Raw genomic sequence first — 57,671 nt, forward strand, 5'->3', positions numbered from 1 at the left:
CGTTTTTCTGATATTTCTGTTTATAATCAATGTACAAACTATTTTTACTGGTAACTTCTGGAGGAAGATTATCTTTCAATGAGGCATATTTTAAGAAATTATTAAGCCGTGTATCTACCATTTGCTTAACGGTATTATTGATAGCTTTATTTTTAAAGCCCTTAGGGTAATAAATTTCCACTTCATAATTTTTGGTTTCTTTTTTTATGTTAACTTTTTCAACACTCGCAGAAGCGGTTAGTGCAAAACAAAAACAACACACCCACAACAAAAAACGTTTCATTATAAATAGTCCAAAAAATTAATCCTCTTCCCATCGACCACTCATCATTACTTCATGAGGCAAAGGGTAACCAAAATGATAACAAAGCTGGCACGCATCTTTTACCTGCCAACGTATTAAATTCGCTTTTCTACCCGGCTCCAATACCCCTTCTTCTTTTTCTATCCCTAATGCCCGGGCAGCTTGGTAAGTCACAGCACTTAAAACTTCATTAACATTTAATGAAAAAAATTGACAGGCCATATTCATCATTAATAATAATGAAGAACTGGGAGACGAGCCCGGATTGCAATCAGTAGCAATAGCAATACCCACTCCTGCATCCCTTAATAAATTAACAGGCGGTTTTCTCATTTCTTGTAAAAAATAAAAAGCGCCTGGTAAAAGCACGGCCACCGTATTTGCTTGGGCCATAGCCGCAACGCCACTCGCATCCAAATGTTCTAAATGCTCACAAGACAAAGCCCCGCACTTAGCCGCCATCGCGCTTGCGCCTGTATTTGACAATTGTTCCGCATGGCATTTTATGGGCAGGCCCAATTCTTTGGCTTTGTTAAAAATTTGCTCTGATTGCGCCACAGAAAAACCAATAGAATCACAAAAAGCATCCACAAAATTTGCTAACTTCTCTTTTGTAATAATAGGCAGCACTTCAGTACATAAATAATCAACATATCCCTGGCTATTTCCTTTATATTCGGGTGGGATCGCATGCGCACCTAAAAAGGTAGTAATAATACGCGTATTTGTATCTTTTCCAAGTTTTTTAGCAACGCGCAAAATCTTTAGCTCATTTTCCAGGTCCAAGCCATAGCCCGATTTAATCTCTACCGTCCTAACCCCTTCATTTCTCAAGGCTTGCAATCGTGGCAGTGACTCTTCATAAAGTTGCTCTTCAGATGCTTCCCTGGTTTTTTTTACCGTAGAAATAATACCACCGCCCTTACGGGAAATTTCCTCATAAGTGAAACCCCGTAAACGTTGTTCGAATTCATTGGCTCTATCCCCTGCATAAACAAGATGGGTATGGCAATCAATAAACGTCGGGGTTATGAGGCTTCCCTGGCAATCTTCCATAGAAGCTTTTTTATACTCTTCCGGTAATTTATCGCTGGGGCCTATCCACTGAATCCTATCTTCATGGATAGCAAGGGCATGATTTTCACATTGATTCCCATTCTTATCAATTATTGTCGCATTGATCAAAACTTTATCGCTTCCAGCCATTCTCTTACTCCAATGAAAACTAATATCCCAGACACTCAAAATCTAGCATTTTAACGTATCTCGGGTATAGTATGTGGGGACTTAAGCCAAAAGGGATGATGCTCTTTTTCATATATATCCCATTCTTTCGCACTATATTGCTTTTTATCTACTCTCAATAATAACCAGCATAAGAATTCGGCAACTTGATCGGCAGAGAGTAATTTATTTTCTTTCTTTAAGCTCTGAAAAAATTCTTGTTCCTTCCGTTCCATATGGCCTGTTTTACGAATCAAACTCTGCATCTCTGTATCTACAATACCCGGCATGACACTTGCGAACGCATAGTCAGGAAATTCAAGCTGCCAGCAGCGGGTTAACATAGACAATGCCGCTTTTGAAACACAGTAAGCCGCCCATCCCGACATCGGGTGATAAGCAGCGCCTGATCCAACATGGAGAACCCTGGCTTTTTTTAATTTCTCAAAAAGTAATTGGGTTAAAAATAAAGGGGCATCCAAGTTGGTAGCAAGCGCTCTTTGCCAATCCTCAACTGTAATTTTTTCAATAGACTGAATAGGCTCAATGGTTCCGGCATTATGAATAAGTCCATCAATTTCATTCACTTGGCTTAATCTTTCTTTGATTAAATCGCGATCGCACATCAATGAAATATCTGCGACTAAAAAGCTAATACGATCCGAAAAAGCGGCGGTATTTTCCAAAGGTTCAAGCCTGCGCCCTACAATTAACACATCTTGCCCCTGCCGCGCTAATTCCTTAGCAAGAGCACTCCCTATACCACTCCCACCTCCGGTAACGACAAACACAATTTTCCTTAGCTATAAAAAATAGAATAATACCAGACCTCAGACAGGGAAAGAACCGTCTCCTTAATAGTACCCACCCAACCCCAAAATTTCCGCTCCCTCAGGTCGCTCGGTTGATTTATCTCGGATCCCAACCATAACCGTGAGGGTGTAGAAATCTTGTTATAGCAGAATAATTTTTACGAACCCCCACTAGCACAAGGACTCTCCAAACCTTTGCATTTATTCTTATATTTTAGGTACTATTACCTAAAAAAAAGTAGCAATCACTATGGACTTTACTTATTACTCCCCTCCTAACCCTACCCTCTGGCAAGGAAGAGCAGATAGTCTTCCTGATGAACGTTTTTTCCAAAAAGTACAATGCCTAGACTTACGAAACAATAAACTCGAAGCCAGTGAAGAAAAAAAAACAATCATCATAGGTTTTGCAAGCGACGTGGGTATCAAACGCAACCTGGGTAGAGTAGGCGCGGAACAAGGCCCTAACTCCATAAAAGAAAACCTGGCAAAATTAGCTGCACATACACAAACTAATTTTATTGACCTTGGCAATATCCTTTGTCCTAATGACGATCTTGAAGAAGCTCAAGTTCAACTGGCTGAAATAATTAATCATTGCCATCAATTAGGACATAAAACCATCGCGTTAGGAGGAGGTCATGAGATTGCTTACGGGCATTTTCTTGGACTTATCAAAAAATACCCTCAATTGGGAATTATTAACATTGACGCTCATTTTGACTTAAGACCAGTCAAAAAAAACAGTACTTCTGGCACTCCATTTTGGCAAATGCAGCAGTATTGTAGCGAAAATAATCTTTCTTTTGATTACTGCTGTTTGGGTATTCAACCGGCAGCTAATACTAAAAGCCTGTTTACAACTGCAGATAAATATAATGTTCGCTATCTCACAGCTGAGCAAATGCAAAAAGATACTTTAACCAGCCAATTGGAATTTCTAACAGATTTTATGAGGACAAAAGACGCAATTTATCTTACTATTTGTCTCGACGCTTTTTCGGAATGCTTTGCACCAGGAGTTAGTGCACCCCAAGCTCTAGGTTTAGATCCGTGGCAAGTGTATAACCTGTTGAAATACATTCAACAAACTGGCAAAGTTGTTAGTCTGGATATTGCAGAACTTTCCCCGCCCTTAGATGAGCATGGGAAAACTGCTAGATTAGCAGCAGTTATGCTGAGTAATCTTTTAAATTTAGTATAGGGAAAAATAATGAAAAAGACTTTAATCGCTAGCGCCTTATTGACTATTATATCTGTAGGGTATGCAGACCCCGACACCAATGCTCAATCACTACCTTCCCCTGCTGCAACTACTACATCTACAACAACGACTAGTACTACTACGGTTCCTGCTACCACAGCCACTACTACTGCCGTAGTGATTGATTGTCAATACCATATCCCGGCAACCACCACCAATATTGAACAATCAGTAGTAACGCATTGGGCTCAGAATGCAACCGTTCAAGCTTTCGAGTTTGATCCTGTGCAATTTGATAGCCAACTCGACAAATTAAAGCTCTGTTTTACGGACCAAGGTTGGCAAGGCTTTAATGACGCATTACAAAAATCAGGAAACATTAATGCGATTAAATCACAAAAATTGACAGTTAGCAGCCAGGTGGATGGGGATGTTAAAATTATCCCTATTAAAGATAATCAGTGGAAATTAACTGTTCCTATGCAGGTGGTTTATCAAAATGACAAAGAAAAATTAACGCAGCTACTTTCAGTTGATTTACTGGTAGGTAGAAAAGTCTCTGGTGATCTGGGAATTATGCAAATTATTGCTACCCCAAGAACCCCAACTACAGCAGCTTTAGGAGCCCCTGCTCCAGCACAATCGGTACCGACCCCCGTGGTTACAACTCCAGCTGCTACAACAACGACTACCACAACCCAAACCACTGAACAGTAAAATAGTAATTTTAACTCCCCGCCTGGCGGGGATTTTAAAAAAATCAGGAAGAGTATGTCATATTACTATCGAACAGCGATTCTATTATCTTTGGTGAGTATTCAAAGTCATGCAAATGTCGTTCAATATTTTACGGGTATAAATTATAGTAACCCCACTGAAATTTTCACCACGAAAAAAAATCAGATGCAACTTGGCGCCACGGGGTTTCGAACGATTGGACGTTTTCAGGGAAGTGTTTTTAATTTTAATCCCGGAGACTATGGGGCCGGTGTTTCTCGTACAAGTACAACAAGTTTATTACCCTATGGCCGTATTGCTACGGGCATTAATGAAAAAGAGATTGAAGGCGTTGACATTACGGAACCTTTTCATTCCAATTGGAACTGGGGAAATAATTCGTTCACCCGCTATACCGCAACGCAGACTTATCTTACGGATATTGATATAAGTCCTCGCCTATCCTATAGCTTTAGCAAACAGTGGCAAGTAGGGGGTGGACTTAATTTTAACTTTTTAAATAATAATGAAAGCAATTGGGCAGTTCCTACAAGCTCTACAACCTATGCCAGTTTAGTAAATCGCACTTCAAGCTTTGGTCTAGGCTTTAATGTTGGGGCATACTATCTTATTAATCAAACCAACTTCTTAGGTGCCGCCTACTATTCTAAAATCAGACAACAAGGCCGAGGATACAGCAACTTAGAAACCCCTAATAACTCCTTTACATTTGATTTCAATATGCCTGCTACTACCGTTTTAAGTTATGTGCACATTTTTAATCCCCAATGGCTTGCGAATTTAAAGCTATTTTATTCCGAATGGTCTGCTAATCAATTTCTCATGTTTAAAAACACAGCAGTCTCTAATCCGCAAGATTTCACAGTTCCGACGCAATATAGAAACTCAACAGCGATAGCGGGTGCGTTGCGTAGACAAATGAATGATAAATTAGGACTCACCGCAATTGGCGTCGTTGATGATGGTCCAGAACGTGATCAATACCGCGTCCTTAACTTCCCTGCAGATAGACAGTATTTTCTTGCCCTCGCTGCAGACTATCATTTTACCAGAAACACCAGCGTAGAATTACTCTATGGTTATGGCTGGGAAACTGCACGAATGAACAACTCCCCGCCCTTGGGACCTACTACTACCCCCTTTCCCATGGGAGATACCAAGTTAAGTGCCAACGTGGTTGATTTCAAATTAAAAGTGGAAGCAGATTAATAGAGCTATGGTACGGAAAGCTCACAACATGATAACGGGCTCGCTCGTTCTACATGTTTCATACTGGAATGGTCATTAAGCAAATAGCCTTTATCAAATCCATTTAACGAGTCTAGCCTAGATTGCATCTACTTTTGCACAAAATGGAATGTGTATCACTTCAGGAAGGAACCTGGTTGACAGGCAACCAGGTTATTTTATTTATCCAGCCTCATATACGGGGGGCAAATCAGCTTCTGCTCGTTTTATCACCTCTTCCGGACTCTCTTGTGCTTGAGCTATAGGCTGCTGTGCTTCCGACTTTGATTGCGCTAGTTCTTCATTATTATCGGTATTACCGGTGTCCAGGTTAGGCACAACCGGTTGAATTACTGAAGTAGTTGCAAATGGGCCTAAAGGTTTACTTACGTCATCGCGATCACCATTTTCATCTGGATAAGACAGAACTGTGACTTGAGAACCTAAAGTTAAAAAGTCTTCATTTAACCATTTTGCAGCACTAGGGAGTACGCGTATGCACCCATGGCTCGAATTATAAGGAGGTACTTCATACCCGGCGTGAATGGTAAATCCTCTATAAAAGTACATACAATAGGGCATTTTTGCTCCACCAGTTGTCTCTACTGGATACTCACCCGATTTACAGTCAAGGCCGCGTTTATTGTAAACACGGAATGAACCCGTCACAGTACGGCAAGGTTTACCCACGTCTTCGCAATATTCTTTACCACCCGAGCCGCTACCTGTCATCACGCGATTGCCAGCTTCATCATAAGCAGCCCATGCGGCCACTTTGGGATCAAAAATAAATTGTTTTCTACCAATCCCTTTTATTTTCTCGGGAAAATAATTTTTACCGCGCGTATCTTTTAAATAATGTTTGGTATGATGTCTCACACCCATGTCGTCAGTGATATAGGTAGACTCATCATAGTCAATACAACCAGCAATAAATACAGTTAATAAAGCAGATAATAAAACGCGTTTCATGAAACATAATCCTCAATTATTAATCTTTTAACCTACGATATTTAATACGGGAAGGCCGATTAGCTTCGTCACCTAAACGCCGTTTCCTCTCTTCTTCATAATCAGAATAATTTCCTTCTATGAACGTAACTTGAGAATCCCCTTCAAAAGCCATTAGGTGAGTACAAATACGATCCAGGAACCAACGGTCATGCGAAATAACAATGGCACAGCCAGGAAAATTTAAAATAGCATCTTCTAAAGCTCTTAGAGTCTCAACATCTAAATCATTACTCGGTTCATCAAGGAGAATAACATTACCGCCGCTTTTCAAAAGCTTTGCAAGGTGAACACGATTACGCTCCCCACCCGATAATTGCGACATTTTTTTCTGTTGATCTGAACCTTTGAAATTAAACCGGCCGACATATGCACGCGAAGGCATTTGGAATGAACCCACTTGCATAATATCTTGACCATCAGTAATTTCTTCCCAAACGGTTTTATTGGCATCGAGGTGATCCCGCATTTGATCCACGTAAGCGAGTTTTACCGTTTCCCCCACGCGTATTTCACCCTGATCGGCAGTTTCTTTCCCAGTAATTAATTTTAAGAAAGTAGATTTACCGGCACCATTAGGACCAATGATTCCCAGGACGCCTCCCTTGGGTAGATGGAAATTTAAATTCTCAAACAAAATTCTATCGCCATAAGCTTTTCGTAACTCCTTCCCTTCTAAAACCAAGTCGCCCAAACGCTCACCTGGGGGAATATATAATTCATTGGTTTCATTACGTTTTTGGAACTCTTTTGAATTCATTTCTTCAAAACGCGCTAACCTTGCTTTATTTTTTGCGTGTCGTCCTTTTGGAGAGGTCCTTACCCATTCAAGCTCTGATTTAAGCGTTCGTAGATGCGCAGCCTCTTGTTTCTGCTCGCGTTCTAACCGTTCATTTTTTTGCTCCAACCAAGCCGTGTAATTTCCTTTATAAGGAATTCCTTCGCCGCGATCGAGTTCAAGAATCCACTCAGCAGCATTGTCCAGGAAATATCTATCGTGCGTTACAGCAACCACTGTACCGGGGAACTCTTCTAAATAACGCTCTAACCAAGCCACACTTTCCGCATCCAAATGGTTAGTAGGTTCATCAAGTAACAGCATATCAGGACTGGATAATAACAAACGGCATAAAGCAACCCGACGTCTTTCGCCCCCAGAAAGCACTTCTATTTTAGTATCCCAATCAGGAAGACGTAATGCATCTGCTGCTATATCAAGGCGGCGATCAAGATCCCACCCACCGCTGTTTTCGATTTCATGTTGTAGCTCGCCTTGTTTTTCCAAGAGCTTATTCATTTCCTCATCACTCATTGGCTCAGCAAAGCGCATACTAATTTCATCAAAATCAGTTAATAATTTTTTAATATCATGAACGGCTTCCTCAACCACCTCACGCACCGTTTTGTGCATATCAACTTGCGGTTCTTGCTCAAGATATCCAATTTTAATTCCTGGTTGTGGACGGGCTTCACCTTCAAACTGGGTATCAACACCTGCCATAATTCGTAATAAGGTAGATTTTCCGGATCCATTTAATCCTAAAACACCAATTTTAGCCCCAGGGTAAAAGCTTAGAGAAATATCTTTTAAAATGAACCGCTGGTTTTCAACTATTTTGCTCACGCGATTCATAGTAAAAATATACTGCGACATAACAACTCCTGATCCTGATTATTCAGGATGACTAAACATTAATTTAACTATTCTAGGACCAATCAAGGATTACCTTACCAGACTGCCCGGAGGCCATAATTTGAAATGCATGTTGGTATTCTTCAACTGGAAAATGATGCGTAATAACCGGGGAAATATCTAACCCGCTTTGTAGCATGGCAATCATCTTATACCATGTTTCAAACATTTCACGGCCATAGATACCTTTAACGACTAAACCTTTAAAAATAACCTGGTTCCAATCAATTGGGGTTTCTTGAGGCGGAATCCCTAACATGGCGATTTGTCCTCCATGGTTCATTGCTTTAACCATGTCATTTAAAGCCATCGGATTACCTGACATTTCTAAGCCCACGTCAAACCCTTCCGTCATGTTTAACTCTTCCATGACTTCCCGAATAGGCGTGTACTTCACATTAATCGCCCGCGTGGCACCCATTTTTCTTGCAAGTTCCAAACGGTGATCATTTACATCAGTAATTACTATGTTACGCGCTCCTACATGACGCAAAATAGCAGTTGCCATTATCCCGATAGGACCTGCACCGGTAATTAAAACGTCTTCACCCACTACATTAAAGGCCAGGGCACAGTGGGTAGCATTACCTAAAGGGTCTAAAATAGCTGCTTGATCAGCAGAAATATTATCAGGTAATGCCAGGACATTACTGGCAGGTAGAGCTAAATATTCACCAAAACACCCGGGTCTATTCACCCCCACGCCTTGCGTGTTTCTACATAAATGCCTTTTCCCTGCACGGCAATTTCTGCACATTCCACAAGTAATATGCCCTTCTCCTGAAACCCGCTGGCCGGGTTGAAATCCGCGTACTTCTCGACCCACTTCCACGATTTCGCCAAAAAACTCATGGCCTACGGTCATGGGGACAGGAATGGTTGCCTGTGCCCAATCATCCCAAGAGTAAATATGAATATCTGTGCCACAAATCGCTGTTTTTTTAATTTTAATCAGTACATCATTTACGCCAAATTCAGGAACAGCTACATCCTGCATCCAAATTCCAGGTTCGCGTTTTGCCTTAACTAAGGATTTCATACATTTCCTCTGTTTATTACTGAATAACGTTCAATTTTTTACCCACTTTTTCAAAAGCAGCTATCGCTTTGTCCAAGTGGTGAAGTTCAAGCCCGGCAGACATTTGCGTACGAATACGTGCCATACCTTTAGGAACTACGGGAAAGGAAAAACCAATCACATATACGCCTTCCACTAATAGTTCCTGCGCCATCTTACCAGCTAGAACTGCATCGCCTAACATGACCGGTATAATGGGGTGCTCACCGGGTATTAAATTAAAACCGAGTTGACTCAAACCTTCGCGGAAATAAATGCTATTGCGTTTTAGTTTTTGTAATAGCTCAGGATTTTGTTGGATTAAATCCAGGACCGCAATCGATGTCTGCGCGATAACAGGTGCTAAAGTGTTGGAAAAAAGATAGGGCCGGGAACGTTGTCGCAACCATTCAACAATCGTGGCGTTTGCAGAGGTATACCCTCCGGAAGCCCCCCCCAATGCTTTGCCTAGTGTTCCGGTAATAATATCTATTTGTGAAGAAACCCCAAAATGTTCGGGTGTACCGCGGCCCGTTGTACCAATAAAACCAACGGCATGGGAGTCGTCAACCATAACTAATGCCTTGTGTTTTTCAGCTAATTCGCAAATAGCAGGCAAATTGGCAAGAATACCATCCATTGAAAACACACCGTCTGTGGCAATTAAACGGAAACGGGCATTTTTTGCTTCAATCAACTTGGCTTCCAAATCCTTCATATCGTTATTGGCATAGCGATAGCGTGCAGCTTTGCATAAACGAATGCCGTCAATAATACTGGCATGATTAAGTGCATCACTAATTATAGCATCTTCAGGGCCTAGCAAGGTTTCAAATAAACCCGTATTAGCATCAAAGCAGGAGGAATAGAGAATAGTGTCTTCTTTACCTAAGAAATTGCTTAATTTTTTTTCTAATTTTTTATGAGGGGTTTGCGTACCACAAATAAATCGAACGGAAGCCATTCCATAACCATACTCTTCCAAAGCCTTTTGGCCTTCTTTAATAAGCAAAGGGTTGTTTGCCAAGCCTAAATAATTATTGGCACATAAATTAATAACGTGTTCTTCATTTACTTCAACTTCAGCTTGTTGTTGACTACTAATTATACGCTCAGGTTTAAATAAACCCTCTTTTTTGATTAACTCAATCTCTCCCTGAATAAATTCACTAAAACGGCTATCCAAAACTCTCTCCTTTGCCCCATTCAAATGCGCGATAATAACAAATTTTACACAAATTCACTATGAAAACTTAAAAGAATTCAGCTTCCTCTTTTTTCATTTCTTGCTAAAATCTCATCAACGCTTTAACCTAGAGATCGCGTCTGAGATAACTTCCCGGTTAGTAGTTTTGCTATTCAGGTTGGATTATCAATCTGCGTTATTTTCAGACGCGATCTACATTTTAGTATCACAGTGAGTTCCTAATGAGCAGTCAAATTGCACGTATTAATATGGTCAAGCAACAATTACGTACAGGGGATGTTTTAAACGAATCCATTCTTGAGCTTTATCATTTAATTCCAAGAGAAAATTTTGTTCCCGTAGAATATAAGCATTTTGCATACTCTGACATGCAAATTACGCTTCCCCATCAACAGCGCATGTTTACGCCGCTCGAGGAAGGAAAGCTATTGCAAGCTTTAGAGCTAAAGGGAACCGAAATAATATTGGAGGTAGGTACGGGAACTGGTTTTCTCACAGCTTTGTTAAGTAAACTGTGTCAAAAAGTCATCAGCATAGATTATTTTCCCGATTTCACTACGCAAGCTCGCAAAAAATTAGCAGAACACCATTGTAATAATGTTGAGCTACATACCGGAGACGGCTCTCGCGGTTGGATTGATCAAGCCCCGTATGATGTTATGGTCTTCACTGGCTCCCTCCCCTATCTAACAGAAAATCACCGTTTACAGTTATTACCTGGTGGAAAAATATTCGCTATAGTGGGCAAAGAGCCAGTGATGCAAGCACAATTGCTGGTATTGGATAAATCCGGAAATTGGCAAGAGCAAGTCTTATTTGAGACTAGCATTCCTCCACTAATTGATAAACTAAGACCAAAAGAATTTGTTTTCTAGGAATACTTGATGAGAAAAAAGCTTTTATGCTGGATGCTTACTGCAAGCTTTTATGCCACTTTGCATGCTGCGGATTTGATGGATGTCTATCACCAAGCTTTAGAAAATGATCCCACCTTTAAAGCAGCATATAGCACTTTTATGTCGAATGCCGAAGCAATTCCGCAAGCGGTTTCTCAATTATTACCGCAAGTAAACGCTACAAGTAATGTTTCAAGAAATCGGCAACGTGTAGAAACCAATCTACAAACCATTGCTCAGATATACAATAGTAACACTTGGGGTCTTACATTATCACAAGCGGTTTTTAATTATCAAAGCTGGGCCCAAGTTCAACAAGCAAAGGCTTCTGTTAAAGCAGCCCATGCAACTTATAATGATGCTTCTCAGGATCTAATGCTTCGCGCATCAAAAGCTTATTTTGATGTTCTGTTTGCGCGTGACACTTTAAATTTTGCCGAAGCTAAATTACGCGCCAATAAAAGACAACTCGAACAAGCACAGCAACGATTTGATGTGGGAGTTGATACCATAACCTCCGTGTACGAAGCGAAGGCGGCTTACGATCAATCCGTCGCAGAAGTCATTTCAGCAAAGAATAACCAGGTTAATCAAAATGAAAACTTGCGAAAACTAACTAATCACGTGTATGAGCAGCTAGCTCCTTTGCGTGACAATCGTATTCCTTTAATTAAACCTGAACCCAATGATGCTGATGAATGGATCTCTGCCTCAATAAAACAAAACTATAAACTGTATGCTGCAAAATATTCCCTGCAGGCAGCACGTGAAAATATAAAAGTACAATCCGCCAGTGGTTGGCCGACTTTAGCTATTCAGGGCACTTCGCAACAAACCCATAATTCAGGTCCCCTAAGCAACTTTTTTGCCCCTGGCATGCAAGAAAGTGACAGCATCGGTTTAAACCTTAATTTCCCTGTATATACTGGCGGTTTAGTTGAATCTAAAACAAGGCAAGCACAATACGATTTTCAAACATCCAGCGAACAATTAGAACAAACTTATCGTGATATAGTGGTTAATGGTCGTATTGCTTTTAACACCATAATTGATGGTATCAGTAAAGTTAATGCCGATAGGCAAACCGTTATTTCTCAACAAAATTCATTGGAATCCACCGAAGCCCAATTCGAGGTGGGTACGCGCACCATGGTGGATGTGGTTACTGCACAACAAAGACTTTTTGAAGCACAAGAGCAACTGGCACGTGATCAGTACAATTTAATTGCTGCCATATTAAATTTAAAATACCTTGCAGGCACACTCAATACCACCGATCTAGAAGAAGTAAACTCCTGGTTAGCAACGACACGAATAAACAGCTTCCCACCGCAAGATAAAAAAACATGCGGCAGAATAGTTTGTTAAATTCCGCTTACTTATGTGCGCGGCTCGGTCATCCTATCTCAATCCGACCGCGACCGTGAGGGAGCGGAAGTTTGTTTGGGTGCGCAATTATGAACTGGGCGCCTCAATCGGTGGAATCCCACTCGAACTACATTGGCAATTATTGGTAGCCTGCGGGGGCATAGGTACTTCTGCAAAATCCCCTGGGAAACATAAAGATATATTCCATGCAGTTTCCCCTGTTTGTGGTTGGGCAGGTAACGTCCAAAAATGGTTACCATACCAGGTTTTCCCTTCGTCATTTTGCCAGAATACGGGGGTAAATTGGGCTTGAAAGCGCAAAGTTTGTCCGGGTTGACATGTGAATTGTTGCCGTGTCCATAAACTGCCAGTGGGAACAATCGCAGAAACCAACTTTTTATTGGTGGTACTGTCATATACATCCACAGTGACATTATACGTTTTCCAACAATCATCTTTCATTTGGGTAAGAAAGCAAGTAAAAGCATGGCTTTGCATAGCAAAACCAGTAGTAAATACCCCTAATAATACTTTCCTGATATTGAACCCCACAATTCACTCCTGTTAACTATAATCTGTATAAGTATACAAGAGAATTTAAAATGGTATATTTTGCAGTGTTTTCCCATAAACTTGATTACCATCCTTTTTGTTTATCAATAGGTTGCTTTTTAGTATTCTCGAGTATATTCTTGGCGCACCGGAGAGATGGCCGAGCGGTCGAAGGCGCACGCCTGGAAAGTGTGTATACGGAAACGTATCGAGGGTTCGAATCCCTCTCTCTCCGCCAACTGTAAAAGAATTAAAAAATCACTTTTTTACCTTAAAAAAATATAGACAAAAGATAGCATTATTATACAATTCGCGCCTGCGATTATTTTTAAGGAAATAAACAGTTAGTGACCACGTCAAATGAGATTAACTCCCCACCTGCTAATGAAGGAGAATTCCGTCGAGCGCTCAAGACACGGCATGTGCAATTAATTGCACTCGGTGGCATTATTGGGTCCGGTTATTTTTTAGGTACAGGGGAAGTCATTAACCAGGTAGGCCCTTCCGTTTTCCTCGCCTATATTCTTGGTGGCCTAATTATTTATTTAACCATGCTTTGCATGGGTGAGCTAGCTGTTGCAATACCTATTTCAGGTTCTTTTATTAATTACACCGCAGATTTCATTTCTCCGACCCTTGCCTGTGGAGTGGGATGGTCTTATTGGATTAGCTGGGTAGCATATATCCCCGCTGAATGTGTTGCTGGTGGAATTATCATGCAGCACTTTACAGGAATAAATGGGTATATTTGGGCGGTAGGTTTTGGAGTATTAATTACCTATATTAATATTTCGAAAGTAGGAACATTTGGCGAAATCGAGTTTTGGCTGGCTTTAATAAAAATTCTTGCTCTCTTTGCTTTTGTCGGTTTAGCCATGCTGATATTTTTTGGTTTAATCCATGGCCCGCAACCCCCTGGGGTTATTGGTGGAAAATTTATTTTCGATCAAGGTGGTCTCTTTCCGAATGGACCCATGGCTCTTCTCACTGCAATGGTCCTATTGCTAGTTAATTACCAAGGTTCGGAAATCATCGGTCTTGCGGCTGGAGAATCCATTGATCCTGCGCGCATGATCCCCAGTGCAATTCGTAATGTTACTTTTCGTATTTTATTCATTTATATTATTCCTGTTTTTTGTTTGGTTTTAATTTTCCCATGGCAAAAGGCGGGGTTAGATAATTCCGTCTTTGCAGATGCTCTTAATTTTTATGGCTTAAAATGGGCCGGAGCTGCCACCAGTTTTGTAACCCTCACGGCTACCCTCTCTTGCTCTAACTCAGGGGTATATGGGATTGTACGCTCTTTGCATGCACTCGCTCGTAATGGTATGGCCCCCAGAAAATTAGCAAAACTTAACCGTAATGCTGTACCCCAGAATGCTGGTATCGCTACCTTGGTTTCTATTTGGATACTTCTGCTAGCAGGTTATTTCTTTGGGCAATCAATGCTTTATATCGCTCTACTTTTAGTATCTGGATTTACCGGAGCAATTGCCTGGATTTCTCTGTGTTGGGCGCAAATAAACTTTAGAAAGAAATTATATCAAGCTGGCTATACCACCGCTGATCTTAAGTATAAAACCCCAGGTTCTCCCTATACAGGAATTATCGCTATAGTTCTCATGGTAGCATGCTTGGTTTTTTTATTTATGAGCCCTGATCCCACTTATAAGCTAGCTTTTACCATCGGTTTCATCAGCCTTAGCCTCCCGATGATTATTTATAAAGTGTTCGGTTTTGATAAAAATCGGCAAGAAAACTTAGTAAACAATAAGCATGTCATGTTTAATGAAGTATTTCCTAAGAAAGATGCTTAAGTTCTTGTATTAAGCTTAAATACCCAGGATACTCAAAATACTATCTATCGCTTTTTGCGCCTCGAAACTAAACCTGCATAGGCTGGCTATACCGGTCTTTTTTAGTTTCCCAGCACAAACACCGCATCGCTCAAAACCTAGCATTTTGAAGTATCTTGGGTATAATCTTTTTTTTAAAAATTCTGGAGTTTTCATGCGTGCATCCCAATGGTTTTCAGCCACTATTAAAGAAACACCCAGTGATGCCGAGGTTGTCTCTCATCAACTGATGCTAAGAGCAGGGATGATTCGTAAACTGGGAGCTGGCCTTTATACTTGGTTACCTATGGGTTTAAAAGTTTTACGTAAAATAGAGCAAGTCGTACGTGAAGAAATGAACCGTACGGGCGCTATGGAAATTTTAATGCCCGCCGTACAGCCTCGGGAGTTGTGGGAAGAAACAGGGCGCTGGGAAACCTTCGGCGGACAATTGTTAACTATGCAAGATAGCAATGAAAGAGAGTATTGCTTTGGACCTACCCATGAAGAAGTGATTACGGATTTAATGCGTAATGAGCTACAGTCCTACAAACAATTACCTATCAATTTATATCAAATCCAAACTAAATTTCGCGATGAAATTCGCCCCCGCTTCGGAGTAATGCGGGCACGCGAGTTCCTCATGAAAGATGCTTATTCTTTCCATCTAACGCAAGAGTCATTACAAAAGACGTATGATGAAATGTACCAGGCATATTGCCGTATATTCGATCGACTCGGGCTTAAATACCGTGCAGTTGAAGCAGATACCGGCGCAATTGGGGGGTCTGCCTCCCATGAATTCCAAGTCTTGGCAGACTCCGGCGAAGATATTATCTTTTATAGTGATAGTAGTAACTATGCTGCTAATGTAGAACAAGCCATATGTTTAAAGCCTGAACGTACTAAAAGCGACATTTCTGCTTCCATGCAAGAAGTAAGTACACCTGGGGTTAAAACAATCTCTGAGGTAGCACAGTTTTTAAATGTGGAGCCCGCGGAAACAATTAAAACCCTAATAGTAGAAGGAAAAGAGCATCCCTTAGTAGCACTTATCTTAAAAGGCGATGATGAATTAAATGAAGTTAAGGCTTCCAAGCATCCGCTCTTGAGAACCCCTTTAAAATTTGCTGATGAAGACACCATTGTTAGAACATTAGGTGCCCCCGTTGGCTCTCTGGGCCCAGTGAATCTAAATATTCCTATGATAATTGATTTTCATGCTTTAGCTTTAGCTGAATTTGTATGCGGAGCAAATCAGAAAGACAAACATTTTCAACACGTAGTATGGGACAGAGATGTAAAAAGTAGCGAAGGATTTGACCTGCGTAATGTTAAAGAAGGTGATGCGAGCCCTGATGGGCAAGGGACCTTACATGCTTGTCGTGGTATTGAAGTTGGCCATGTTTTTCAGCTCGGTGGTAAATATGCAGAAGCCATGAACGCCCACGTTATTAATGAAGAGGGTAATTTACAAACCATGACTATGGGTTGTTATGGTTTAGGTATAAGCAGAGTGGTAGCTGCAGCTATTGAACAACACCATGATGAAAAAGGAATTCTATGGCCGCAAGCGATTGCCCCCTTTCAAGTAGTAATTATTCCAATCAATGGTCACCGTAGCCCTGTCGTCATGGAAACTGCAGAAAAACTCTACCAACAGTTTTCACATGCGGGCTTAGATGTTTTATTAGATGATAGACAGGAAAGACCCGGCGTATTATTTGCCGACAACGATCTCATTGGGATCCCTCACAGGATAGTGGTAGGCGAACGCAATCTTGCTCAACAAATGGTTGAATATAAAGCCCGTTCACAAAACGAGCCTAGTTTAATGCATTTAGATGAGGTAAGTAGCTTTATTACAGACCTTTTTAACAATTAGTAGTGTAGTCTGAATTAAACCGTAGCCTGGGTTGCTACGGTTATGCTACAACTAGAGAGATTGGTTAATCACACCTTCAGGACTCCGCTCAAAAGCTGCTTTGTATATTCATGCGTAGGCTTTTTAAAAAGCTGTTCAGTCTCTCCTCTCTCTACTGCTTTTCCTTGTGCCATTACCAGCACTTCATCTGCAATATAAGACACCACGCCCATATTATGTGTAATAAATAAATAAGTAAGCCCATATTCCGCTTGCAAATTTTTGAGCAAATTTAAAATTTGCGCTTGCACGGAAATATCCAACGCGCTGGTTGGTTCGTCACAGATTAAAAGCTCTGGTTCCGTTGCTAAAGCACGAGCAATACAAATACGTTGTCTTTGACCACCTGAGAATTGATGAGGATATCGATGGAGACTATTCGCGGGCAGATTTACTTGTTCTAATAATACTCCCTGTTTTTTTGCAATACTTTTTTTATCAAGATGCTGTGCTTTCATGCCTTCCGCAAGAATTTCACCTATTGTCATGCGCGGGTTCATAGAAGAAAACGGATCCTGAAAAATGATTTGCACTTTTTTGCGAAATTCCTGTAACTCCTGGCCACGGAGTTGAGCAATGTCTCTTTCTTTAAAAAGAATTTTTCCACCACTAGTAGTTTGTAAACGAATAATTGCTCGCGCTGTAGTTGTTTTCCCGCAGCCCGATTCACCAACTAGTGCTAAAGTTTTACCCTTCTGTAAATCAAAAGATAACCCATTGACGGCTTTAAATATGCTCTTTTTCAATCCCGAGCGCTGGGTAAAAAATACCTGTAAATCACGCACTGATAATAAGACCTCTTGCTGATCTTTGGTTTTGCTCCACGGTAGATTTTCAATGAGCAAGGGAGGAGGGAAGTCATGTTCAGGATAAAGATGGCATCTTACTAACCGATTTTCTTCTTTTGTTTGTAATACAGGCTCTATGGTTGGGCAAGGCGTAAAACAATGCGCACATCGGGGGTGGAAACGGCATCCGGAAGGAGTACTTTCCAAGGTGGGCACGCTTCCTTTTATTGCCGGTAATTCCTGGCCTCTTTTTTCTAAAGTGGGTAAAGAAATTAATAACTGTTGAGCATAAGGATGCAAGGGTTTAGTAAAAAATTCTCCTACTGGTGCCGATTCAACAATTTGTCCTGCATACATCACACAAACTCTATCAGCCATGGCTTTAATCACACCTAAATCGTGTGTAATTAAGAGTAAACTCATTTGATGTTGTTGTTGTAATTTTTTTAGTAAGGATAAAATTTGTGCTTGAACAGTAACATCAAGCGCTGTAGTAGGCTCGTCTGCAATTAATATTTCAGGGTTACAAGCCAAAGCAATAGCAATCAGTACCCGCTGTTTTTGACCACCCGACAGTTGATGAGGGTAATGGTGGATACGAATTTCCGGATCTGGGATTTCTACTTCTTGTAATAACTCTATTACGCGCGTTTTAATTGCTTTTTTGGATAAATTTTGATGCAGCTTTAAAGTTTCACCTAACTGCTGCCCAATATTTAAAACAGGATTCAGTGCAGTCATCGGCTCTTGGAAAATCATGGACATACGCTTTCCACGGATGCTACGCATAAGCACTTCAGGAACTTCTAATAGGTCTTGGCCAAAAAGATCAATACTACTTTGCATACCATACACACTATTAGGCGGTAATAACCGCATAATAGCCAAAGAAGTAATTGACTTCCCACATCCTGATTCACCCATTAATCCCAGTGTTTCACCTGGTCTAATTTCAAAGTTGACATCGTCAACTGCCGTGACAATGCGCTCGGGTATTTTAAAGGAGACAGTTAATTGATTGATTTCAAGTAAATTATCCATAATCCATTAAAATCCTTAGTATAATTTAGATGGTTACCAGTGGCCTACCCTATCTTCCATGATTTGTTAGGCCACCTTTGGCCTGAGGGATGCAATTATTCTAATTGGAAACAAGCCATCAAGTGACTAATCTTCTCTAAATGCAGGTTGGCGCCGACAGGCTCAACATTTATTAGCGAGATTGTTTGTTGGGCCTATCGGCGCCAACCTATATTTAATTTTTTAAACATTAAAACGAAAATGCATCACATCGCCGTCTTTAACCACATACTCCTTCCCTTCTAATCGCAGTTTCCCAGCTTCTTTGGCTCCTTGCTCTCCCTTAAAAGCAATGAAATCATCAAAAGCAGTCACTTCGGCACGGATAAAGCCTTTTTCAAAATCAGTATGGATCACTCCTGCAGCTTGGGGTGCAGTAGCCCCCTTTTTTACAGTCCATGCACGAACTTCTTTAACACCTGCTGTAAAATAAGTTTGTAACCCTAACAAATCATAGCCTGCTCTGATAACCCGATTAAGACCTGGTTCCTTCATCCCCATATCTTTCATTAATTCTTCTCTATCTGCTTCATCCAGCTCCACTAGTTCTGCCTCTGTAGCAGCACTAATCGCAACCACTTGTGCATTTTCATTTTTAGCCAGATTTTTCACTTTTTCCAATAAAGGATTATTTTCAAATCCATCATCATCGACATTTGCGATATAAAGAACGGGTTTGGCAGTTAATAAAAATATACGTTTTATTATTAATAATTCCTCATCATTTAATGTCAATGTTCGTACTGGAAATCCGGCATCCAGGTGTGCTTTTACTTTTTCCAGGGTTTCTTTTTCTAAAATAGCTTCTTTATTACCACTTTTGCTATTCTTTCCTGCCTTCATTAATGCTTTTTCAACACTGTCCATATCCGCTAAAGCAAGTTCCGTATTTATCACTTCAATATCACTAACAGGATCAACTTTACCTTCAACGTGAATAACATCTGAATTTTCAAAACAACGAACCACATGGGCAATAGCATCTGTCTCTCGAATATTTGCTAAAAATTGATTGCCTAGTCCTTCACCACTTGAAGCACCTTTTACTAACCCGGCAATGTCGACAAATTGCATAACCGCTGGAACCACCTGCTGCGGTTTAATAATGTCGCTTAAAGCTTGTAATCTGGTATCTGGAACAGTGACCACCCCAATATTAGGTTCGATTGTACAAAATGGATAATTCGCGGCTTCGATACCTGCTTTGGTTAAAGCATTAAATAACGTGGATTTTCCAACATTTGGTAATCCCACAATTCCGCATTTAAATCCCATAATTATTCCTCATCACAAACCTGACATTAAGTATTCAATCTATTCATCGCTACACTCATACCTTTTGAAAAAAGTGTAGGAATTTCTTTAACCGCTCTATCAATAGCATCCATAATTAGTTTTTTATCTTCAACAGAAGGTTTACCCAGTACATAATTTAACACTAAATCTTTATGACCCGGGTGCCCTATTCCAATCCGCAATCTATTAAAATGAGCACTGCCTAAATGAGCTATGGTATTACGCAAACCATTATGACCACCGTGTCCCCCTCCACTTTTTAACTTAATTTTTCCCGCAGGCAAATCAAGGTCATCATGAACAACTAATACTTCATCTGCTTCAATACTATAAAACTGGCAAACTGCGCGAATGGGTAATCCACTATGATTCATAAAGGTAAGCGGCAGTATAATACGGCAAAGATGATGCTCTATTTGAATCGAAGTTAATTCTGCGTTTAATTTTTTGTCTGTTTTAAAAGAGGCATTATGCTGACTTGCAAGTAATTCTGCAAACCATCCACCCACGTTGTGGCGTGTATGTTCATATGCGGAACCAGGGTTGCGTAAACCAACAATCAATTTAATGGACATGGGCAATCAATTCGTTAAACCCAAAGGCAAAACCTTCTCCAATGGAGAAGGTTTTAAGGATTATTCTTCGGTTGGATTTTCGGATTTTTCTACAGTTTCAGCGGCAGGAGCTGGTGCTGGTGCTGCTTCTTCCTCTTCATCCGCACTACTACCTTTTGGTAAGTGAATACTCACAACCGGATGATCGTGGCCACCTACGTTAGGGTCAGTAGCTAACTGTACATTTTTAGGCAACTTTAAATCAGATAAGTGGATCACTTCATCCACATTAAGATCAGCAACATCCACCTCTATAAACTCAGGAAGATTTTTTGCCTGGCAACGAATTTCAACTTGCATCATAGCATGATTAATCATGCCACCTGCTTTTACTCCTTTTGCAGTTTGCTCGTTAATGAAATGCAAAGGAACAAGCTTTACTAAAACGTCTTTAGCAGAAACTCTTTGTAAGTCCATATGAAGAATAATGGGCTTATAAGGATGACGTTGTAAATCTTTTAAAATAACGTGTTCAGTTTTCCCATTAATCTTTAAATCAAAAATACTTGAATAAATGCTTTCCGATTCAAGAGCTTTTACTACTTTATTGTGTAATAAGTGCAAAGATTGGGGTTCTTTTTCACCACCGTATAAAACAGCGGGGATTTTATTTTCAAGACGACGGAGGCGGCGGCTCGCACCTTTCCCAATATCCGTTCTTGGTTCTGCTTCTAAAACAATCGACATGGTTGTCTCCAAATAATCAATACGCCCTACCGTATGCTATACTTCCTTAACCTTGCGACCAGGTTAAACGGGCAAGGTGGCGGAGTATACACTATTTTAGAAGAATGAAAAAGATCGGGAATTATTAAAAAATGTAGGTTGGCGCCGGCAGGCCCAACACTCATTAGCAAGATCCTTTGTTGGGCCTATCGGCGCCAACCTACGTTGCTTCAATATTTAACTCCGGCATATAGACTTTATTCTTAACTTCTTATAGAATATCGCACTTTATTAAATAGTATGACAAGCCGGTCAGGCGGAGTTTGGAGAAAAGTCATGTATGCGGTAATTAAGACAGGTGGTAAACAATACCGAGTCCAAGAAGGTGATATCCTTAAAATTGAAGAACTGACCGCCGAAGTTGGCAGTAAAGTAGATTTTTCTGAAGTTTTAATGTTGGCTGATGGCGATAAAGTTACTTGTGGCAGCCCATTTCTGGCGAAAACTTCTGTACAAGCAGAAGTAGTTGCTCATGGTCGCCATAAAAAAATAAAAATTATTAAATTTAGACGTCGCAAGCACCACATGAAACAAATGGGACACCGTCAAAATTTTACTCAAATTAAAATCACGGCAATTAATAAATAGTTTTAGAGGATATTGCAATGGCACATAAGAAAGCAGGCGGAAGTACACGTAACGGCCGCGATTCGAATCCTAAGTTTCTTGGAGTGAAACGTTACGGTGGCCAATTAGTAAATGCAGGCGAAATTATTGTTCGTCAACGCGGAACTCGCTTTCACCCAGGTGAAGGTGTGGGATTAGGTCGTGACCATACATTGTTTGCCTTGATTCCTGGTTTGGTACAATTTAAAACGAAAGGGGCTAATCAGCGTCAATACGTATTTATTGAGCCTGTTGAAGATCAAAAGCATTAATATATAAGTATGTAAAGAGCCCCTAATGGGGCTTTTTTTTTGTATAATGTAGCTTGTGAGCCTGTCATTCCCGAGGCGGAAGCATCTAGTCGTAGCCTGGTTGCTGCAACTAGACTACGACTGAATGCAGGTTGGGCCAATGGGCCCAACCATATTAAATTTACCTCGTTTGTTGGGCCTATTGGCCCACTCTACTTTTAGCAGTGAGCAAACACCATGCGATTTGTCGATGAAGCAATAATCAAAGTTGAAGCAGGTAAAGGCGGTAATGGCTGCCTTAGCTTTCGCCGTGAAAAATTCATCCCTTTTGGCGGCCCTGATGGGGGTGATGGAGGCGATGGAGGTAGTGTCTTTCTCCAAGCAAATCCTGATTTAAATACTTTGGTAGACTTTCGTTACCAGCGTAATTATAAAGCGGAAAATGGCCAAGGAGGTATGGGTAGTAACTGTACCGGTAAAAAAGGCAACGATCTAATTATTCAAGTACCGGTAGGAACCCTTGTCTATGATTTAGAAACCCATGAACTTATTGGCGACATCCGTAATTCCGGGGAAACCCTTCTAGTCGCCCAGGGTGGTTTTCATGGATTAGGTAACACGCGTTATAAAAGTAGTGTAAACCGTGCACCTAGACAAACAACACCCGGTTCTCTTGGAGAAGTACGACAATTGCGTTTGGAGCTTCGAGTGCTCGCGGATGTGGGTTTATTGGGCTTACCTAATGCAGGTAAGTCAACATTAATTCGTGCAGTTTCAAGCGCTAAACCAAAAGTTGCTGACTATCCCTTTACTACATTACATCCTAATCTCGGTGTAATTCGTGTCTCTAATCATAAGAGTTTTGTCATGGCTGACATACCAGGGCTGATAGAAGGAGCCGCTGAAGGAGCGGGTTTAGGGCATCAATTTTTAAAGCATTTATCCCGTACAGGGATTTTACTGCACCTCATTGATATTGCCCCGATTGATGGCAGCGATCCTGTGCATGATGCGAAAATGATTATTAAAGAATTGGAAATGTACGATCCCAGCCTAACCAAAAAACCACGTTGGTTAGTCTTAAATAAAATTGATACCATCCCAGATGAAGGCGAAAGAAAGAAAGCTATTGAAAAGATTGTCAAAGGTTTAAAATGGAAAGACAAGGTCTTTCCAATTTCAGCTATTTCCGGTGTTGGCACCAAAGAGCTCTGTTATTCAATTATGGAGTTGTTGGATGAGATGAAACAAACGGAAGCTTAAAAGCTCCGCCGCGGATTGCAGTACTAAAGAACTGTAATATAACAATTCGTGCGTTTCTTTGCCTTCCCCACTATCATTCTTATATTTAATAATAATATTCGCCTTATTAGTTTGTTCATTGTGCCAATACTCCTGAAGTCCCGTAATGTGAAAACGCAAACGAGCATCTGCTAAATCATGAAAAAAAAGTTTTTCATGATTTTCAGGTTTTTGAATAGCCAATTGAAATGCCCCACCGGTAGCATTATCAATAATCACTAACGGCTCATCTAATTCATTAATAAGACTACGGAGCTGCTCAGAGGCCCTGGTTTCAGGAGTGGCAATAATGTATGGTTGAATTAGCGGCTCTATAATATTTTTTATTGTTTCAATTTGTTCATCAAAACAGCGCACCTTAAATTCCAAATAAGGAATATCAATTCGATAGCCTGTCTCACAATCTAAATGAGCCAAAGATGCATCTAATTTTTGTGCAATAAGCCCTTCGGAAACCCCAAAAAGGCGCCATTTTAGGAGTTTTTTTGCATCCGGGAGCTGTTTCCTGATTTTTGGGAAAACAAACTTTTCAAACATAGGTAAACATTCACGCGGGGGACCAGGTAAAAGAAAAAAGGATTTACCTGCTTGCGGACACCAACATCCTACAGCGCTGCCATAAGGGTTAGGCAAAATTGTTGCATTTTCAGGGAAAAGGGATTGCTGATAATTCCCTTCATCAATAGTGTTATTGAATTTTAAACATTCCTTAATATGCTTTACCGCTTGCGCATGCTCTACCAAAGGCTGTTTTAAAAAACTGCCTAAGGCAAAACGTGTCCTATCGTCTGAAGTGGGGCCAAGCCCTCCGATTACAATAACGATATCATGGGTATGTGCCAGAAAAGACAAACAATTTACTATAGCTTCTTCTTCATCTCCACAAGTGAGATGATGACTAACAGTAAATCCTTCCGAGCTTAATAGATGTGCTATTTGATGACTATTGGTGTTTAGCGTGTCACCTTGAATAATTTCATTTCCTGTTGCCAAAATTGCAATACGCATTCTTGTCATCCAAATTGATTGACCGTAAAAGTACTCCATGCTCCCGATTGGGAATAAAAACAAATCCCCATAAAGCATTGTTACCGAAAATAAAACGCGCATCCACTACACTTAATGGATTTTTACAAAGCGCGATTAAATAATTATCTGTAAACCAATTAAATACACGAAAATCCTGCATTAGACTTGATGAACTCTGCACATATTCAGGTATTTCTTCTTTTAGTAAAATAGGAAATGATTGCAGAGGGTGGACTACAACCGGAGAAAACAAAGCAGCATGTACGTCAGCCATAAATATTTCTTTTTGGCTGGTTACAGCTAGAACTCGCCAGTAAATAGAGCTGGCAAAATGGGGCATGGCCCGTTGTCTGGTAATTTTCCATGCATGTTTAACTGCATATTTATGCATCGCTACAATAACTCGATGGTGCTGAATGGTATTAAATACAAGCACCATCCCCGCTAGCAGCAAACCTGCTAACACTCCCCTACGCGAATCGAATACCAATGTCCATACTAATCCTAATATTAAAGGGAAGGTAAAAAATGGATCAATAATTGAAATAATATCCCAAGAAACTCTTTTGTCATTAAAAGGCCAATACAAAATCGTCCCGTAACTTGTAAACGCATCTAAAAGCCCATGCGTTGCGTAACCTATCAAGGCTGCAATTAAAGTAAGCCGCCAATGTCTTCTAAAGCGTTGGAAAAGACATAAAAAAAGAGTAACCAATATCCCGCCAAAGGGGATAAAAAATAATGAATGGGTAAAATGACGGTGATAAATGAAAAAAAGAAGAGGATCTTGACTTGAGCGGATAAAAATATCTAAATCTGCAGCCATACCTGCTAGCGCACCAACAATCCATGCATTATGTTTGTCTTTTTTGTGTAAAACTGCTTGTGCACAAGCGGCACCTAAAGCACCTTGCGTAACCGGATCCATTGTTAGCCTGCCAATTTGATTTCTTCTTTTTCCAAGCGCTCTTTTAACACTTCAAATAACTGATTTTTTACTACAGGCACGTCCGTACTTTTAGTCCATACAATAAATTTAATTTGCAACCCCCCTTCCGAAAGATTATCAATTTCAATCGTAGGCCTCGGCTGCTTCAAAATTAGCTCATTTTTCTCTGCAAGCTGGGTTAAGATTTCCCGAATCCGAGGAATTTGATTTTGATAAGCGATAGGGAAAGATAATTTTAACCGCCGTATTTTAAAATAATTATAGTTAATGATTTCAGATTTCATAATACTTTCATTGGGAATACGAATAAGCGTATTATCTTTCGTCTTAATCTTTGTCGATAGCCAATCTATAGATTCCACAGTCCCTTGAAAGGTTTTTACTTCAATAACATCTCCTATACGAAAAGGTCGTTCAAATAAAAGAAATATGCCACTTACAAGATTAGAAGCCGCAGTTTGAGAAGCAAAGCCTACAGCAACGGTAAGAATTCCAGCAGCTCCTAGCAATGCCGTCATTCTAAACCCTAATTCTTGTAAGGCTGAGACAATAAAAATAGCCAGTAAGACATAGAAAATAATTTTTTGCACTAGCATAGCTTGGTGACGTGTATATTTTTTTATAACTGCTTTCTCTATGAGCAAACTTGTCTTTTTTGCTACCAGTAATCCAAATAAAACGAGTCCTAAGGCATACAGAATGTGTAGAAAACCTATTTTCTCAATAATATCCACGCTCCCTACTCCTTTGTGAGTTCATTTATAGTTGGTATTCGTTTATTTAACCAGTCTATTAATAATTGCCGTTTTTCATCACTTGCCATGTCCATACTCTGAATACAAGCAAATACTATACCTTTCTTCTTATCCGCCCTATTCATACGCTTCATCACTTTATTTTGCGAATGCGTTTCAGCATTAATCATTATCGATTGTCTTTGTGAATCAATAATGGCCCTTTTGGATTTTATGGCCAAATGATGCATAAATGAAATAGGATGAAACTGCTCTTTATCACGAAAAGGAAATTGTAAATTTTTTTGCAATAGATGCTGCTCCTGAAAGATCAAGTCAAAATCCTCTCTTTGTAGAGCAAATGGGATATGTGGGAGATGGAAGAAATACTTTGAATAGCCTGCTAACTGCGCGCTTCTTTCTTGGAAATGACGATGATCATCAATCGTTTTGTTTTTATTAAACCATTTTTTGTGGTGCTGTTTTTTCCACTCACCCCGGATAACCAGGCTATGATCCTGAAAAAAATCTTCATATTTCACCGGTCTAATAAGAAAGCAATCGTCATTAAAATAAATAAATTGATTAGATAACCGGGGGATTCTCCATAAGACTGATTCAAGACTTAAACTATTAAAAGTTGGCAAATATGCTTCAAAGTCTCTAAAAATAGTTCGATGATCAATTAAAATAATTTTGTCCTTAAGCGGACTTTTTAATGTTTCAAGAAATGAAGGAGTTTGGTTATCAGTTACTATAAAAACTCTGTTTATCCAAGGGGCATATGCCCATATACTGCGTATACAATACTCAATTTCGCCACACTGATTATAACGTGTAGGATGGGCGGAATAAGGCCTTTCTATCCCTTTATTTTCCAGATAGGTTGCAAGTTTCTTCTGATGAGCAGGATCATTACCATCTACCCATGTTATGACTGCATCCACTAATTCTTGCATACGAGAACCTTATCCAGATCTGTATCCCACATTACAAATGTCAGGTTTTGGGGTCATTTGAAATAAAAAACCCCGCGAGGCGGGGTTTAAGCACTCAATCAATTTATTATTGATTTTGAGTAGTAGAAGTAGTGGTAGTTTCACTCGTTTTGTTAGCATCTGCATTGTGTTCAGCTGGAGCACTAGTGGTAGTAGTGGTGCTGTTTACTTCTGGTTGTTTTGGTTTGTCTTCACAGCCTGCAACCATTAATGCCATTGCAGCAACGGCAGCTAATATAACCTGTTTCATACTCATCTCCCTTTGTTATTTTTATTAAAAAATACCTTCATAAGTCTAGCAAAAATATAAATATTGTGAAGAAGTTACAACTTATAATTTTCGCTAAGCTTACATTAAAGCAGAGTACTTGTCATTAGATTCCAAGTCCTTTCGCTGTAATGATTTGTCACTCATACGAAAACGCCAACCCATTTATAATTGACTTAATAACGCATCAACTAAGAGCCTGCCCTGATCAATGACAGCTTTCTTAAGCATTGAAACAATGCCATCACAGCTACCATTTTACTGACTTGCAATAGTACCTTTGCTAAAATCAGCCCACAATTAACCATCTCTGCAAAAACATGTCAACTGCCCATACTCCTATGATGCAACAATATCTACGCATAAAAGGTGAATATCCTGATATGTTGGTCTTTTATCGTATGGGCGATTTTTATGAATTATTTTTTGAAGATGCCAAACGAGCTGCCAAGTTACTCGATTTAACACTTACCCATAGAGGCCAATCAGCAGGGAAACCCATACCTATGGCCGGGGTCCCTTATCATGCAGTAGAGAATTACCTGGCAAGGCTTATTAAAAAAGGTGAATCCATTGCTATTTGTGAACAGATAAGTGACCCTCAACTGAGTAAAGGCCTCGTATCGCGCGAAGTAACCCGTATTATTACCCCAGGCACCGTAACCGATGAGGCTTTATTAGAGGCCAAAAGCGACAATTTATTGCTTGCTATTTATCAACAACAAAAACAATACGGTTTAGCATGGGTGAATTTAAGCGGTGGGCAATTCCACTTACTGATTGCTGAAAATGAACCCCAACTTTTAGCAGAAATAACCCGCTTGTCACCCGCCGAAATTTTATTAAACGAGAATACCTTCATACCTTCTTTACCGCCTTCAATTAGTTTGAAAATTCGCTCGCATTGGGAATTTTCTTTGGAAGAGGCAAAAGTATTATTAGAGAAACAATTTCCACAAAATTCTTTACATGCAATAGACAAAAATACCTATAACTTGGCATACCATGCAGCGGGCTGCTTACTACGCTATTTACAAAATACTCAAAAACAATCAATTCCCCATTTACATAACATCACTCTGGAAAACAAAAACGATTTTTTGCAACTTGACGCGCAAACACAAAAACATTTAGAAATTTTTGAAAATGTTTTTGGAAAAACAGAAAATACTCTTTTTTCTATTCTCGATAAAACAGCTTCCGCCATGGGAGGCCGTATGTTAAAACGCTGGCTTGGTAAACCTCTTTTTCAATGCCAAACGCTTACAGATCGACAAGAAGCTATTGCTATTCTAATAAGTGAAAAAAAAGAAATTCAGATTCACGAAATATTAAAAAAGATATGTGATGTAGAACGTATTTTATCAAGAATAGCGCTTAAGTCAGCGCGACCACGTGATTTAGTTTCTCTGCGTCAAACTTTGGATTTATTAGACGATATTGCCAAGAGTATTCCCGCACAAGGGAAACTTTTACCCGCTTTAAAAAGCCTTATTAAACCTTTTCCTGATCTGCAACACTGTCTCACCCATGCCCTGGTTGAAAATCCCCCTCAGTTAATTCGCGATGGCGGAGTAATAGCAGAAGGTTTTGATCAAGAGCTTGATGAGCTACGTGCTTTAAGTTTTAACGCTTCCGAACAATTATTAGCTCTAGAAGAACAAGAGAAAAAACGATCGGGTTTATCCACATTAAAATTTGGGTATAACCGTGTACATGGCTATTATATTGAATTATCGCGTATCCAGGCCGATAAAGTTCCACCATACTTTCAACGAAAACAAACCTTAAAAAATGTTGAACGCTATATTACGCCTGAGTTAAAAACCTTCGAAGAAAAAGTTTTAACTGCTCAGGTAAAAGCATTAGCCAGAGAAAAATGGCTATATGAAAATCTTTTACTTGAGTTGCACCCTTACTTAAAAGAACTTCATCAACTTGCCCAGGGTCTTGCACAGTTAGATGTATTGGCTAATCTTGCGGAACGTGCACAAAGCTTAAATTGGATACCACCCACATTAAGTAGTACTCCAGGTATTGCTATTATTGGCGGCAGGCACCCGGTGATCGAACACATTTTGCAAGAGCGCTTCATTGCCAATGACCTCTCTCTTGTCCCTACCCAGCATTTACAGTTGATCACGGGACCAAATATGGGTGGCAAGTCAACGTTCATGCGCCAGAATGCGTTAATTGTTTTATTAGCACATATTGGGAGTTTTGTACCGGCAAAAGAAGCACGTTTGGGACCTATTGATAAGATATTTACCCGCATAGGTGCTAGCGATGATTTGAGTTCGGGTCGCTCAACCTTTATGGTTGAGATGACTGAAACCGCGCAAATTCTTTCCCATGCCACTGCACAAAGTTTAGTACTGATAGACGAGGTGGGCCGGGGAACAAGTACTTATGATGGCATGGCTATTGCGTATGCGTGTTTACATTACTTAGCAAACACGCTTAAATCTTATACCCTATTCTCTACTCATTATTTCGAGTTAACAAAATTAGCCGACGAATTTCCCTGTATCCGTAATGTTCATTTAAAAGCTACTTGCGCTAATGAAAAAATCATTTTTCTCTATCATGTGGAAGCAGGTGCGCAGAGTCGAAGCTATGGAATAGAAGTTGCTGCCTTGGCAGGTTTACCTAACGAGGTTTTAGTATTAGCGAGAAATCAATTACAAAAAATGCAATATGGCCTTTCGCATAAGCAAGAGCCTATGCCCTCAGCTCAGTTGGAAATAGTAGACGCTATTAAAGAAATAGATGTTGATAATTTAACACCACGAGAAGCGCTGGATTTTGTTTATCGGCTCAAAACAATGGAGAAGGGTTTTGCAGAGTAATTTTAAACAAAAAATTTGCAGCTTTATTTTTTGTTACTTGTTGTGTTGTCACGCTCCTCTTGCAGCAGTTAAACCACCAGCATTTACCCTCTCAGGGATTTCAGGGGATGTTCTGGCTAATGTTCAATTTCGTCTAACTGAACTTTACCAACACAAATCAATCGCTTATGAACCTTTAGAAGTAATAAAAACACAAGTAGCTCAAGCAATGGAACCATACGGTTATTTTGCGCCGCAAATTAGCATTTCCACGAATGTCGAAGGAAACAGTTTTCATATTGTTATTATCCCCGGCCCCCAGATGCGAATTAATCATTTATCTATAAAAATACAAGGGGAAGGCGCCAACAATCCTGAAATAGTACAAACGTTTAAAGACTTACCCCTAAAAGAGGGGGATTTTTTTAATAATCAGCTCTATGAAGAAGCGAAAGACAATTTATACAGTGCCGCCGAACATCAAGGTTATCTACATAGTTCTTTTATAAAATCAGAAGTGCTCGTGGACCGTAGCTCTTACAAAGCAGATATCATTTTAATATTTGATACGGGGCCACAATATTATTTCGGTCAAATTCAATTTGATCCTACGTATATTTCGCCTGAATTATTAAACCGTTATGTGCCGTTTAAGTTTGGAGAGCCCTACTCTACCGATCAAATTCTCGCTTTAAATAGCAATTTAGCTGCTAGTGGGTATTTCAACTCAGTCGTGGTAAAACCCAATACCAAGGAAGGCACGTATGTTCCCGTAAAAGTACATTTAAAACGAACTGAGCGTATTAACTATTCCTTAGGTATTGGTTATGGAACAGACACAGGCCCCCGAGGTAGGGCAGGTTTACATATTGTGCCTGTTAATCGGTCCGGCCATAAGTTTAACGCAATCATTCAAGGCTCGTTTAAACAAAATGCCATATTGGCGCAATATCTTATCCCTGGAAAGAATCCGGTCACTGACAATTATGCAATTAATGGCAGCTTTTCGACTTTAAATTACCCGGTAGGCTATAGTAATTCCTTGCTATTTTCATTAGCGCAACAACATAGCAAAACAAACTTTCAGCGCGTTATTTCTTTAAATGCCCTTGATGAACGGTTTAGTTATGAAGCTTTTCCTTTTAAACGGACAAAAAATGCCCTATTTCCTAAAGCATCCTTTACTTGGCGTGCAGTAGAAGATCAATTATTCTCACCTTCCGGGTACAATATTAGCCTCAATGCCCTGGGCGCTTCAAAAGCGGTTCTTTCCGATATCAGCTTTATAGAGGGAACAATAGACGCTAAAGCTGCTCTCTACCTCAATCCTATAAGAACGCGTTTATATTTTCATGGGGAGGCTGCTGTTACTGAAATTAGTTCTATTTATGATTTACCATTATCTCTTGCACCTTTATTAGGTGGTGCTGAGAACTTAAAAGCCTATAGTTTCAATTCAATAGGTCCGGGAAAATATTTGACATTTGCCGGATTGGAAATTCAAAAAGAAACATTTGAAAAATGGTATGTTGTCGGATTCATGGATGGAGGAGATGTTTATAATCCTTCTATTAAACATTTTAAATATGATGCGGGAGTGGGTTTAATGTGGGTATCACCCGTGGGACCTATTAAAATTGGGGTTGCTCAGGCTATTGACCAAGATTTTCATCGTTATAAAGATCGCAGCCCTAAATTAGTAATTAACATGGGGCCAGATCTTTAATGCGACGCTATATTAAATCCATTCTCTATACTTTTTTAGCCCTCTTTGTATTGCTCACTTCTTTTGTTGTTTTTTTATTAAACACTACTCCTGGATTTTATCTTCTATTACAGTTAGCAGACTTACGATTACCAGGTAAATTCGAAATTAATAAACTTGAAGGCAGTTTTTTAGAAAGAGGTGTGTTCCAAGAATTTAATTATATTGGTGAAAATTTTGACTTAAAACTCCATAATGCGCGGATTGCTTGGGAGCTCTCTGATTTATTCCATAAAAAATTAACTATTAAAGATTTAAATGCAGAAGAGGTCACGGTTATTGTAAAGAAAGGAAATAAAGATTCCGACTTTAAAATTAAATTACCCCTTACTATAAACCTTAAAAAAGCCATTATTAAGAAATTTTCTCTCATCAATCCCAAACAAACTATAGTTTTTAATAATCTCAGTACGAAAGCGCAATTGATGAAAAGGCAATGGTATATCAATCACCTCAACTTTGACTTTTTAAAGACGAGCGTTTCTCTTAAGGGACAATTCACACCCAAAATTCCCTATAGTAGCTCAGGTGAGATCCATGTTTCCTATAACAAAGACATACCTGTCAAAGCTGATATTACATTTAAAGGTGACAAGCAATTATATAGCTGGTCAGGCAAGTTAGAAGGTTCTATCGTCGGCTCCCTTGCAGGGCATGTTAAAAATCTCAATGACCTTTATACAGAGTTAACATGGCAAGACATCTCCCTTCCTGCTAATACCATTACTATCGCAAATAATTGTGCAGTGGGAACATGCGATCAAAAGCGCTCCTTCGGTTCAGGGCATTTAATTCTTCAAGGAACTACTTCTAATTTTACTGTAAATGCTGAAGGAGAAACTTTTCTTCCCACCAAAGCCAATTGGGAAATTAACAGTAAAGTGACGGATGGTTCGAGTGTTACGCAAACTAAAATTCAACTGGTAAATCGCCAACTACCTCTCACAGGTACAATTACTACGGATGCTAACAAGCTAACAGCACAATTATTTTTAGATACCAATAAAGTTGAACTAAGTAAAAATTTTACCAAACCTACTTGGCACCTGGATTTTACCTTTCCCAAACCGGCCCAATTGACCCCTGCATTAACAGGAGTAAAAACAACCGTTACTGGAACAGCAACTATTAACAGTGCTCAGCATGGCAATATAGCTTTGCAAATTGGTCCCGGTAGCTATCAATCAAAAGAAGAGGAACAAGCACCCGTTATTAACTTCTATGGGGGTAAAATAACAGCGCAGTTATCAGCTAAACAACTGGAAATGCAAGGGGTGGTTAATTTAGAGCAAAAGAAAGATCTTATTTTTAATTTAATGCTGCCGGATTTTAACTTGCCTCAATTGAATGCAGAAAAACAGAAAATAAAAGGCACTGTTAATTTACAATTAAGCTCTTTCACTTTTTTTGACATAAAAAATCATTTAGTTGAAAACCCACAAGCCAATTTAAATTTAAACCTTCTCATAAAAGGCACGCTATCTAAACCCATTTTTACTGGTGAAGCCAGCCTCACCCAAGGAAGTGTGGCCTTACCCAAACTCAACTTACTATTGCATCCTATTGAGATAAAATTAAAAACAACCAATAAAAAATGGGAATTAATCGGTTTCATTGTTTCGGAAAATAAAACCATTCATTTATCTGGTACGGGAAATTTATTCCCTTTTAATGGGCAAGTTAAGATCCAGGGAGATAATTTCCCCGCAATGCGCTCGGCGGAATATACGTTTAATGTTTCCCCTAATTTACTATTCACTATTTCCCGGGGAAACATGGAACTCACGGGGGATATTTTAGTTCCTACTGGTAGATTAAAGCCCATTTCTTTTAGCAATACGGTCAATTTAAGTGATGATGTAGTATTTGTTTCTGCTAAAAAAAATCCGATGCCCTTCAATTTAAAAACCAACATCAATGTAATTATGGGGAATGACGTAGCCATAGCTGTTAAAGGGATGCAAGGATTTTTAGAGGGTAGTATTCAATTAAAACAAGCACCCTATAGCGACTTTTCTGCTTTTGGCGAATTATCAATTCGCGATGGAAAATACCAAGCTTATGGGCAAAATTTAAATATTGAACAAGGACAGCTTTTTTTCTCAGGAAGTGCCATCAGTAATCCAACCATACGTATAAGAGCTGTGCGTACCTTGAATACTGCATCAAATGACTTTGCAGGCTCCAACCAACTTTTTGATTTTAATGTGCAAAATTTACAAAACCTGGATTATGGTGCCTATGTTAAAGTAGGCATTCAAATTAGTGGAAGGATTAACTCGCCTAAAGTAAGCTTATTTTCCATTCCTTCAAACTTGTCACAAGCCGATATACTTTCTCTGCTACTTTTGGGGGTGCCTGCGAATCAAGCTAGTAAGTCAGGAGGACAATTGTTATTAACGGCTATATCAAATATGAACCTCGACTCCGGAACCAAAGGGATGCAGCTTTTAGAGCAATTAAAACAAAGCCTGGGCGTTGATTTTAATATTCAAAACACTACAGAAGTTAACCAGAGAACCAAACAGCTCCAGGAAGGGACTGCATTCGTAGTCAGTAAGTCTTTGTCGAAAAGATTGTATTTAAGTTATAATATCGGTTTAGACCAAGACAGCAACCTTCTGATTTTAAAGTACTTGTTAAATAAATTTTGGAGTATTCAAGTTTCCACCAGTGATATAGGAAGTGGAATTGACCTTCTTTATACCCATCATAAGGAGTAAAATAAATTGACCCATTATTCTCTTCCCTTGCGTCCAAGGCGCTTACGAAAAACAGCCACTATTCGAAATATGGTACAAGAGAATTGGCTTCGTACTGAACAATTTATTGCTCCTCTTTTTATTAGTGAAACTTTATCGGAAAAAAGAGCAATACCCTCCATGCCAGGGCTTTTTCAATTAACCTTAAATGATTTAGATAAAGAAATTGAGGAAATCAGCGCTCTGGGTTTACCCGCTGTGTTATTATTTGGTATCCCAGCTCATAAAGATTCAACTGGCAGCTCTTCCTTATCTGATTCCGGGATTATTCAACAAGCCATTCAAAAAATTCGCTCAATTAACAAGGATATTGTCATCATTGCCGACGTTTGTTTCTGTGAATATACCGATCATGGGCATTGTGGGGTGATGGAAGGCGAGACCTTAATAAATGACGCCACTCTGGAATTATTAACCAGCCAGGCGATTAGTTATGCCAAGGCAGGCGCTGATTGGATAGCCCCCAGCAGTAATACCGACGGAATGGTAGGCGCTATCAGGGATGGGTTAGACAATGCAGGTTATGAAGATGTGGCTATTCTAAGCTACGCTGTAAAATACAGTTCTTCCTTTTATGGTCCTTTTCGGCAAGCAGCCGAAGGAGCGCCTCGATATGGAAATCGTAAAACCTATCAAATGAACCCGGCAAATGGCCACGAAGCGCTAAGAGAAGCTGCGTTAGACATAGAAGAAGGCGCTGATTTATTGATGGTAAAACCCGCGATGAATTATTTAGATGTAATCTATAGGCTAAAACAAAACTTCCCTGAAGTCCCTTGTTGCGCCTATCAAGTAAGTGGGGAATTCTCAATGATCAAAGCCGCGGCTGCACAAGGTTTGATTAATGAAGAGGAAGCAATGATGGAAAGCCTGCTAGCCATAAAACGCGCCGGTGCCGATTTAATTATTTCCTATTTCGCCAAAGACGTGGCGAAATTATTAAAAATCTCCGCTCCCTAACGGTCGCGGCTCGGATCAGCGCATCAACCGAGCTGCGTAAAGTAAGCGGAAATTTTTGGTTGGTACGGCACCAATGATCATAGACGTGGTTACCTGCCAACCAGATTTTCGCTGCCATACAAGTAATGACAACGATCGAAACCTGAGTAACGACCCTACACCAAGCCACCTTACAAGCTTATAAAAGTTACCCTCAACTTATCCACAGCATTCCCCCAAACTTATACCTTGAAATTCCCCAGAAACCACATTATATTGTGGGGAGTTTCAAAAAAACCACTATATGTTGTGTTATAATAACAATAAGCGTTGTCATAACTTATTGACAAATAGCAACTTCCGGGAGGAGACACATGTCAGAGACTATTGCGGCAGTCGAAGATTTACCGATAGCCAGCCATCTTGAATTAACTGCTACTATTCCAGGTGAGTTAAAAACCATCAAACGAAATGGAAAAGTTGATCACTATGATGAAAGCAAAATAAAAGTAGCCATAAATAAGGCCTTTATTGCTGTTGAAGGCGGTAATGCTGCTGCTTCCAACCGTATCTACGAACAAATTGATGAATTAACGCTGCAAGTTACGCAAGCATTCAAAAGACGCCTTCCTACCGGTGGTACTATTCATATTGAAGATATTCAAGATCAAGTTGAATTGGCACTCATGCGCAATGGGCTGTACAAAATTGCCCGTGCCTACGTGCTTTACCGCGAAGAACGCCGTAAAGCTCGGGATACACAAATTAAGCAACAAGCGAAAGATAGCAAAGTGCCTCTGGTTACCATGCCAGACGGTGAAGTTGTTCCTTTAGACATGGAGCGGGTAAAAACAATTGTTGCTGAAGCTTGCCGTGAGCTGGAGAACGTTACTGCCGAGCCAGTTATTAAAGATGCCTTGCGTAATCTCTTTAATCAAGCCAGCCTTGCTGATGTGCATAAAGCACTCATTATGTCAGCACGCACCTTGGTAGAAAAAGAACCTAATTACACTTACGTAAGCGCTCGCCTCCTTTTAGATAGTTTACGCGCTGAAGCCTTACAAAAATTACACATTCAAACCGAAGCAACTTTTGATGAAATGGCAAAAATCTACCCTGCCTATTTCAAAAAATTTATTGCCAACGGGATTAAACAAGGGTTATTAGATCCCAAGTTAGCCGATTTTGATTTAGACAAACTGGGGAAAGCTTTATTACCAGAAAGAGACATGAAGTTTACCTATTTAAGTTTGCAAACTCTCTACGATCGCTATTTTATTCATGAATTCGGCATACGCTATGAATTACCACAAGCTTTCTTCATGCGTGTGGCCATGGGACTGGCAATTCGTGAATCCAAGAAAGAAGAAAGAGCCATTGAATTTTATCAATTGCTTTCTTCATTTGATTATATGTCTTCTACTCCGACTTTATTTAATTCAGGTACAGTAAGGCCGCAGCTATCCAGTTGTTACTTAACAACGGTTCCTGACGACTTGGAAGGAATTTACAGTGCCATAAAAGACAATGCGCTTCTTTCAAAATTTGCGGGTGGTCTTGGAAATGATTGGACTCCTGTACGTGCAATGGGGGCCCATATTCAAGGGACTAATGGTAAATCCCAAGGAGTGGTACCCTTTCTAAACGTTGCGGATGCCACGGCCATTGCCGTCAATCAAGGTGGCAAGCGCAAAGGCGCTGTTTGTGCATATCTTGAATGCTGGCACCGTGATGTAGAAGAATTTTTGGAGTTACGAAAAAATACCGGTGATGATCGCCGTCGTACACATGATATGAATACCGCATTATGGATTCCTGATTTGTTTATGAAGCGGGTAAATGAAGACGGCGAATGGACTCTCTTCTCACCGGACGAAGTGCCTGATTTACATGATTCATATGGGAAAGCGTTCGAAGCACTCTACTGCGAATATGAGGAAAAAGGACGTCAGGGAAAAATCAAAAATGTAAAAACAGTATCAGCCATTAAATTATGGCGAAAAATGCTTTCCATGCTTTTTGAAACAGGCCATCCTTGGCTTACTTTCAAAGACGCGTGCAACGTGCGTTCTCCGCAACAGCATGCGGGAGTTATTCATAGCTCCAATTTGTGTACCGAAATCACGCTGAATACATCTGCAGAGGAAATTGCAGTTTGTAATTTAGGAAGTGTAAATCTGCCCGCTCATATTAAAAATGGCCAATTAGATAAAGAGAAACTTCAGCAAACTATTCGTACTGCGGTGCGTATGCTAGATAATGTCATCGACATTAACTACTATTCGGTACCACAGGCACGTAATTCAAACTTAAAGCATAGACCGGTAGGCTTGGGAATAATGGGCTTTCAGGATGCTTTATATGAATTAAAGATCGATTATGCATCACGTGAAGCGATTGAGTTTGCTGATATCTCTATGGAAATCATAAGTTATTATGCAATTGATGCTTCTTCAGAATTAGCTAAAGAACGCGGTCGTTATTCAAGTTATGAAGGTTCATTGTGGAGTAAAGGAATATTACCTATTGATTCCATCAACTTGCTTCAACAATCACGCGGCAAATTCTTAGAACAAGACAGATCGCAAAAACTGGATTGGGAATCATTACGTATCAAAGTACGTACACAAGGTATGCGCAATTCCAATGTCATGGCTATCGCGCCCACCGCAACTATTTCTAATATTTGTGGCGTTTCTCAGTCAATAGAACCTACTTACCAAAACCTGTATGTAAAATCCAACCTCTCAGGGGAGTTTACTGTAATCAATCCTTATTTAGTGGCTGATTTAAAAGCGCTGAATTTATGGGATGAAGTAATGGTCAACGATTTGAAATACTTCAATGGCAGTGTGCAATCCATTAGCCGTATTCCCGAAGAATTAAAATCACGTTATGCCAACGCATTTGAAATTGACCCCATTTGGTTAGTAGAAGCGGCTTCTCGCCGCCAAAAGTGGATTGACCAGGCACAATCGTTAAACGTATATATGGCAAAACCCTCCGGTAAAAAATTAGATGACTTATACCGCCAAGCTTGGATACGCGGATTAAAAACGACTTATTACTTACGTAGTGTAGGTGCAAGTAATGCTGAAAAATCCACAGTTACCGATGGCGCTTTAAACGCAGTGAAGATAGAAGAAGAACCGTTAATGTGTTCAATTCTTGATCCAAACTGTGAAGCGTGCCAATAGGAGAAATAAAATGACAGTACAATTACAGAAACCTGTTGAGAGTAGCAATATCCTGGGAGCTACTGGTCTGGAGTCTCTAGAAATGGGAGCTGGACGCATACATGTTGATGATAAAAAAATTATCAATTGCCGTGCCGACTTAAACCAGTTAGTTCCGTTTAAATACACTTGGGCATGGGACAAATATCTTACGGGTTGTGCTAACCATTGGATGCCCAATGAAATCAGCATGAGTGCCGATTTGGCTTTATGGAATGACCCAAATGGTTTAACAGAAGACGAACGTTTAATTGTAAAACGCAACTTAGGATTTTTCTCTACCGCAGATTCTTTGGTAGCTAATAATTTAGTACTCGCGGTCTATCGTCACATTACTAACCCTGAATGCCGTCAATACCTTTTACGACAGGCCTTCGAAGAAGCGTTACACACGCATGCTTATCAATACATCATTCAAAGCTTAGGCTTGAATGAGGCAGAAGTCTTTAACATGTATCGCGAGATCCCCTCAGTTGCCACAAAGGCTGCCTGGGCTCTGCCATATACTCAAAGTTTAGGCGATTCAAATTTCAGAACGGGTACACCAGAGAACGATCAGCGTTTACTTCGGGATCTCATAGCGTTTTATGTAGTATTCGAAGGGATTTTCTTCTACGTAGGATTTACGCAAATCCTTTCTATGGGAAGACGCAATAAAATGGTAGGAACGTCTGAACAGTTCCAATATATTTTACGCGACGAATCCATGCATATGAATTTTGGTATTGATGTCATTAATCAAATTAAAATTGAGAATCCTCATTTATGGACTCCTGCATTTAAAGAAGAAATGATCAAACTCATTAAAGAAGGTGTAGCACTCGAATATCAGTATGCGAAAGATACTATGCCGCATGGCATCCTGGGTATGAATGCAGAAATGTTCGAAGAGTATTTACATTTCATCGCCAATCGCCGCTTAAATCAAATCGGCTTACCTGAGCAGTACCCAGGCGCAGAAAACCCATTCCCCTGGATGAGCGAAATGATGGATTTAAAGAAAGAAAAGAATTTCTTTGAAACCCGAGTCATTGAGTATCAAGCCGGTGGAACCTTAAGTTGGGAAGATGAATAATCATTTAAATTCACAGTCCGTCAGCCCGTCCTTGAACCCTCGCGAAAGCGAGGGTTATTTTTTTACAATATTAACCTGACTTCTTTATTGAATTTTGCTTTATTAGTTCAATGCTACAATTAGTTATTCATTTGACTTTGTTTATCGTAATAGTATGAGAAGAATTACTATAAACAATGTCCATCCGCGTCACAACCGCCGCCAATAGGCCCATATTGCATCATCAATTGCACGGTGTCCCCATGCCTCAAATTTGCTGCATCTTGAGGAGAGACTTTAGCGTTTACTATTTTTCCATCCGCCGTCTTTAATTGCACTGTGACTGGGTTTTGGGTATTACTCGTCGCGTTGCTATTAGTCTCATTAGCAAAAGCCAGAGGTGAACAAATCAATGCCAATGCCGTAAAAGAGCTAATTACTAATTTATTCATAATGTTCTCCACAAATGATTATTAACTAGTATGGTAAACAATAATCTAACTTGCAAAAACCTTACGTAATATTTACATTCGCATGTTGGGGCATTGGCGCCAAACACATGAGAAACATTTCTACTCACTGCCGCAACTGCGGGAACAAAATCACATCGCGAATTGATTGAGAATTGGTAAAAAGCATGGTTAAACGATCAATCCCAATTCCCTCTCCTGCGGTAGGGGGCATGCCATATTCCAGCGCCTCAATATAATCACTATCAAAATGCATGGCTTCCAAGTCGCCGGCGTCTTTTTCTTCTACCTGCTTTTGAAAACGATTAGCTTGGTCTTCTGCGTCATTTAATTCCGAGAAGCCATTCGCTATTTCTCGCCCGGTTATAAAGAATTCAAAACGGTCGGTTACTTCAGGATTCATTTCATTTCTGCGTGCTAACGGAGAAACTTCGGTAGGGTATTCAGTTATGAAGGTGGGTTGAATTAATTGATGTTCTACCGTTTCTTCAAAAATAATCATTTGCAGCTTGCCTAAGCCATCCGTCTGCTTATAGGCAAAGCCTAATTTTTCAATGAGTGCACGACAGCCCTCTACTGATTCAATTTGAATGGGCTGTATCTCTGGATGAAACTTCAAAACAGCCTCTTTAATACTCATTCGTGCAAAAGGTTGGCTAAAGTCAATTGTCTGTCCCTGGTATTCAATGTGTTGTGTGCCCGCCACTTTATCACATAAAAATCGCAGCATTTTTTCGGTAAAATCCATTAAATCCTGATAGGTAGCATACGCCTGATAAAACTCAATCATAGTAAATTCAGGATTATGTCGCGTAGAAATACCCTCGTTACGGAAATTACGATTGATCTCATATACCCTTTCAAATCCACCCACAATCAGACGTTTTAAATAAAGCTCTGGAGCAATTCTCAAAAATAATTGCATATCCAATGTGTTGTGATGTGTGATAAAAGGACGCGCTACGGCCCCTCCCGGAATGGGGTGCATCATGGGAGTTTCTACTTCTAAAAATTGATGGCCTTCCATAAATTCACGCATAGCGGAAATCAGTTTTGAACGGATTAAAAACGTTTTACGACTCTCTTCATTAGCAATTAAATCAACATATCTTTTACGATAACGCATTTCTTGATCGGCTAAACCATGAAATTTATCGGGTAAAGGACGTAAAGATTTAGTTAAAAGCTCTACATGTTTGGCATGGATAGTTAGCTCGCCCGTATTGGTGATAAAAAGCTCACCCCGAACACCAACGATATCACCCAAATCTAAATGTTTGAATTGCTCATAAAACTCTGGAAGATCATTTTGTTTAACATAAACTTGTATTCTTCCACTCATGTCTTGTATATGGAAAAAGCTGGCTTTACCCATAATTCTTCGCAAAACGATACGTCCTGCTACAATTACTTCTACATGTTTTTCTGCCAACTCTTCTTTACTACATTTTTCGTAGGAATCCGTAATTTCTTGAGCTAAATGCTGACGACGAAATTGGTTAGGAAAATTAAAACCTTCTTTACGTAAGTCCGCTAATTTTTGTTTGCGAATTTGGTAAACTTCACTTTCGTCTAATTGTTCTTCTATCATGCTGCATTTACTCCTGCTTTCAAACTGGCTTCAATAAACTGATCAAGATCACCATCTAAAACGGCTTGGGTATTACTGGTTTCCACACCGGTACGAAGATCTTTAATACGTGATTGATCCAGTACATAAGAACGAATTTGTGAACCCCAGCCAATATCTGATTTACTCGCTTCCAACGCTTGTTGTTCCGCGTTTTTCTTTTGCATTTCTAATTCATATAACTTGGCACGCAACTGCTTCATCGCTTGATCTTTATTTTTATGTTGGCTGCGATCAGTTTGGCATTGCACAACTATCCCAGTGGGTTCATGGGTTATACGGACTGCAGAGTCTGTACGGTTCACATGCTGCCCCCCTGCCCCTGAAGCCCTATAGGTATCTATGCGTAAGTCAGCGGGGTTCACTTCAATTTCAATATCATCGTCTACCTCTGGCGAAACGAAAACAGCTGCAAAAGAGGTATGGCGCCTATTTCCCGAGTCGAAAGGTGATTTACGTACTAAACGATGAACGCCTGTTTCTGTGCGTAGCCAACCATATGCATATTCACCGGTAAAATGAATAGTAGCACTTTTAATCCCGGCAACCTCACCGGCTGAACATTCAATCAATTCTGTTGCAAACCCATGCTGCTCTCCCCAGCGAAGATACATGCGTAATATCATTTCAGCCCAATCTTGCGCTTCCGTTCCACCTGAACCTGATTGAATATCAAGATAAGCATTCGCTTTATCCATTTTGCCAGAAAACATACGCCTAAACTCAAGTTTTTCTATTTGTTTCTGCACAGCATCTAAATCAGCAGAAAGCGCATGAATAGTTGCATCATCTTCTTCACTTCGAGCCAAATCGAATAGTTCTTTGAGATCAATAATACTTTGTTTGAGATTTTGTAAGGTATGAACAACCTCTTCTAATTGGGCACGCTCTTTTCCTAATGCTTGCGCATGTTCAGGGTTATCCCAAATGGAAGGAGATTCCAGCTCCCTGACAACCTCTTCCAATCGTTCTTGCTTTTGCTCAAAGTCAAAGATACCCCCGAAGAGAGTCAGTACGCTGCTCAAGGTCAATTAATGAAAGCGAAATTTGATTCACTTCTAACATAAATAAACTCTTTTAAAAAAAATAAGCGGTATTTTACGGGAAAGGGTATAAGGAGTACAGGCTTTTACAATCATGTAGGTGGGCGCCAAAGGCCCCATATTCATTTCGCAATCGTTTTGTTGGGCCTTCGGCGCCCAACCTACATGTTATAATTCCGGCAATCGCGATTTAATTCTATGGGTCGCTTGCGAATGAATTTGAGAGACTCGCGATTCACTCACTCCCAAAACCTCGCCAATTTCTTTTAAATTCAAATCACGTTCATAATATAATGATAAAACCAGTTTTTCGTTGCGCGGCAAACTATTAATTATCTGCGACAAATGGGTGGTCATATCCGCCTGCAATGCATGGATATGTGGCTCGGTGGAGGGGCTAAATGATTCGTCGTGTAAGATATCGTCAGTAACACCTACATCCTCAAACCCATATAAATGGCCACTTGCCGAATCGTTTAATATCTCATGGTATTCTTCCAGGCTCATCTTGAGTTCAGCCGCGACTTCGTGATCCTTCGCATCCCTGCCTAAACGATTTTCGACTTCTTTTACCGCCGCCGCAATCATTCTTGCATTACGGTAAACCGAACGCGGAACCCAATCATTACGACGCACTTCGTCCAACATGTAGCCTCGAATTCTAATCCCGGCATAGGTTTCAAAAGAGGCGCCTTTGGATTCATCATAATTCTTTGACGCTTCGAGCAACCCTAACATTCCCGCTTGTAGTAAATCGTCTAATTGGACCGAGTTGGGGAGTTTTCCTAAAAGATGATGAGCAATACGCTTAACAAGCGTGGCATGTGATTTGATTAAAGCCTCCTGCGTATGCTGGTCTAGTTTATTTTTTGCGGATAAAGCAGCCACGATTTTCTCCTTTGTTCCTGCGAATTTCCTTATTCTTATTAAAAGACCACTGCTATTTGTTAATAATTTTAGACTATCCTGAAAAAAACGCTTAAGAAAAACCACATTACTCTATTTAAGGTTTAAATTTATTATTAAATGGAATCAACAACTATTAAGCTCTAAGTGAGCCTACATTAATTATTCATCACCAATAAGCTCACCCATGCATTTATCTTCAGCTCCGGCCCTGCATTTATCTGTACAATCACGCTCTTCTGACGTAAGGCAATTATTGTTAACACAATCATTAGCGAACTGATTAATACACATTTTTTTGTCGTAATGCTCTTCCCCTTCTTCTACCGTAGGATCATCGACAGCAAAAAGAGGCAAGGAAAAGGTCAATAAGACAGCAAGCAAAGAATATCTTTTCATAAATTCAAATCCTTTTTACACACGCTTTTATAATTATAGTCCATAGAAAGGTGCTATTATTTTTAATATTTCAAACAGCAGGATTTCTTTTTACTTTATGCGTGCTTTTTTAAAAACTTTAAGCAATTTCAGCAGGGCTATAACTACTCGCTCCTATTGCTATCGCCCTGAAAATGAGAAGCAAGTGAAAGAAGTCTTCCTCACTTCCCCAACCAAAAATTTTTTACCCCGAGGAAATGGTTTAAGCTATAGCGATTGTTGTCTTTTAAACAAGGGCAATATAATTGAAACCACTCGCCTGCGTCACTTGATTTCCTTTGACAAAAAAACCGGTGTAGCCATATGCCAGGCAGGCGTCACTTTCGCTGACTTGTTTTTATTAGATAAAGATTTCATTCCCCCTGTTTTACCAGGCACCCTCTTTGCCACGCTAGCTGGTGGAGTGGCTAATGATGTGCATGGAAAAAATAACCATAACTTCGGCACTATAGGACAACATATTTTATGGTTAGAATTACAAGTAGATAAAGAAAGTGTGTATTGTTCCCCTACTGACAATTCTTCTTTATTTTATGCCACGATAGGAGGATTAGGGTTAACGGGTTTTATAAAACGTTTAAGCATCCAACTGCAAAAAGCGTCTCATATAGTGGAGCGTCAATCGATTAAATTTACTAACTTTGAAAATTTACTCCACTTCATGCAAACGGAAGGTCTTCGAAGTACATACCAAGCAGCGTGGCTACAACTAAATAATACGGAAAATGCTTTGCTTATCACTGGTACTACGGTTCATGACAGCGACTATACGCCAATTATGAAAAAAAGTTTTCGCATTCCCAATTTACCTTTCAAAGTAATTAGTGCACTCGCTATAAAGTATTTTAATTGGTTATATTTTCATCTAAGTTCTACCACTAAACAAAGAATGCCTTTATGGGAGTTTAATAATCCGCTTGATAAAATTCAAAATTGGAACCACTTATATGGAAAAAAAGGATTATTACAATTCCAGGCTGTATTCGGTCAGAAAGATGCCCTCCTTCACATCCATACTGTTTTAAAAATTATTCAAGAAAATAAAGCAACTCCTACTTTATCCGTTCTCAAATATTTCACGAATGGCGGAGCGGGTCTTTTGTCTTTTGTGGAGCCAGGATTCACCCTGGCTATAGATTTCATCCATAATGATTATGCTCGCAAAACTATTAGTGCTTTAAACCAATATATTTGTGAAATTGGAGGTAAGGTTTATTTGGCTAAAGATTTGTTTTTAACCGAGCAACAATATAATTCAATGTATAAAAACCATCTATCTTTTTCGCAGATTCTCCATCAATATAATAGCCCCATGTGTTCTGATCTGAGTAAACGCTTAGGTATAACTCTTATAAAAGCAGAGAAACAATGAGTCAGCAAAAAAGGACCTGGATAATCGTTGGGGCTACATCAATCATTGCCCAAGAATTTGCAGCCATTGCCGCAAAAAACAAACATCCCTTAGTACTTGTAGGCCGAAATAAAGAGCAACTTTCTCTAATAGCGTCTGATTTACAATTACGCCATAAAATAAGCTGTGATATTTTGGTTACTGATTTAAGCAAAAAATATGATGTTTTGCTGCAATATATCACTAACTCTTCCATCGAAAGCGATTTGTTTTTAGCGCATACCACCATGGTTTCCAATCAAGAATTATCCGCAGCGACCATACAAGAAGTTATTCATACTAATATATTGAGCACAATCGAAATCATCCATACTTATTTACAAAAGAAACAAGCAGAACACCATCTCCTCTTTTTGAGCTCTGTGGCTGCTCTACGAGGTAGGGCCAAAAACAGTCTGTATGGGGCAAGTAAAGCAGCTATTGAGGTTTATCTGCAAGGATTGCAACAGCAGGCGGATAAAAATACTTGCATAACGATTGCACGGTTAGGTTTCATTGATACGAGATTAACTTTCGGAGAACCCGGCGTTTTTTATGCCTCGCCTCCTGAGGCATGTGCCCGTGCTTGCTGGAAGGCAGTTAAAAATCATAAACGGGTAATTTATCACCCTTTCTTTTGGCGTTATATAATGGCCATTATCCGGCACCTTCCCTTTTTTATTTATAAAAAAATGAAAGTGTAAGATTGGCTCACCGTACCAGAGTAAACATAGGAATAAACACAGGAATGATGTGGAAAAATTGCAGGATATAAATAACTACTACAATCACTGCTAATATATTCAATAGACTTTTAATCGCAGGAGCCATTGGAATAAACACATTGATTAACCACATAACCAAGCCAATAACGACGATAATCAGGAAAAGATTCAACAATGCATTAAGAGCCATAATAAATTTCCTTATTTATTAACACTAGGGTTAGTATAGCATATAGATTTTTTGCCCACCGCAAGTACATTTGTAGCCTGGTTGCTTGTCAACCAGGTTTCAGGCTCTCTCTTTTAGCTTGATTAAAACCTGGTTGACAAGCAACCAGGCTACTATTTATTCAAATTACATTTTTAAGGGAATTCGTGACTCTTCAAAAACATTTTTTGTTAGGAATGCATGATGGAGAGCTTTTACCCCTTCGTCTAAATGGGATTCATCGATTACTACAGAGATTTTAATTTCGGAGGTAGTAATCACCTGAATATTAATTCCTGAATTTGCAAGAATTTTAAACATAGTTGGGGCAACCTCAGGGTGGCTTTTTAGTCCTGCACCTACGAGAGATAATTTGGCCAATTTATCAATTCCATGAACCTCTTTGGCATCAATTTCTTTAGCAATTCTATTTAATAATTGTAAGGTCGGTTGATATTCGTCACGGTGTACGGTGAAAGTAAATTCTTTTTTATTATCTCCCGACATATGTTGTAAAATCGTATCCACGTTTACGCCAATCGAACTAATTTCCGCTAAGATACGTGAAGCTATCCCAGGGGCATCGGGAACACCTGCAATAGTTATTTTGGTTTCATTACGGCTAAAAGCAATCCCAGTCACCGAGAAAGACTCCATGCTTTCTTCTTTTTTATAGGTAATTAATGTTCCAGGCCCCTCTTTCGCTGAAGACAAAACCCGTAAGGGTACTTTAAATTTCCCCGCAAATTCTACCGCTCTAATTTGTAAAACTTTTGCCCCTAAACTGGCCAGCTCAAGCATTTCCTCAAAGGTAACCGTGTCTAACCGTTTAGCATCAGGAACCACACGAGGATCAGTAGTGTACACACCATCCACATCGGTATAAATTTGACATTCATCCGCTTGTAAAGCAGCTGCAATAGCTACGGCTGTGGTATCAGAACCGCCTCGACCTAACGTGGTAATATTACCCTCGCTATCAACGCCTTGAAATCCCGCTACCACAACCACCCGTCCTGCTTTTAAATCTTCTTTCATCGGCTGGGTATCAATTTGTTGAATACGCGCCTTCTTAAATTGACTATCCGTTTTAATACGTGCCTGGGTACCGGTATAAGAGCGGGCAGGAATACCACGATTAATAAGTGCCATAGCCATTAACGCCATAGACACCTGTTCTCCGGTAGAAATTAAAGCGGCATATTCACGCGATTCCGGGCTCTCACTCATTTGATGCGCTAAACCAATCAATCTATCTGTTTCGCCGCTCATTGCGGAAACCACTACCACTACCTCATGTCCGGCATGTTTGGCTTTTGCGACTATATCCGCTGCGTGATTAATATGTGCTAAGGTAGCAACTGATGTTCCGCCAAATTTCTGTACCAGTAATCCCATTAAAATACCTTTTATTTAAATCGCATATTCAGCGATAAGTGAATCGATTTGTGCAAGTTTTTCATTTAAGTCAGCAGGAACAGGTCCTCCCCCTTGCGCCATATCTTCTCTTCCCCCCCCCTTACCACACAAATGCTTTACAATTGTTGCGGCACCGGGTGCTTTCCCGATAATATTCTTACCCACCCCCACTACTACATTCATTTTATCTTGTTCCAAGGTATATAAAACAATAACTGCTGAATGTAAGTTAGATTTCAGCTGGTCTAATAAACTTCTTAATCCTTGGTTGTCTGTAGCTTCTAATTTCTTTACTAGTAACTCTATATCGCCAACTTTCTTTGTTTCCTTTAGTAATTCATTGCTGGATTTTGAAGCAAGTTTTGATTGTAAGCGAATAATTTCTTTTTCCCGCGCTTTTCCTTCTTGCATAAGTTGGCTGAGTTTTTCAGTTAACTGACCAGGAGTGCCCTTTAGTTTGGCTGCAGCGTCATTTAAAATAGTCAATTGCTCATTGACCCAATCGAGGGCATGGGCACCTGTTACCATTTCGATACGCCTGACTCCACTAGCTACCCCATATTCGGAAACAATTTTGAATAAGCCAATATCGCCCGTTCGTTTTGCGTGCGTGCCACCACAAAGCTCTTTTGAAAAACTACCCAAGCTTAACACCCGCACATTTTCGCCATATTTCTCACCAAATAAAGCAACCGCCCCACTTTTCTGAGCTGTTGCAATATCCATAATTTCAGTAACCACTTCATAATTTTCACGGATTTTCTCGTTAACTAAATTTTCCAAGGCCACTAAATCAGCTGTAGTTAATGCGTCAAAATGAGAAAAATCAAAACGTGCCCTTTCAGCATCTACTAAAGAACCTTTTTGTTGCACATGCTCACCAACAAGTTTTTTCAAAGCCGCATGCAATAAATGGGTGGCCGTATGATTCAGACGAATGGCGTCACGACGTTGAAAATCCACCTCGGAATTAATACTTTGCCCTTCTACTAACTCACCGCTAACTAATGTGCCATAATGAACAATGGCTTGGCCACTGCGTTGTGTATCCTCCACTTCAAAGCAGGTATTTCCGGCAACTAACTTTCCACGATCGCCGACTTGTCCTCCGCTTTCAGCATAGAAAGGAGTATGATCTAAAACGATAGCGGCCTTATCCCCGGATTGCAGCTTATTTACTTTTTTTCCCTCTATCAATAATGAAAGCACTTTACTTTCCATAGTATTATGCTCGTAACCATGGAAAGTCGATGTTTCTTCTAATTTCAGAGCGGCATTGTAATCTACATTGAATTGACTGGCAGATTGGGATTGTACACGTTGCTGCTGCATACATTCTTCGAATCCAGCTATATCAATGGCAAGATTTTGTTCTCTAGCAATATCTGCAGTTAAATCAATGGGAAAACCGTATGTATCATAGAGTTTAAAAGCAACTTCACCAGGAATTTCCCTTCCTTTTAGAGTAGAAATTTCTTCTTGCAAAAGGCGTAATCCTTGTTCCAAAGTACGTGCAAACTGGCTTTCCTCTTGGGCCAAAATGCGTTCAATATTATTTCTCTGTTTAGAAAGTTCAGGATAAGCCTCACCCATTACTTCGACTAAAGGAGAAACTAAAAGGCTAAAAAACGGAGTAGGCAACCCTAATTTATTACCATGACGTATCGCTCTACGAATGATTCGCCTTAAAACATACCCGCGTCCTTCATTACTGGGGAGCACCCCATCGGCAATTAAAAATGAACAAGCCCGAATGTGATCAGCAATTACTTTTAAGGATGGATGTTCCGGATCGACCCCTTTCACCATTTTGAGAATGGCATGAATTAAATGTTGGAAAAGATCAATGTGATAATTGTTATGTACGCCCTGTACTACCGCGGCAATTCTTTCTAAACCCATACCAGTATCCACGGAAGGTTTAGGCAGCGGATGCAAGTGTCCGCTTTTATCGCGATTGAACTGCATAAACACTAAATTCCAAATCTCAATGTAACGGTCTCCATCCTCTTCGGGGCTCCCGGGAGGGCCTCCAGGAATATCGGGGCCATGATCATAAAAAATTTCGGTACAAGGCCCACAAGGTCCTGTGTCACCCATAGACCAAAAATTATCTTTCTCGCCACAACGAGAAAAACGTTTACTGGAAACCCCAATTTCTTTTAACCAAATATCAGCCGCTTCGTCATCATCAGTAAATACTGTCACCCACAAACGCTCAGGTGGTAATTTTAAAACTTGGGTTAAAAACTCCCAAGCGAATGCAATAGCTTCACGCTTAAAGTAATCACCAAAGCTAAAGTTTCCTAACATTTCAAAAAAAGTGTGATGGCGCGCCGTATAACCAACATTTTCAAGGTCATTATGCTTACCCCCAGCCCGAACACAACGCTGAGAGCTAACTGCTCGCGTATACGGCCGAGATTCCAAGCCTAAAAAAGTATCTTTAAATTGGACCATACCCGCATTTGTAAATAATAAAGTAGGGTCATTTCCGGGAACCAATGGGCTAGAAGCAATCACTTGATGCCCGCGCTCTTTAAAAAAATCTAAAAATGCCTGTCTTATGTCGGAACTTTTCATAATGTTTTCTATCTTCTCGTATAAATATTTTGAACCCTTTGGATTTCCCTTTCTGCAAAATTTCCGCTTACTTACGTGCGCGCTCGGTAATCCAAGCCCAACCGGTAGGGAGTGGAGATTTAGTTTTCTGCGCGAACCGTAGGTAATCGTAACCTGGTTGCTTGCAACCAGGTTTTCAGCCTGACAACTCAACCCTCCTCATGCTTCATTTTTGGGTTTCGGCGCCAACCTGCTTCTACTTCAGCAATAACGTCTGGGGTAAATCCGCGGTACAATAAAAAGCGTTTCTGCTTTTGCATTTCGGCAAAATTATCTGCGGGACTCTTATATTTCTTTTCCCACACGGCAAAAGCGTAATGTACCCAGCTTTCTTGGTCCCCCTCAATAACTTCTTCTACAATTTCTGGCACAATGCGCAAATTTTTCAATTCCTGCTCAACTCTCACCGGACCATATCCTTGGCGAACGCGCATGCGGCAAAAACTTTCTGCAAAACGTCGATCATCTTGTAAGCCCAAGGATTGACACTCCTTTAATGCTTTGGCAATTTCCTCAGGAGCAAATCCTTTTAACTTTAACTTATTGTGCAATTCAAAAGCCCCATGCTCACGTCTCGTTAAGAGACGCAAGGCAGCGGCGTATGCTTTATTCATCCACTAATTCAACTTCATCTATTTCAGACGCCGCTGGTAGTTTTTTTACTAACATCTCGGCACGAATTTGCTGCTCAAGTTCGGCTGCAATTTTTGGATTATCTTTTAAATATTGGCGAACGTTGTCTTTTCCTTGGCCAATTTTTTCCTGTTTATAACTATACCAAGCGCCCGCTTTTTCTATTAAACCAAGCTGGGTGGCTAAATTGATCACCTCGCTTTCGCGTGAAATGCCTTCATTATAGAAAATATCAAACTCCGCTATTCTGAAAGGAGGAGCGACTTTGTTTTTAACCACTTTTACCCGTGTTTCACTACCTAAAATTTCTTCCCCTTTTTTAATAGAACCAGTTCGGCGAATATCCAAACGCACTGAAGCATAAAATTTCAATGCATTACCGCCTGTCGTTGTTTCAGGGCTACCAAACATGACGCCAATTTTCATACGGATTTGGTTAATAAAAATAACCAAGGTATTGGAGCGTTTAATATTAGCTGTCAATTTACGAAGCGCTTGGGACATTAATCGGGCTTGTAGACCAACGTGCGAATCACCCATCTCCCCTTCAATTTCTGCTTTTGGTGTTAAGGCCGCCACGGAGTCTACAATAATGACATCCACTGCTGCAGAACGTACTAACATGTCAGTAATTTCTAAAGCTTGCTCTCCTGTGTCTGGTTGAGAGATCAATAATTCATCAACTTTCACCCCCAGTTTTTCCGCATAACTAGGATCTAGAGCATGCTCGGCATCAATAAAAGCGGCAGTGCCCCCATTTTTTTGACACTCGGCAATAACTTGTAAGGTAAGTGTAGTTTTACCAGAAGATTCCGGGCCATAAATTTCTACGACTCGACCTTTGGGCAACCCTCCAATACCTAATGCAATATCCAACCCCAGGGAACCAGTAGAAATTGCTTCAATATCACGAACTGCCGACGCATCCCCCATACGCATAACTGAACCTTTACCAAATTGGCGTTCAATTTGAGCGAGTGCGGCATTTAGAGCTTTTTGTTTATTATCTTCCATAAGTTCACCTGTAGGATTTGCAAAGCGAAAATTATCCCACAGATGCGCTTATGCGGCAAACCCAGTACGCAAGGATTAAAAGCGGTATGAAAAATCATCGCAGCTTCTTGTTCTTTGTATTGGCATAGATTTTTCCAGAAAAAATCTATGCCGATTAGCTATTTTAGGTAGAGGAGTCAGCATACTTTTTGGAGAAGCAAGGGGGACGGGCACTTCTGTAATAATGCTTAACTTTGGCCTGCGTAAATAACTGGCAACTTCTTCAAATCCATTCGTACTCGCTCTTTTAGCAGCCATCATTTTAGATTTTGGAGAAGGGAAATGCGCACTAAGAAATTCAACTATTTCCAAATGCCCTGCCGCTGCTGCTATAACAAGCGCTTTGTCGATCACTTTAGGGTGAAATACCCCTTTTACTGAAAAGAAATATTTTACCAGCTCGGCATGCCCCTCCTGGGCAGCTATATGCAAAGACTCATTAAAACAATGGGGACGTGGCCTGGGTAATAGGGAACTTAAATAATGAACAATAAGGTGGTTATCAAGCTTGGTTGCCACCTGCATAGCATTCTCTATAGCTTTTTGTCTCGGCAAGCGTTCTTTAATGGTAAAAAATTGATGTACGAGATCTATCCGTTCTAAATAGACTGCCTCTAATAATCCTTGGTCCAATGCGTGGCTTTGCGGAGCAATGGGAAAACGGTGAAAAAATTGCAACATCCGTAAGTGTTTACTTTTTGTAGCGGCAATCAACCCGTCGTTAACATTTTTTTGTGTAATAGGCGCCCCAGGGAGCGAACTCAAGGACTGTAATATGTCTATCTCGTCTGTCAGTATGGCCTCTTCTACTGCCCTATAAATTGCAGCAGTAGAGGGCTTATTAATAGGTAAACTACAAAGTTGATTAACCAGGGCTAAATTATTTTGCATAACCGCTTGAAATAGACCCCGCTCAACCGCCCCTGCCATTTGCGGGCTTGGTACACTCCCTGCTAAATATAAGGCCACGGCAATTTGATTATTTCTAACAGCGATATTAAATCCCTTAACAATCATAGGTATACTGGGTGCGGACTTAGGAAGATTAGTTAAATGTTTAACCACTTCTATATGTCCATTGATCACTGCTTTCTCAAAGGAGAGATCAATTACACGCTGTTTAGGGTGGTATTTTTTTCTATCACTCAGTTCCTTTACAACCGTTTCTTCCCCATTCTCTGCAGCTATCAATAAAATATTGTCAAGAATATTTTGCGGTGGTTTGACCCGACTTTTCTCACAAAAAAAATGAACGACTGACCACTGTTTTTCTTGAGCGGCTGTCAAGGCTGCCAAACTAATACTGGAAGAACTAAATTTATATTGTTCATCTAACCAGCTTAAACATCCTATATTCCCTGCGCGCGCACTCTTTTGAAATATACTTTCGTCTTCATATTTTTTGCCAACCCACTGCTTATGATGCGGGTATTTTTGATTTAAAAGAACGATAATTGTTTCTCTCAAATGGGGCTCATCTATAGCGGTAAATAATTCAATCAAAAGCCGTTCATAATTGTTCACACCCTCTGCATCTAATTGCGGTTCTATATCAATTGCTTCAATAAAAGCATCTAAATTAAATGTTTTATTACGTACAAAAAGCGCTGTAGCAATACTGCGGTATAATTCATATTTATCCGTAGGGCATAGATGGGGGGACGAAGAAAACTCACTTAAACAAGCTAATTGAGGAACTATTTTTGACCAGGCATCTTCAAGAGCATAAAAATTATTTCGCTCAAATACCTCACCTACCTCTTCGCTTAAACAGCGTAAATAACTATCCTCTAACTCTTTTATCTTTTTAGTAATAATTTCATTTTTTCCCTTATATTTTTTTAAACGATAAACCAGGGAAGGATCCTCCAAGGAACAAGGGAACTTCAAAACCTTATCTATTATTTTTTCATACACTAAAGAGGCTATTTCTGTATTGCTTTTTTCATAAGTTGAAAATAATGACATGAGCTGATGAATTACTTCCCCTTCAGCATGGAATACCCTGTCCATATTTTCTAAAAACTTCTCTACTACCCCAATATCAATTCTTTCCTGTAATGCCGGAGAGTAAGGAAGCAAATGGAAAATGGCCATCTCAAGTTCTTCAATCATCTGAGAAAGCGTACTCATCGTTAATAAAGACGCCAAATAACTTAACATCCGGGGGCCATGCTCTGCAGAAAAATTAATTATTTTGGCTAATTTCTGATGGGAAATATGCTGATTAAACAGTTCTTGCAGCTTCGAATTCCAAACCGGATCTTTCTCACTTTCATTCACATAAAAAGCTGCGAGTAAAAAATCATCGTTAAAAAAAGCGTATAAATTATCAAAATTTTTATCACTAAAGGTAAATTGCGGCTCCAGGAAAGTCACTTCGACAGAAGACAAAGTCTCGGGGATACACCTCACCCCCGTTAGGGAAAAGGTTTGAAAACCTCTTTCTAAGCAAGCAATTTTCCCAGCGGCCTGGGATAGTGGTATGGTCTCATTATAGGCGTTTAACAGTTGATATAAGCTGGCTATAGGTCCATCAACCTCACCCAATTGTACCAAGTTATAACTTAAAAAATCCTGAAGGATATTCGCTGTTAAAATCTTTTCCACAGAAACATTATTTCTGATTAACCATAATAGGAATGCACATAACTCTTCGGGGTTATCAATAAATTTTCTATATATGAAAGCAATTCCTATAGGATTCTCTTGTTCTGCCAAAGCACAAGCTAATTTCTCATAATAACAATCCACTTGATATTGTTTAACAAGGAAAGCTATTTCTTTATAACTAGCTAATTTTTGGTTATGGGCATAATAAGCAAGTGCGCCTTCTCCATCTACTTTCAGAAAAGAATGAAATAATACTATTAATTGTTGTTGCAAAATTAGCTCATCTGGTAGAGTAAAAATATATTCAAAAATTACTTCATATGCATTAGAGGTTGGGGAGCTACTTTTTTCTTTTAGAACTGCAAGAAAGTGCAAATATTTTTCATTCTCTTTTAGTAGTGCCCCACTATCTGAAGATTTTTGAGCTAGCGCAGGTAACAGTTTTTCGATGCGAACTTCGCTGAGGAGCTTTCGCTGCTCTTGTAAAGTTTTTTGGTATTCAACTTCAATTTCTGCGGGAGAGTATGAAAGCAAGCCAGGGAAGACACCTTCGTGATGGAGCCAGGAAAATAAATCATGAAGCATGGTATGCCCTCTCATTTCATCCGTGGTGATTCCATTATTAAAGAATTACAACACAAAGATCAAGACACAAAAACATGTAGGTTAGTGTCGCAAGTCTCCTCAATGAATTTAAGGTAAAGTTCAGTCATACGGGTATGTATAAAAACAAAGAATTTAAAGCCATATTCTTGACAATTTACCCTTCTCACCCTTAGCATTCATCCATTCTTTGCTTAGGATTAGACCATGACGATTCACCAATTGCGCACGCTGGTGAGTAAAGATTTTGAAGCCGTTAATGCCTTAATTATTGAAAAAACGCAATCACAGGTAACCTTAATCGACGATCTTACCAATCATATCGTCCAAAGCGGTGGCAAGCGTTTAAGACCACTACTTGTCTTATTGGCAAGCAGAGCCTGCAATTATTTAGGAATGGATCACATTATTTTAGCCACTATGGTGGAATTTTTCCACACGGCAACTTTACTTCACGACGACGTCATTGATGAGTCTACCTTGCGAAGGGGTCGAGAAACCGCCAATGAAATTTGGGGCAGTAAAGCCAGCATTTTAGTAGGCGATCATTTATTTACCCAATACATGCAATTGATGATTGCGGTAGGTAATATGAAAATAATGCGCCTTTTAACTGACATTTCCTACCAAATCGGTTGCGGTGAATTAAAACAATTAGCGAATCGGAATAACCCTGCAGTAACTGAAGAAGAATATTTTGAAGTCATCCGCTCTAAAACTTCTTTATTATTCGCAGCTTCGTCTACCTTGGGAGCCCTGATTAGCGGTAGTGATGAGACTACAGAAAGAGCCTTGTACGATTTCGGTTTACACGTAGGAAATGCATTTCAACTAATAGATGACGCACTAGACTACTGCTCAGACCCCAAAACCTTAGGTAAAAATATTGGGGATGATCTAGCCGATGGGAAACCAACTTTACCCTTAATCCATGTCTTACGAACCGGAACCCCGGAACAAAAAGCGTGTGTAAATCAAAGTATACGGCAAGGAGCACTTGCCAATCTCCCAGCTATTCTGGAAGCTATTACTGAAACTAAAGCAATAGAATTCACAAGGGAAGTAGCGGCCAGAGAAGTAGACAAAGCCCTCACAGCTTTACAACATCTCCCTGACTCAGAATACAAAGAAGCCTTAAAGGCTTTCGCATACTACGCCATAGAACGCGATCATTAACGGAGTGTAGCTCAGCCTGGTAGAGCACTGCCTTCGGGAGGCAGGGGTCGCAGGTTCAATTCCTGTCACTCCGACCAGTTCAAAGCGTATCTATATAAAACTTCCATAGAACGGTTACCAATATTATTCACCTGCTTTTATAAAAATATTTTTATTTTTACAATTAAAAATCAAATAATTAAGTTAAGATAAAATAGACTTGACCCTTCGGTTTATCATCAGGCAATATATGTGGCGCCTATGATCTTGAATAAGCGGATATGGGTGGAACACGGAATTGTTATTTTAAAAATTATCTTATGCCTAAAATATTACTAGTTTCTTCTGAAGTACATAAACAATTGGCTTCCGAACAACTTAATTTGTGTTTACCGTTAGTTAAAAATGCAGGGTATGATTATCAAGTTGAGTTATTACAAGCAGGCGCTTACGAAATTCCATTTGTAATTAATACTTACCATCAAA

The 57,671-nt window shown here is 39.9% G+C and carries 47 protein-coding genes, 2 tRNA genes and 1 pseudogene (2 of these 50 running past the window's edge); 22 read left to right on the top strand and 28 right to left on the bottom strand.

The features are described from left to right. The 3 genes in view from EL206_RS03845 to EL206_RS03855 are tightly spaced (at most 50 nt apart) and all read right to left on the bottom strand, a layout consistent with a single transcriptional unit that may run on beyond the window. Positions 1-283, bottom strand: partial view of a DUF3298 and DUF4163 domain-containing protein gene (locus EL206_RS03845; RefSeq protein ID WP_058461394.1) — the beginning only. Its footprint begins 401 nt before the window's first position; 283 of the gene's 684 nt are visible here — the first part of the coding sequence; its start codon is at positions 281-283; its stop codon lies beyond the left edge, outside the window. Between the two features lie 18 nt (positions 284-301). Further along, positions 302-1,510, bottom strand: a complete 1,209-nt coding sequence (hutI, locus tag EL206_RS03850) for an imidazolonepropionase (RefSeq protein ID WP_058461393.1) — start codon at positions 1,508-1,510, stop codon at positions 302-304. A 50-nt stretch (positions 1,511-1,560) separates the two neighbouring features. Next, on the bottom strand, positions 1,561-2,319 hold the full coding sequence (locus tag EL206_RS03855; protein WP_058461392.1) for an SDR family NAD(P)-dependent oxidoreductase: 759 nt from the start codon (positions 2,317-2,319) through the stop codon (positions 1,561-1,563). A 271-nt stretch (positions 2,320-2,590) separates the two neighbouring features. On the opposite strand from EL206_RS03855, the gene hutG reads away from it, so the two are divergent. Genes hutG through EL206_RS03870 form a run of 3 tightly spaced genes read left to right on the top strand, consistent with a single transcriptional unit; the run spans position 2,591 to position 5,491 of the window. Next, the gene (gene hutG, locus EL206_RS03860; RefSeq protein ID WP_058461391.1) at positions 2,591-3,544 is read left to right on the top strand and encodes a formimidoylglutamase; all 954 of its coding nucleotides are present in this window, start codon (positions 2,591-2,593) and stop codon (positions 3,542-3,544) included. 9 nt (positions 3,545-3,553) lie between these two features. Further along, positions 3,554-4,261, top strand: coding sequence for a DotI/IcmL family type IV secretion protein (locus tag EL206_RS03865; RefSeq protein WP_058461390.1), 708 nt, complete (start codon positions 3,554-3,556; stop codon positions 4,259-4,261). 54 nt (positions 4,262-4,315) lie between these two features. Then, positions 4,316-5,491: an OmpP1/FadL family transporter gene (locus EL206_RS03870; RefSeq protein WP_058461389.1), complete on the top strand. Its 1,176-nt coding sequence runs from the start codon at positions 4,316-4,318 to the stop codon at positions 5,489-5,491. Between the two features lie 420 nt (positions 5,492-5,911). On the opposite strand, the pseudogene EL206_RS03875 reads toward EL206_RS03870, so the two are convergent. From EL206_RS03875 to EL206_RS03890, 4 genes and pseudogenes are all read right to left on the bottom strand, one after another. Beyond that, positions 5,912-6,481, bottom strand: a pseudogene (locus EL206_RS03875) (L,D-transpeptidase); the annotation flags it as partial. Between the two features lie 19 nt (positions 6,482-6,500). Then, a complete protein-coding gene (gene ettA / locus EL206_RS03880) occupies positions 6,501-8,174 on the bottom strand; it encodes an energy-dependent translational throttle protein EttA (RefSeq protein WP_058461388.1) in 1,674 nt (557 codons plus the stop codon). Positions 8,175-8,226: 52 nt separating this feature from the next. After that, positions 8,227-9,252 (bottom strand): L-threonine 3-dehydrogenase, encoded by a 1,026-nt coding sequence (tdh, locus tag EL206_RS03885; RefSeq protein ID WP_058461387.1) that lies wholly within the window; start codon positions 9,250-9,252, stop codon positions 8,227-8,229. Positions 9,253-9,268: 16 nt separating this feature from the next. Next, positions 9,269-10,456 (bottom strand): glycine C-acetyltransferase, encoded by a 1,188-nt coding sequence (locus EL206_RS03890; RefSeq protein ID WP_058461386.1) that lies wholly within the window; start codon positions 10,454-10,456, stop codon positions 9,269-9,271. Between the two features lie 242 nt (positions 10,457-10,698). Here EL206_RS03890 and EL206_RS03895 point away from each other — a divergent pair, with 242 nt between their 5' ends. Together EL206_RS03895 and EL206_RS03900 are read left to right on the top strand one after the other, a co-directional pair. Next, on the top strand, positions 10,699-11,352 hold the full coding sequence (locus tag EL206_RS03895) for a protein-L-isoaspartate O-methyltransferase family protein (RefSeq protein WP_058461385.1): 654 nt from the start codon (positions 10,699-10,701) through the stop codon (positions 11,350-11,352). A gap of 9 nt (positions 11,353-11,361) precedes the next feature. Further along, a complete protein-coding gene (locus EL206_RS03900) occupies positions 11,362-12,741 on the top strand; it encodes a TolC family outer membrane protein (RefSeq protein ID WP_058461384.1) in 1,380 nt (459 codons plus the stop codon). Between the two features lie 87 nt (positions 12,742-12,828). Here EL206_RS03900 and EL206_RS03905 read toward each other — a convergent pair whose 3' ends face one another. Next, entirely contained in the window at positions 12,829-13,293 is a 465-nt protein-coding gene (locus tag EL206_RS03905) for a hypothetical protein (RefSeq protein ID WP_232048508.1), read from the bottom strand. Positions 13,294-13,443: 150 nt separating this feature from the next. On the opposite strand from EL206_RS03905, the gene EL206_RS03910 reads away from it, so the two are divergent. The 3 genes from EL206_RS03910 (at position 13,444) to EL206_RS03920 (ending at position 17,013) form a co-directional block, all read left to right on the top strand. Beyond that, positions 13,444-13,531, top strand: a tRNA-Ser gene (locus tag EL206_RS03910). 109 nt (positions 13,532-13,640) lie between these two features. Further along, entirely contained in the window at positions 13,641-15,110 is a 1,470-nt protein-coding gene (locus EL206_RS03915; protein WP_058461383.1) for an amino acid permease, read from the top strand. Positions 15,111-15,303: 193 nt separating this feature from the next. Further along, positions 15,304-17,013: a proline--tRNA ligase gene (locus EL206_RS03920; protein WP_058461381.1), complete on the top strand. Its 1,710-nt coding sequence runs from the start codon at positions 15,304-15,306 to the stop codon at positions 17,011-17,013. Positions 17,014-17,081: 68 nt separating this feature from the next. On the opposite strand, the gene EL206_RS03925 is transcribed toward EL206_RS03920, so the two are convergent. The 4 genes from EL206_RS03925 to EL206_RS03940 all read right to left on the bottom strand — a co-directional run bounded on the left by EL206_RS03925 (position 17,082) and on the right by EL206_RS03940 (position 21,517). Next, the gene (locus tag EL206_RS03925) at positions 17,082-18,881 is read right to left on the bottom strand and encodes an ABC transporter ATP-binding protein (RefSeq protein ID WP_058461380.1); all 1,800 of its coding nucleotides are present in this window, start codon (positions 18,879-18,881) and stop codon (positions 17,082-17,084) included. A 222-nt stretch (positions 18,882-19,103) separates the two neighbouring features. Continuing rightward, entirely contained in the window at positions 19,104-20,195 is a 1,092-nt protein-coding gene (gene ychF / locus EL206_RS03930; RefSeq protein ID WP_058461379.1) for a redox-regulated ATPase YchF, read from the bottom strand. A gap of 26 nt (positions 20,196-20,221) precedes the next feature. Further along, entirely contained in the window at positions 20,222-20,791 is a 570-nt protein-coding gene (gene pth, locus EL206_RS03935; protein ID WP_058461378.1) for an aminoacyl-tRNA hydrolase, read from the bottom strand. A 60-nt stretch (positions 20,792-20,851) separates the two neighbouring features. After that, positions 20,852-21,517 (bottom strand): 50S ribosomal protein L25/general stress protein Ctc, encoded by a 666-nt coding sequence (locus EL206_RS03940; RefSeq protein ID WP_058461377.1) that lies wholly within the window; start codon positions 21,515-21,517, stop codon positions 20,852-20,854. Positions 21,518-21,832: 315 nt separating this feature from the next. Here EL206_RS03940 and rplU point away from each other — a divergent pair, with 315 nt between their 5' ends. From rplU to cgtA, 3 genes are all read left to right on the top strand, one after another. Then, positions 21,833-22,144 (top strand): 50S ribosomal protein L21, encoded by a 312-nt coding sequence (rplU, locus tag EL206_RS03945; RefSeq protein WP_058461376.1) that lies wholly within the window; start codon positions 21,833-21,835, stop codon positions 22,142-22,144. 17 nt (positions 22,145-22,161) lie between these two features. Beyond that, a complete protein-coding gene (rpmA, locus tag EL206_RS03950) occupies positions 22,162-22,434 on the top strand; it encodes a 50S ribosomal protein L27 (RefSeq protein WP_058461375.1) in 273 nt (90 codons plus the stop codon). Positions 22,435-22,650: 216 nt separating this feature from the next. After that, positions 22,651-23,676: an Obg family GTPase CgtA gene (cgtA, locus tag EL206_RS03955; protein ID WP_058461374.1), complete on the top strand. Its 1,026-nt coding sequence runs from the start codon at positions 22,651-22,653 to the stop codon at positions 23,674-23,676. Here the strand turns inward: cgtA and EL206_RS03960 are convergent. The 5 genes from EL206_RS03960 to EL206_RS03980 form a co-directional block, all read right to left on the bottom strand. Continuing rightward, on the bottom strand, positions 23,632-24,723 hold the full coding sequence (locus EL206_RS03960; protein ID WP_058461373.1) for a competence/damage-inducible protein A: 1,092 nt from the start codon (positions 24,721-24,723) through the stop codon (positions 23,632-23,634). The two genes, cgtA and EL206_RS03960, sit on opposite strands and share 45 nt — an antisense overlap. Further along, entirely contained in the window at positions 24,692-25,672 is a 981-nt protein-coding gene (locus tag EL206_RS03965) for a metal-dependent hydrolase (protein WP_058461372.1), read from the bottom strand. Before EL206_RS03965 ends, EL206_RS03960 begins: the two co-directional genes overlap by 32 nt. 2 nt (positions 25,673-25,674) lie before the next feature. Continuing rightward, the gene (locus EL206_RS03970; protein WP_058461371.1) at positions 25,675-26,427 is read right to left on the bottom strand and encodes a mechanosensitive ion channel family protein; all 753 of its coding nucleotides are present in this window, start codon (positions 26,425-26,427) and stop codon (positions 25,675-25,677) included. Between the two features lie 5 nt (positions 26,428-26,432). Beyond that, positions 26,433-27,386, bottom strand: a complete 954-nt coding sequence (locus tag EL206_RS03975) for a stealth family protein (protein WP_058461370.1) — start codon at positions 27,384-27,386, stop codon at positions 26,433-26,435. A 106-nt stretch (positions 27,387-27,492) separates the two neighbouring features. Continuing rightward, positions 27,493-27,675: a hypothetical protein gene (locus tag EL206_RS03980; RefSeq protein WP_058461369.1), complete on the bottom strand. Its 183-nt coding sequence runs from the start codon at positions 27,673-27,675 to the stop codon at positions 27,493-27,495. A gap of 338 nt (positions 27,676-28,013) precedes the next feature. On the opposite strand from EL206_RS03980, the gene mutS reads away from it, so the two are divergent. The 6 genes from mutS (at position 28,014) to EL206_RS04010 (ending at position 40,298) form a co-directional block, all read left to right on the top strand. Continuing rightward, the gene (mutS, locus tag EL206_RS03985) at positions 28,014-30,542 is read left to right on the top strand and encodes a DNA mismatch repair protein MutS (protein WP_058461368.1); all 2,529 of its coding nucleotides are present in this window, start codon (positions 28,014-28,016) and stop codon (positions 30,540-30,542) included. Continuing rightward, complete coding sequence (locus EL206_RS03990; protein WP_232048509.1) at positions 30,532-32,247, top strand: autotransporter assembly complex protein TamA; 1,716 nt, start codon at positions 30,532-30,534, stop codon at positions 32,245-32,247. Before mutS ends, EL206_RS03990 begins: the two co-directional genes overlap by 11 nt. Beyond that, positions 32,247-35,009, top strand: a complete 2,763-nt coding sequence (locus tag EL206_RS03995; RefSeq protein WP_058461367.1) for a translocation/assembly module TamB domain-containing protein — start codon at positions 32,247-32,249, stop codon at positions 35,007-35,009. The genes EL206_RS03990 and EL206_RS03995 overlap by 1 nt, the downstream gene beginning before the upstream one ends. A 6-nt stretch (positions 35,010-35,015) precedes the next feature. After that, a complete protein-coding gene (gene hemB, locus EL206_RS04000; RefSeq protein ID WP_058461366.1) occupies positions 35,016-36,008 on the top strand; it encodes a porphobilinogen synthase in 993 nt (330 codons plus the stop codon). Between the two features lie 353 nt (positions 36,009-36,361). Further along, positions 36,362-39,184, top strand: coding sequence for a ribonucleoside-diphosphate reductase subunit alpha (locus EL206_RS04005; protein ID WP_058461365.1), 2,823 nt, complete (start codon positions 36,362-36,364; stop codon positions 39,182-39,184). 10 nt (positions 39,185-39,194) lie between these two features. After that, a complete protein-coding gene (locus EL206_RS04010; RefSeq protein WP_058461364.1) occupies positions 39,195-40,298 on the top strand; it encodes a ribonucleotide-diphosphate reductase subunit beta in 1,104 nt (367 codons plus the stop codon). Positions 40,299-40,465: 167 nt separating this feature from the next. On the opposite strand, the gene EL206_RS04015 is transcribed toward EL206_RS04010, so the two are convergent. The 5 genes from EL206_RS04015 to EL206_RS04035 form a co-directional block, all read right to left on the bottom strand. Beyond that, positions 40,466-40,729 (bottom strand): hypothetical protein, encoded by a 264-nt coding sequence (locus tag EL206_RS04015; protein ID WP_058461363.1) that lies wholly within the window; start codon positions 40,727-40,729, stop codon positions 40,466-40,468. A 124-nt stretch (positions 40,730-40,853) separates the two neighbouring features. Continuing rightward, the gene (gene lysS, locus EL206_RS04020) at positions 40,854-42,338 is read right to left on the bottom strand and encodes a lysine--tRNA ligase (RefSeq protein WP_058461362.1); all 1,485 of its coding nucleotides are present in this window, start codon (positions 42,336-42,338) and stop codon (positions 40,854-40,856) included. Beyond that, a protein-coding gene (prfB, locus tag EL206_RS04025) for a peptide chain release factor 2 (protein ID WP_131739761.1) occupies positions 42,335-43,442 on the bottom strand; the annotation gives its coding sequence in 2 pieces (ribosomal slippage) (positions 42,335-43,366 and positions 43,368-43,442; 1,107 coding nt in all). The genes lysS and prfB overlap by 4 nt, the downstream gene beginning before the upstream one ends. A gap of 146 nt (positions 43,443-43,588) precedes the next feature. After that, positions 43,589-44,308, bottom strand: coding sequence for an RNA polymerase sigma factor FliA (locus EL206_RS04030; protein WP_058461361.1), 720 nt, complete (start codon positions 44,306-44,308; stop codon positions 43,589-43,591). Positions 44,309-44,488: 180 nt separating this feature from the next. Further along, on the bottom strand, positions 44,489-44,725 hold the full coding sequence (locus EL206_RS04035) for a hypothetical protein (protein WP_058461360.1): 237 nt from the start codon (positions 44,723-44,725) through the stop codon (positions 44,489-44,491). Between the two features lie 97 nt (positions 44,726-44,822). On the opposite strand from EL206_RS04035, the gene EL206_RS04040 reads away from it, so the two are divergent. Together EL206_RS04040 and EL206_RS04045 are read left to right on the top strand one after the other, a co-directional pair. Next, positions 44,823-46,136: an FAD-binding oxidoreductase gene (locus EL206_RS04040; RefSeq protein WP_058461359.1), complete on the top strand. Its 1,314-nt coding sequence runs from the start codon at positions 44,823-44,825 to the stop codon at positions 46,134-46,136. Continuing rightward, positions 46,133-46,858 carry an SDR family NAD(P)-dependent oxidoreductase gene (locus EL206_RS04045; protein ID WP_058461358.1) on the top strand — a complete coding sequence of 242 codons (726 nt, stop codon included), beginning with the start codon at positions 46,133-46,135 and terminating at the stop codon, positions 46,856-46,858. Before EL206_RS04040 ends, EL206_RS04045 begins: the two co-directional genes overlap by 4 nt. 7 nt (positions 46,859-46,865) lie before the next feature. Here EL206_RS04045 and EL206_RS04050 read toward each other — a convergent pair whose 3' ends face one another. The 6 genes from EL206_RS04050 to EL206_RS04075 all read right to left on the bottom strand — a co-directional run bounded on the left by EL206_RS04050 (position 46,866) and on the right by EL206_RS04075 (position 56,027). After that, positions 46,866-47,069 carry a Thivi_2564 family membrane protein gene (locus EL206_RS04050; RefSeq protein ID WP_058461357.1) on the bottom strand — a complete coding sequence of 68 codons (204 nt, stop codon included), beginning with the start codon at positions 47,067-47,069 and terminating at the stop codon, positions 46,866-46,868. Positions 47,070-47,234: 165 nt separating this feature from the next. Continuing rightward, a complete protein-coding gene (locus EL206_RS04055; RefSeq protein WP_058461356.1) occupies positions 47,235-48,485 on the bottom strand; it encodes an aspartate kinase in 1,251 nt (416 codons plus the stop codon). A gap of 15 nt (positions 48,486-48,500) precedes the next feature. Continuing rightward, entirely contained in the window at positions 48,501-51,089 is a 2,589-nt protein-coding gene (gene alaS / locus EL206_RS04060; RefSeq protein WP_058461355.1) for an alanine--tRNA ligase, read from the bottom strand. Positions 51,090-51,277: 188 nt separating this feature from the next. Further along, positions 51,278-51,742 (bottom strand): recombination regulator RecX, encoded by a 465-nt coding sequence (recX, locus tag EL206_RS04065; protein ID WP_058461354.1) that lies wholly within the window; start codon positions 51,740-51,742, stop codon positions 51,278-51,280. After that, positions 51,735-52,775: a recombinase RecA gene (gene recA, locus EL206_RS04070; RefSeq protein WP_058461353.1), complete on the bottom strand. Its 1,041-nt coding sequence runs from the start codon at positions 52,773-52,775 to the stop codon at positions 51,735-51,737. The genes recX and recA overlap by 8 nt, the downstream gene beginning before the upstream one ends. Positions 52,776-52,850: 75 nt before the next feature. Then, positions 52,851-56,027 carry an ankyrin repeat domain-containing protein gene (locus tag EL206_RS04075; protein WP_058461352.1) on the bottom strand — a complete coding sequence of 1,059 codons (3,177 nt, stop codon included), beginning with the start codon at positions 56,025-56,027 and terminating at the stop codon, positions 52,851-52,853. 210 nt (positions 56,028-56,237) lie between these two features. On the opposite strand from EL206_RS04075, the gene EL206_RS04080 reads away from it, so the two are divergent. The 3 genes from EL206_RS04080 to EL206_RS04090 form a co-directional block, all read left to right on the top strand. Next, the gene (locus tag EL206_RS04080) at positions 56,238-57,206 is read left to right on the top strand and encodes a polyprenyl synthetase family protein (protein ID WP_058461351.1); all 969 of its coding nucleotides are present in this window, start codon (positions 56,238-56,240) and stop codon (positions 57,204-57,206) included. After that, positions 57,207-57,283, top strand: a tRNA-Pro gene (locus tag EL206_RS04085). It begins immediately after the preceding gene. A 222-nt stretch (positions 57,284-57,505) separates the two neighbouring features. After that, on the top strand, positions 57,506-57,671 hold the 5' portion of the coding sequence (locus EL206_RS04090) for a 6,7-dimethyl-8-ribityllumazine synthase (RefSeq protein ID WP_058462339.1). It continues 266 nt past the right edge of the window; 166 of the gene's 432 nt are visible here — the first part of the coding sequence; the start codon lies at positions 57,506-57,508; its stop codon lies beyond the right edge, outside the window.

The organism is Legionella adelaidensis (assembly GCF_900637865.1).
GTDB lineage: Bacteria > Pseudomonadota > Gammaproteobacteria > Legionellales > Legionellaceae > Legionella_A > Legionella_A adelaidensis.

What these genes read in the sequence shown, in the direction of transcription:
- hutI (WP_058461393.1), bottom strand. Translation starts at nt 1,510, where the DNA reads ATGGCTGGAAGCGATAAAGTTTTGATCAATGCGACAATAATTGATAAG.
- hutG (WP_058461391.1), top strand. Translation starts at nt 2,591, where the DNA reads ATGGACTTTACTTATTACTCCCCTCCTAACCCTACCCTCTGGCAAGGA.
- EL206_RS03865 (WP_058461390.1), top strand. Translation starts at nt 3,554, where the DNA reads ATGAAAAAGACTTTAATCGCTAGCGCCTTATTGACTATTATATCTGTA.
- EL206_RS03870 (WP_058461389.1), top strand. Translation starts at nt 4,316, where the DNA reads ATGTCATATTACTATCGAACAGCGATTCTATTATCTTTGGTGAGTATT.
- ettA (WP_058461388.1), bottom strand. Translation starts at nt 8,174, where the DNA reads ATGTCGCAGTATATTTTTACTATGAATCGCGTGAGCAAAATAGTTGAA.
- tdh (WP_058461387.1), bottom strand. Translation starts at nt 9,252, where the DNA reads ATGAAATCCTTAGTTAAGGCAAAACGCGAACCTGGAATTTGGATGCAG.
- EL206_RS03895 (WP_058461385.1), top strand. Translation starts at nt 10,699, where the DNA reads ATGAGCAGTCAAATTGCACGTATTAATATGGTCAAGCAACAATTACGT.
- EL206_RS03900 (WP_058461384.1), top strand. Translation starts at nt 11,362, where the DNA reads ATGAGAAAAAAGCTTTTATGCTGGATGCTTACTGCAAGCTTTTATGCC.
- EL206_RS03920 (WP_058461381.1), top strand. Translation starts at nt 15,304, where the DNA reads ATGCGTGCATCCCAATGGTTTTCAGCCACTATTAAAGAAACACCCAGT.
- EL206_RS03925 (WP_058461380.1), bottom strand. Translation starts at nt 18,881, where the DNA reads ATGGATAATTTACTTGAAATCAATCAATTAACTGTCTCCTTTAAAATA.
- ychF (WP_058461379.1), bottom strand. Translation starts at nt 20,195, where the DNA reads ATGGGATTTAAATGCGGAATTGTGGGATTACCAAATGTTGGAAAATCC.
- pth (WP_058461378.1), bottom strand. Translation starts at nt 20,791, where the DNA reads ATGTCCATTAAATTGATTGTTGGTTTACGCAACCCTGGTTCCGCATAT.
- EL206_RS03940 (WP_058461377.1), bottom strand. Translation starts at nt 21,517, where the DNA reads ATGTCGATTGTTTTAGAAGCAGAACCAAGAACGGATATTGGGAAAGGT.
- rplU (WP_058461376.1), top strand. Translation starts at nt 21,833, where the DNA reads ATGTATGCGGTAATTAAGACAGGTGGTAAACAATACCGAGTCCAAGAA.
- rpmA (WP_058461375.1), top strand. Translation starts at nt 22,162, where the DNA reads ATGGCACATAAGAAAGCAGGCGGAAGTACACGTAACGGCCGCGATTCG.
- cgtA (WP_058461374.1), top strand. Translation starts at nt 22,651, where the DNA reads ATGCGATTTGTCGATGAAGCAATAATCAAAGTTGAAGCAGGTAAAGGC.
- EL206_RS03960 (WP_058461373.1), bottom strand. Translation starts at nt 24,723, where the DNA reads ATGCGTATTGCAATTTTGGCAACAGGAAATGAAATTATTCAAGGTGAC.
- EL206_RS03965 (WP_058461372.1), bottom strand. Translation starts at nt 25,672, where the DNA reads ATGGATCCGGTTACGCAAGGTGCTTTAGGTGCCGCTTGTGCACAAGCA.
- EL206_RS03975 (WP_058461370.1), bottom strand. Translation starts at nt 27,386, where the DNA reads ATGCAAGAATTAGTGGATGCAGTCATAACATGGGTAGATGGTAATGAT.
- EL206_RS03980 (WP_058461369.1), bottom strand. Translation starts at nt 27,675, where the DNA reads ATGAAACAGGTTATATTAGCTGCCGTTGCTGCAATGGCATTAATGGTT.
- mutS (WP_058461368.1), top strand. Translation starts at nt 28,014, where the DNA reads ATGTCAACTGCCCATACTCCTATGATGCAACAATATCTACGCATAAAA.
- EL206_RS03995 (WP_058461367.1), top strand. Translation starts at nt 32,247, where the DNA reads ATGCGACGCTATATTAAATCCATTCTCTATACTTTTTTAGCCCTCTTT.
- EL206_RS04005 (WP_058461365.1), top strand. Translation starts at nt 36,362, where the DNA reads ATGTCAGAGACTATTGCGGCAGTCGAAGATTTACCGATAGCCAGCCAT.
- EL206_RS04010 (WP_058461364.1), top strand. Translation starts at nt 39,195, where the DNA reads ATGACAGTACAATTACAGAAACCTGTTGAGAGTAGCAATATCCTGGGA.
- EL206_RS04015 (WP_058461363.1), bottom strand. Translation starts at nt 40,729, where the DNA reads ATGAATAAATTAGTAATTAGCTCTTTTACGGCATTGGCATTGATTTGT.
- lysS (WP_058461362.1), bottom strand. Translation starts at nt 42,338, where the DNA reads ATGATAGAAGAACAATTAGACGAAAGTGAAGTTTACCAAATTCGCAAA.
- EL206_RS04035 (WP_058461360.1), bottom strand. Translation starts at nt 44,725, where the DNA reads ATGAAAAGATATTCTTTGCTTGCTGTCTTATTGACCTTTTCCTTGCCT.
- EL206_RS04040 (WP_058461359.1), top strand. Translation starts at nt 44,823, where the DNA reads ATGCGTGCTTTTTTAAAAACTTTAAGCAATTTCAGCAGGGCTATAACT.
- EL206_RS04045 (WP_058461358.1), top strand. Translation starts at nt 46,133, where the DNA reads ATGAGTCAGCAAAAAAGGACCTGGATAATCGTTGGGGCTACATCAATC.
- EL206_RS04050 (WP_058461357.1), bottom strand. Translation starts at nt 47,069, where the DNA reads ATGGCTCTTAATGCATTGTTGAATCTTTTCCTGATTATCGTCGTTATT.
- EL206_RS04055 (WP_058461356.1), bottom strand. Translation starts at nt 48,485, where the DNA reads ATGGGATTACTGGTACAGAAATTTGGCGGAACATCAGTTGCTACCTTA.
- alaS (WP_058461355.1), bottom strand. Translation starts at nt 51,089, where the DNA reads ATGAAAAGTTCCGACATAAGACAGGCATTTTTAGATTTTTTTAAAGAG.
- recX (WP_058461354.1), bottom strand. Translation starts at nt 51,742, where the DNA reads ATGAATAAAGCATACGCCGCTGCCTTGCGTCTCTTAACGAGACGTGAG.
- recA (WP_058461353.1), bottom strand. Translation starts at nt 52,775, where the DNA reads ATGGAAGATAATAAACAAAAAGCTCTAAATGCCGCACTCGCTCAAATT.
- EL206_RS04075 (WP_058461352.1), bottom strand. Translation starts at nt 56,027, where the DNA reads ATGAGAGGGCATACCATGCTTCATGATTTATTTTCCTGGCTCCATCAC.
- EL206_RS04080 (WP_058461351.1), top strand. Translation starts at nt 56,238, where the DNA reads ATGACGATTCACCAATTGCGCACGCTGGTGAGTAAAGATTTTGAAGCC.